We start from the raw sequence: 41261 nt of genomic DNA, 5'->3' as shown, positions 1-41261 counted from the left end.
CCCCAACGCCTACGTCCGCGGGGCGACGGTCGTCGGTCCGGACGCGAAAGTCGGTCACGCCGCCGAGGTCAAAAACAGCGTGCTCTCCCGGGGCGCGTCGGTGAGTCACCTCTCTTACGTCGGCGACAGTATCCTCGGCCGTGACGTCAACCTCGGTGCCGGCACGAACGTCGCGAACCTCCGTCACGACGACGCGGACATCGAGTTCACCGTCAAGGGCGAGCGCGTCTCGACTGGGCGACGGAAGTTCGGTATCGTCGCAGGCGACGACGTCAAGACCGGGATCAACTCGAGTCTAACCCCTGGGCTGAAGCTCAGCACCGGCGCGACGACGCTGCCCGGCGAGACCGTCGATCGGGATCGGTAACCGGAGTCTCCGCTATCGACTACGCTGACGCCGTCGGCAACTGATCACCCGTCGAGAGCCACACGTCCTCGCCGTCGGGATCACACGCGGCTTGCCACTCCCCAACGGAGCGGACGGTCGCCTCGAACTCGCCCGTCTGTGCGCCGACGGGTGGAACGGCCGCGATCCGGTGGACACACTGGCCGATCGCGTCGGCAGCTCGCAGCCGTTCGATGACGCGCTCGGCGTCGTCCGGCGAGAGCAGCGACAACACCTGTTCCGTATAGCAGACATCGACGTGATCGATCGCGAACTGCGTGCGGAGGGTCTCGACGAGATCCGGCTCTCGAAGGTCACACTCGAGCAGACGGTCGCGTGGAACCGCGGCGGCGTCTAACGCTTCGACTTCGATGTCGAACCCGTACGCGTCGATGCCGTGCTCGAGCAACGCGGCGACGGTATCGGCACGGCCACAGCCGGCGACGACGACGGTCGGCTCGGCCGGGGCGGCGCGTTCGGCGGCGTATCGGGCGAGGTCAGCGGTCGGAGAGACGGTTCGTCCCATGTCTTCCGTCGGCGGATGCGTCGATAAAACCGTGTCGGGAGCAGAAAACGAGCGGTGTGTGATACGGTCCCCTGTCGTCACTGACCGCCGATCGCCAGGACGGGGTCGGCGATCGGCGGTAACTAGTTACAGCAGTCCGTCCGATACTGCCGGACAGCAGGCCGTATCACTCCTCGAAAAACCCGCTGACGACGACGTCGATCATCTCGCCGCGGATCTCCTCGTAAGACATCGCGTCTCTGTGAGAGACGATGTTCTGGGCTCGAGACGTGAACACGAGCATACGAATAATATAGTTTACAACCTCTTCGTCGTCGTACCTAAACGAGTCGAGGTCTGTCCACTCTTGTGCAGGTGAGAACACTCGATCGTCGAATTGGTACGAAAGCGTCTCGCATTTCGCCGGTGAAAGTTCCTTGTGAAGCGTTCGAAGTTCTCCACCGATAATGAGATTGTGAATGATCGGGTTCGACTCGACCTCTTCGAAGATCAGGTGGAGGGTCCGTCGAACCTGCTCGCGTGGATCGTCGGTCGTCTCGACTTTGGCCTCGAGTTCGGCGTTGAGTCGGTCGGTCTCTCTGAGTAACACTTCTACATAGAGATCTTCCTTCGAATCGAAGAACCGATAGAACGTGCTCGTCCCGATATCGACCTCTGCAGTGATATCCTTGATTCGGGTCCGTTCCAGACCGTATTGAGTGAACAACGCCTGCCCCGAGTCGATCAACTCCGCCCGGATTCGTTGCCGTTCTTCGTCACTGAATCCCTTCATTTTTCGCTCCACTCGACGTGTCTCGGTCTCACGCTCGACGTTCGTACTACTTCGCTGTGATCGGGTGAGGCGCCGCCGGTTTCGAAGCGATAGCACGGATCGCGTCCGACGTAATCGTCGATTTCGTCCCCCAGTATGGTCTTACCAACACCGGCTTTCACACCGTTACTGACACCGATTCGACGGTCGATTGCCATTGTCTTACCCTCTGTAAAATCCCATGAATAGAAAGCTTTTTCATTTTTCTATTCCCAGTTAACTCTATGGACGACGGAACCGACGGTAGTAATCCTATTTTTACTGTCGAGCGAAGGAGTAGCCCTGCCTTTCGACGGCGTAACTGCTCGTTTTCTGTGACGAAGCTGGCTCGAGGACGGGGTGACAGATGAACGTTCAGTCCGCTCTCTCGGCCGGAATGGCGTTGCTTCTGGTCACGTCGGCACTCTTCGTTGGCGGAATCGGGACTGCCTACGCAGATGACGACCAACCCGATTCCGGCGAAGAGTTGGAAGGACAAGAAGAACTGGAAGGAATGGACCCTGACGCGATAGAAGAAATCGAACAGGAACTGGCACAACAACAGTTCCAACTCGATCAGATGCAACAGCAGATGGAGGATTCGGGGATCGTGATGGGCGAGCCCGATCTGAACCTTCGGGTTCCGAACCCGATTGTCCAGCCGGGTGAGACCAACGAGGTTACCATCCAGGTAACCAACGACGGCGAGTTAGAAAGCGGACCTGCCGAAGCACGGGAACTCGTTACGACCGCTCGCAACGTCGAGATCGAGGCCGACGCCGACGACACGCCGCTTACGGTAAAAAGCGGGAAGATGTCGGTCGGTGCGGTAGCGGAGACCCAGCCGAACGAGGCACCGATCGCGGTCGACGTGCCCGAAAACCTCGAGTCGGGAACGTATACGATCGACGTCGACGTCTCCTATACGCATACGTTCCGAGCAGGGGATTCGATCTACGAACGGTCCGAGTCGGAAACGATCGAAGTCGATCTCGTCGTCGACGACGACGCGCAGTTCGAGATCGTCGACGTAACGACTGACGCACAGATCGGCGATACGGGGACGCTAACAGCCGAGGTCAAAAACGTCGGTGCCGAGAACGCGACTGACGTAAACGTCGCACTCGAGACGATGAGCAGTGGGCTGGTCTTTGGCAGCGGGGAGCAAGCGACGGACCAGGACACGGCGATGATCGATGAGCTGGCCCCCAACGAGACGGCAACGGTCGTCTATGACGTGTCAGTGATGCCGGACACCTCGGAGCGACAGTACATGCTCGATGCGACCGTCGCGTTCAAGACCGAAGACGGACTCCAGCGAGCGGACGAAACGCCCTCGGTCGGCGTAATCCCGCAACCGGAACAGCAGTTCAGCATCGATACCGTCGAATCCGATCTCTACGTCGGCGAAGACGGCGATCTCCGCGGCGTTATCACCAACAACGGGCCGTCGAAGGCGGAAAACGTCAACGTGGTGTTCGCCGAGGAGTCCCGAACGGTCATCCCAATTGAACAACAAATTACGGTCGGCTCGCTTGGGCCCGGCGAGTCCAAGTCGTTTGCGCTCCCGCTTGACGTAAGCAGCGAAGCGGAAGCGATCGACAGAACGATCGATCTCGCCGTTCAGTACCGGAACGCGGATTTCGAACAGCGACTGTACGAGGACCTCGAGGTCGTCACCGCGGTAAACGAACAGCGCGACGAATTTATCGTCGACGTCCTCGACCGGGAGATTGCCGCCGGATCGGAAAAGCACATCGAGGTCGAGGTGACGAACAACCTCGACGAGACGGTGACCGACGTCGAAGCGAATATGTTCACGAGCGATCCGCTCGACAGTGACGACGACGAGGCGTTCGTCTCAGAACTCGAGCCCGGCGAATCGGTGACGATGACGTTCGAGCTGGAAGCAGCCGACGATGCGACCGAGAAAACCTACCCAATTTCGTTCGACTTCCGGTACGACGACGAATCCGGGACGAGTAAACTATCCGATACGACACGGATCGCGATCGACGTCGTCGAAGGAGGGGGCGGACTTCCGGTCGGTATGATCGCAGTAGCCCTCCTCACTGCTGCAGGAACTGGCGCGTACGTCTATCAGAGGCGATAGATGAGGGACTTCAGTGAACGAATCGAGGGGGCGACAGAGCGTCTCAACGAGACGATCGTCTCCCGTCCGAAAGCGGTCGTACTGGTCTTTTTAGTGCTGACCGTCGTCTTCGCGGCCGGCATTCCGCTCGTCGAGACCGAGACCGATGCGACGGACGCGTTCACGGACGACCTCGAGGAGCAGCAAGCGTACGATGCAATCGAAGAGGAGTTCGAGGGACCGTTCGTCACCGACGAGGAAACGACACAGATCGTTCATACGGGCTCGAACGTCCTGACCCGAGAGGAGTTACTTGCCAGTATAACCGTCCTCGAGCAGATAGAACAGCAACCGGAGCTCCGGATGGAGTCGGCAAACGGGCCGGCTCCGATCGTCGCACAGGCGATCGACGAGGACGCCCAGACGCTGACCCAACAGCGTCGCGTCCTCGAGGGAGCGACGGACACGGAGATCAGAACGGCAGTCCGGGCCCTCAGTGACGAACCGGAGTTCGAAGGCATCCTCGCGGACGATTTCAATTCCGAAGCTGCCTCGGCGTCGGCGTCGATCACCGTCGTCTCTCACGACGTCCCCGCGGAGTTCAGTGACGAGGACCTTTCTGAGATCCAACTCGAGGTCCAGTCGATCGCCGAACACGAGTCGGCTGATATCACTGCCTTCGGGAGCGGTGTGATCTTTGATGAGTTCGAGAACGTCATCGGCGACTCGCTGGCGATCGTGATGCCCGTCGTCGTGGTTCTCATGCTCGCGTTCCTCATGGCAGCTTACAGAGATCCGATCGACCTCGGGCTCGGATTGTTCGCACTCCTGTTGACGATCGTCTGGACGTTTGGGTTCCTCGGCTACGTGGGGATCCCGTTCGACCAGCAGTTGATCGCCGTCCCCGTTTTGCTGCTGGCAGTCGGGGTCGACTTCGGGATCCACATCATCAACCGATATCGGGAGGAGACCGTTCAGGGATTCGAGCCCCTGACTGCGATGCGAACCGCGAACAACCAGCTGATGATCGCCTTCATCATCGTGACGGTGACGTCGGTCTTTGGCTTCGGGGCGAACGCGATTTCGGATCTCGAGCCGATCCGGAACATGGGGATCGCGTCGGGTATCGGGATGATATTTACGTTCCTCATCTTCGGGATCATGCTCCCGTCGATGAAACTGATCGTCGACCGGCTTCGTGACCAGTATGGAATTCCCGAGTTCAACTCGTCCCCGATCGCATCGGAGGAGTCGACGGTCGGTCGCATCCTGTCGTTCCCGGCGGTCGCCAGCCAGTACGCACCGACGGTCTTCGTTATCGTTATTCTCATCCTCGGCGGTGGAATGGGCGCCTACGGGACGGGCGTCGATACGTCGTTCGACGACGAGGACTTCCTCCCGCCCGAAGAGGAGGAGTGGTACGTCGAGTACATCCCCGAACCGTTTGCGCCCGGTGAGTACACCGTTACCGAGACGATCAACACCCTCGAGGATCGGTTCGATGCCGACCAGGACGAGACGGTTACGATATACGTCGAGGGGCCCTTCGAGGAGGATCACGCACTCGAGGCATTGGACAGAGCGGGTGAGGATCCACCGGAGAGCCTGGCCGTCGGCCCCGGCGGCGGGACCGACGAACAGAGTATCATCACCGTGATCCAGTCGTATGCCGAACAGGACGAGGAGTTCGCCGCGCTCGTCGATCGAAACGACCGCAACAACAACGGGATTCCGGATCGGAATCTCGATCGGATCTACGACGAGCTGTTCGCGTCGCCGGCCGGATCACAGGCCGAACAGTACCTCACCGAGGACCGCCGTGGGGCACAGATCGAGTACGTAATCGACGCCGAAGCCTCACAGGAAGAGGCAGCGGCCGATGGGGCCGACTTCGCCGAGGACTTCCACTACACCGCAACCGCGACTGGAACGATCGTCATCTTCGATGCGATCACGGAGATGATCTTCGAGTCGGCGGTTGAGGGACTCATCCTCGCACTCGGACTCTCTGCTGTCTTCCTCGTGATCATTTATGGGATCCTCGAGAGACGACCGATGCTCGGCATCGTCAATCTGTTCCCGATCGCGATCGCCGTGGCGTTCCTTATCGGGACGATGCGGCTGGTGGGAATGCCACTGAACGCACTCACGGCGACGATCCTGGCGATTTCGATCGGGCTCGGAATCGCGTACACGGTCCATACGACGGCACGGTTCATCGACGAGTACGCCGATCACGGTGATCCGCTCGATGCACTCACGACGACGCTCTCGGGAACCGGTGGTGCGCTCGCCGGAAGCATGCTTACGACGTCGCTCGGAACGGGTGCGCTCGCGCTCGCGATTACCCCCGTATTGGGTGACTTCGGGCTGTTGATGGCGCTGAGCGTCTTCTACTCGTTCGTCTCATCCATCGTCGTGCTTCCACCCGCGTTGTTCCTGTGGGCGCGGTTCGACGACAGAGACGGCTCGCTTACGGAGCTGCTCCCGGGAGTCTGATCGTCCGGACGACGCCGACCGACACCGGCGATCGGTCGGAACAGAAGACATTTCTCCCGGCTGGCCCATCCACTCGAGAGACCCCCATGTCGGAGCCATATGGCCAACGCGGTCGCGCCCTCGCTGCTCTCGTCCTCGCCGGCCTCCTTACCGGTAGTCTGGTCGTAGCGGGCGCGACAGCCGACGACCCACTCGAGAGCGCGTACCCGGACGAAACCGACGTGACGCCGTCACCCGAGACGTACGTCGGTGAACAGGTCGTCCTCGGCGGGTTCGTCGTCGAGACCGATCCGGTCGTGATCGCGACGCGTGCAAGCGGCTACGGACAGTTTACGCTCGTCGACGCGGACGACGCCCTCCACAACGCCGACGAGCCACTCGAGACCGACGACCGGGTAACCGCCTTCGGCACCCTCGAGGACGAGTCGACCCTCGCCGTCGAACGGACGGTCACCCGCGAGCAGTCCGAGACGCGCTATATGTTCGTCGTCTCGGCATTGGCCGGGCTCTGGATCGTCGGTCGGTTCGCCCGCCACTGGCAGTTCGATCGGGACGCGGTCGCGTTCGTACCGCGAGCGCGGTCCGACGACGCCTCCGAACACGGTACCGACACGCGCCCGAAACGGGACGACGCGAACGGAGGTGGTCGACGTGGCTGACCTGCTCACACACGTCCTCGTCGGCTACGTCATCGGGATGGGACTCTCGTTCAGATACGCCTGGCTCCGCCCGGCACACGTCACGCTGGTCATGATCGGCGCCTTCGTTCCGGACCTCGTGAAAATCGAACTCGTCGCGCCGGACGGACTGGTCGCGCGGACGCTCGGCGTTCCGTTTTCCTGGGCGCCGTTGCACACGCTCGTCGGTTCGTTGCTCGTGATCGGTCTCGGGACGCTCCTGTTGGCGCCGGCCCACCGCAAACGGGCGTTTGCCCTCCTCGCGGTCGGTGTTCTCTCACATCACGTCCTCGACGCCCTGTTGCTGACGCCGTCGGGCGAGGCCTACGCCGTCTTCTGGCCGCTGTCGGCGTATCGGCCGCCGGTCGGCGACTACTATCTGAGCAGCGACCGCTGGCCGGCGGTCGTCGCCGGCTGTTGTGCGTTGCTCGTCTGGCTGGTCGCTCGCCGGCGTGAGACCGACGCGGCTGTCCGACAGTAGAACCACCGGCGGCGGTTGCGAAGGATCACACTAATTATATCGTGCCCCCACATCGTCTCCGTCAGCATGTGGCCACTCGGACACGTCGCCGTTGCCTATCTCTGTTACATGATCGCGACTCGAGCTCGATTCGACGCGCCACCGGCACAGCTTCCGGTCTTATTTCTCGTCTTCGGCAGCCAGTTTCCCGATCTCGTTGACAAACCGCTGGCGTGGTATCTGGGCGTCATCCCGACGGGACGGACGCTCGCTCACTCGCTGTTCCTGCTGGTCCCGCTCTCGATCGTCGGCTATCTGGTCGCCGACCGCTACGCCCACAGCGAGTACGGCGTCGCCTTCGCGATCGGGGCGCTGTCACACGCCATCGTCGACGCCGTCCCCGCGCTCTGGGGAGAGACCTCGAGCGCGACCCACCTCCTCTGGCCGGTCGTTCCGGTCGAGACGTACGAAGAGGGAGCGCCGACCGTCCTCGGGCTCTTGCAGGACTCGCTGACCGATCCCTACTTCCTCTCGGAGTTCGTCCTCGCGGCGATCGCGTTCGTCTACTGGCGTCGCCACGGATATCCCGGCCTCGGACCGATCCGGACCGCGATCGCTCGCGTTCGGCCGATCGCCGGCTAGGATCGTTCGCCTCGCAGTGTCCGGTCACGCGTACTGATACTGTCGGACAGCAGTCAGTGAGCCATCGGTCGTGAACGCGCGGCCGTCACCGTCGGGACGGCCGCAGTCGCGCGACCGATCGTCGACTCGTGCTGTCCAACAGTATGAACCGACGCCCTTCCCCTGGTGTACGTCAGTACTGTGAGGCCATGACCCGTCTACGATTTCGCCAGTAAACCGTTACAGCAGCCCGTATCACCGGATCTCCTTCCACTCGTCGTCACACTCCGGGCAGATCCGGATCGTCTTGATCTGGTCCGGATCGTTTTCGGTCTTCAGCGCCTTCTCACACTCGCTACAGACGAGTCGATCGTACGTGTCCTTGTCGAGTTCGCCGTCGCGTAGTGCCTTCCGGACGGATTTCATGTTGGCCCCCTACGAAGGTAGGGGAGAAAAAGACCGGTGCTTTCTCCGGTTCGATGATACGACTCGTCTGCGGCTGAGCGTTTTGGGCCGGTCCGCGCCGACACGTCCGGAGGTTCTGGCCGGAGTCGTGGCCGTTTTACCGATACGCCCGAACAATCCACCGATGGAGTACGTACAGGAGCGGATCGCGACGCTCCACGAGTTCGGCGGAACCGCCGGCCGAAAGCGGGATCTCGCGACCGCGGCCGCCGACGCCGTCGCCGAGACGGCCGTCGTCGTTCCGATGACCGCCCGCGAACACGAAAACCCCGCCGCCGAGCGCATCCTGACGGAACTCGAGTCGCTGTCGCCCGCTCCGGCCGCCGTCTTCGTCCCCGTCCGGGCCGACGCCGACGAGATCGGGCCGTTCCGGGAGTGGCTCGAGTCCTTTGCCCTCCCGACGCGTGTCCTCTGGTGTAACGCCCCCGCGGTCGAGCGGCTCCTCGACGACGCCGGGCTGGACGGCCGGACTGGAAAGGGACGGGACGTCTGGCTCGCGCTCGGTCCCGCCGCCGAGGCCGGTGAGTACGTCGTCGTTCACGATGCCGACGCCCGAAGCTACGAGGCCGACCACGTCCGTCGGCTGCTGGCGCCGCTGACGATGGCGTTTGACTTCTCGAAGGGGTACTACGCGCGCGTCGAAGACGGCCGCCTCTACGGGCGGCTCTTCCGGCTGTTCTACGAACCCCTCGTGTGGACGCTGTCCGCCCGTCACGACGCGTCGATCCTCGACTATCTGGGTGCCTTCCGCTACGCGCTGGCCGGCGAGTTCGCCGCTACCGCCGCCCTCACCCGGCGACTCCGCCCGCCGCGAACCTGGGGGCTCGAGGTCGGGACTCTCGGCGACGCCTTCGAACACGCGGGCTTTGCCGGCTCCGCACAGGTCGACCTCGGGCGCCACGAACACGACCACCGCGCGGTCGCCGGCGAGGCCGGCCTCGAGGGGATGAGCCACGAGGTCGCTGCCACGCTCTTCGGCGTCCTCGAAGCCCACGGCGTCGAGCCCGATTACGGGACGCTGCGGGAGCGGTATCTCACCACTGGTGACCGACTGGTCGAACAGTACCGCGCCGACGCGGCGTTCAACGGACTCGAGTACGACCCTGCCGGTGAACGCGACCAACTCACGCGGTACGCCGACGCGATCGAACCGCCGGGTCCGGACCGACGACTCCCGTCGTGGGAGACGGCACCGATCTCACCCGACGACGTGATCGAGGCCGCAGTATCGATCCACACCGCGTGACCCGTTGCGCTTACTGTTTTCACCCAGGAGACCGCAATCCTCATCTTCCCCTCTTCCGTTGTAAGGCGTATGGACGCGACCGCGGACGAACTGGCCGGCGTCGTCGACCTCTTCGGTGGACTGACCCGGTCCGAACTCGAGCGGGCGCTCTCGGAGGCAGCGTTCCGAGCCGGCGGTGGGTCGGTCGACGAGACGGTCCTCGAGGCGGCGATCGAGGACGCCCTCGAGTCGTTCGCCCTCGTCCGCTACGAGCGGCCCGGCGACGGCGCGACCGAGCCGTTGCTGGTCGCGGGCCCGACGGCGTTTCCGTCGGTGCCAGACCACGCGGACGACGTCCCCCACATCCTCGACGTCGATCGCCGACAGCTCGACCGCGAGGCACTCGGCGAGACGGCCCGCGAGCAGTTCACCGCTGCCCTCGAGGACGCCGTCGCCGACGGCGACGACGACCGACTTGCCCGGTTGATCGACGTCAGCTACGACCTCGAGGCGTGGGCGCCGGTCGATCTCGCAGCCGAGCGAGAGCGACTGACGGCGGCCCGCGAGTGCGAGTAACCCTGTGGCCACAACCGACCCGTAGCCCCGACCGACGACGTCGCCGAGTGGAGACGGATGTCCGGAACCGAAACGGGGATTCCGGTCGAGACCGACGATCCGTTCGACGACGCCCAGCGTGCGAACGCGAGAACGTACCATGTCACAGCCGACGATGACCCTCAAGCCGGTCGCCGAGCACGACCCCATCGAGATCGACGACCAGGATCACGACGCGGCCGTCCTCGCGCCGATCATCGAGCGCGACGGCGAGGATCACCTGTTGTTTACCCGCCGTGCTGACCACCTCGGCGAGCATCCCGGCCAGATGAGCTTTCCGGGCGGTGGCGCCGAGCCAGTCGACGACGATATCCTCGAGACGGCGCTGCGGGAGGCAAACGAGGAGATCGGCCTCGAACCACACGAGGTCGAGGTCGTCGGCCAACTAGACGACATCCGGACGATCACGGAGTACGCCGTCACTCCCTTCGTCGGTCGCGCCCCCGACCGGGAGTATATCGGCGACGGTAGCGAAGTCGCCGAGATCGTCGTGTTGCCGCTGTCTGGACTGCTCGATCCAGCCAACTACGAGTACGAACGCCGTGACCATCCCTACTACGGCGACATCGTCATCCACTACTTCCACGTCGACGGCTACACCGTCTGGGGTGCGACCGGCCGTATTCTCGTTCAACTGCTCGAGTTGACGACCGAGTTCGAGGCGCCCGAACGCGTCGAGCGCTCTCGGCGCTGACTGCAACTCGCCTTCGGTCGTCTCATACGGACTGCTGTCCCGAGTTACCGTCGATCGCCGCCGGTTCCGAGATCACCGACGACCGTCAGCGGCGTGTTCTCGAGGTCGTCCGCCGCACGGTCTGCATCGCCGAAACCGGCGCTGACGACCCGTGTAAGCGCCTCCTCGACGCTCTCGTCCAGTTCGGTGACCTCCGCTGGCGGGACCTCGAGGACGAACCCAGTCGTAATGTTCGGCGATGTCGGCAAAAAGAGGGTTACGCGACCGTCCGGCGTCGTCCGGCCGGTCTTGAACGCGGTCATCCGGAGCCCGTCCCACGTCTCGACGCGCACCGGCGTCTGGAGCGTCTCCCCCGTCCCGAGCGTCGTCTCCGTGGCAGTCTTCGAGGCGTTGTAGACGACGCGGATCACGGGGACGCGGTTCGCGACGTAATCGACGATCGTCTCGAGGACACCGCCGGTCGTCGTCTCGGTTAGCTGGCCGGCACCGTACAGGGCCGCCACGACGAGGCCGACGAACGTCAGGACCCGAAGGAGGGCAGCGAGTCGCGCACGGGCGTACTCGCCAAGCCCCGGCGTGATCGGCTCGAGCGTCCCGGCAGTGAGCAAGACTCCGGGCGTGATACTCGCAACGAACGAGTAGAGCAGATACAGGATAAACAGCGTCACGAGAACGGGGCCGACGACGACGAGGCCGCGCCCGAAGTCCGCTTTCACCGAACTCATCTGGCCACACTCACACTCCGAGTCAGGTGATCCTCCTATGAGTAGATTGTGGACTCGAGGCGGTCGAAATCGTCACCAGCCAGCCGGTGTGACGACCGACGGCTCACTGACTGCTGTCCGACAGTATAAGTGCCCCCCACTCCCAGTACCCCCCATGACGACCACCGTCGACAGTCTCGACGCTCGAGCGCAGCGCCGATCGGCCACACCCGCTTCGCTCGCTGGTCTGGAGGGACAGCGATGACCGACGCCGACGACCCGGAGCTTGCAGTCGGCGCTGATGCGTTCACCCAGCAGGGGGCCGGCCTCTCCGTCGCCGTCGTCGGCGCCGGCGCCATCGGTGCGACGACGGCCTACGACCTCGCGCGTGAAGGGGCGGACGTGACGCTGTACGACGAGGGTTCGATCGCCAGTGGCTCGAGCGGGCGGGCCGCCGGCGTCTGTTATAACGCCTTCGCGGATCCGCTCGACGCCGAACTCGGGAGCGACGCTATCGAGCGATTTCGGGCACTGTCGGGCGACGACACCTTCCCCTTCGTCGAATGCCCGTACGTCTGGGTCGCCCACGAGGACGACGCCGAACGGGCCGACACTATCCGCAAGCAGGTCGAACGGATGCAGGAACAGGGCGTCGTTGCCCTCGAGGCCGACGCCGACGCGCTCGCGGACCGCTTCGACACAGTGCGGACCGACGACGTCGCGGTCGCGGGAATCGCCGGCGCAGCAGGCTACACCGATCCCGCGAAGTACACGGCCTGTCTCGCCGCGGCGGCCGACGGCGCCGGCGCGACGCTTGCGCCGAACACGCCCGTCGACGTCCGAACCGACCCCTCCCGGGTCGTCCTCGCGGACGGCACCGAACGCGAGGTCGACGCGGTGGTCGTGACCGCCGGCGCCCACACGAAACGCCTCCTCGCTGATGCCGGCGTCTCGATCGCGATGAAACCCTACCGGGTGCAGGCACTGATCGCGGACTGCGAACTGGCAGAGCCGATGTGGTACGACGCCACCGAGGAGTGGTATCTCCGGCCACATCCGGACGGGTTGTTGGCGGGCGACGGCACCGAACCCGTCGAGGCCGATCCCGACGGCTACGACCGCGACGCAGACCCCGACTTCGCTCCGGACCTCCTAGAGCGCGTTCGCCACCGCCTGCCCGACGCCGACCTCGAACTCGAGCGGGCCTGGGCCGGGCTCTGTACGGCGACGCCGGACCGGGATCCGCTGGTCGGTGAACTGCGTGAGGGACTGTACGTCGCGACCGGATTCCAGGGCCACGGCTTTATGCGTTCGCCGGCGATCGGACAGCGACTCGCGGCAGCCGTCCTCGAGGGCGACAGGATCGACGCCTTCGATCCGACGCGGTTCGACGGCGACGAGGCGTTCGAGATCGTCGACGGGATGTCGATCGATCCGTAGTCTGCAAGCGAGAGAGTCGAAGCGGGACGAATGCGTCAGGAAATAGCGTCTCGAGTCCGTCGTATCGGCCCTCGGGACGTCCGTCTCAGTCGTTGGCGGTGAGTTCGTCGGTTCCGGCGTCGGAATCGGTGACATCGACGGCATCGGAAGTAGCGTCGACGGCGTCGGACTCGTCGACGGCGTCGGCTTCCTCGCCCTCGAGTGACGACGCCTTCGGAATGTCGATCCGTAACGTACCGGCTTCGGTCAGCGTCGCTGTCCCCGAATCGGGGTCGACGACTGCGTCGTCGGGGAGGTCGGCCTCGCCGTCGAGTTCCATTCCGCGACCAGGGAACAACATCTCGAACCCGTCGCGGTACTCCCGGAAGCGGTCGACCTGAATCTTGACAGTTCCCTCGAGATAGCGGACCTGGACGTCGTCGGGTTCGGCGCCGGGCGTGTCGAAAACGACCTGGTAGGCGGTGTCGTTCTCGAGGATGTCGACGGGTAGCGAGCGGTGGTTCTGAACCTGGCTGTTCGCACGGCCGAGTTGTCGGTAGAGGGCAGTACCGATCGATCTGCGGAGATCACCGAGGCTCACGATGGCTCACCTCTGGCGGGTTCCATCGGGGCGGCCAGCGGGACAGGGAGGAGCGTCCGAGGCATGGCGTACCACAGGTTACACGACGCTCATTCATATCCCTTTTGATGGTTCAAAATAAACGTCTGACGGATTCTCCGTTTCCGACGTTCGAGTTCGTCGACGGCTACAGTTCGACCCGCTCGAGGCAGTCACTCCCGCCACAGACGGGACAGGAGAGATCGGACACCTCGAGGTCCTCGGGGACGTCGTACGTGTAGTGGTTCTCGAAGATGTCGAGAAAGCAATCCTCCGCAGTACAGACGATCTCTTCGGTCGGCGGCATACACGAGCATACTGTGACGTCGACCATCAACGCCAGGGTTTGATACGGATCGCTGTCCGTCGAACGCGATCAGCGACTCGAGAAGACGCTTCCGACGGCGTTCGTGTAGTCACCGTTTTACCCCTCGAGGCGCTACCTCGAGTCATGACTGACCCCGAACAGTTGTCGGTGACGATCGTCGACGGCTACGTCGACGAGCCCGCACACTTCGGGGTGCCGCCGTACATCTCGACGTACCCCCGATACACTGCAGGGGCACTCGTCGACGCGGGGGTTCCCCGCGAGCGGATCACGTATCACACGATCGACGGCCTGCGTGACGAGCCCGATCGGTGGCGTGACGTCGACGAGGCCGACCTCATGATCTATCTGGGCGGGATGACCGTCCCCGGGAAGTACGTCGGCGGCACGCCCGCAGAACCCGACGAGGTACGAAAACTCGCCTGGACGGCAAACGGCACGAGCCTGATGGGCGGTCCCGTCAAGTTCGGCGTCGGCGAGGAAAACGCCGGCGCGACCGAGACCGAACGCCAGGACCTCGACTTCGATTTCGTCGCGAAAGGCGACGTCGAAGCCGCCGTCCACGATCTCGTCGCAAATGGCCTCGAGGGCTTCAACAATCGGATGCGCGACGTCGACGAGGTGTCGCGGTGGGCCCAGGACGGTGCCTTCATCGTCGAGCAACACCCCAACCATCCCGACTACCTCATCGCCGAACTCGAGACCTCCCGGGGCTGTGCCTACCGCTGTTCGTTCTGTACGGAACCGCTGTACGGCAACCCCGAGTTCCGGCCGCCACCGACGGTCGTCGGCGAGGTCGACGCGCTTTCGGACTACGGCGTTCGACACTTCCGGATCGGCCGGCAGGCAGATATCCTCGCCTACGGCGGCGATGGCGAAGCGCCAAATCCCGACGCCCTCCGGCAACTCTACAGCGGTATCCGCGAGGTCGCGCCCGACCTCGAGACGCTGCACTTGGACAACATGAACCCCATCACGATCGTCGAGTGGCCCGAGAAGTCTCGGGAGGGGATCCGGATCATCGCCGAACACAACACACCCGGCGACACAGCCGCGTTCGGCCTCGAGTCTGCCGACCCAGTGGTTCAGGCGGAGAACAACTTAAACGTCTCCGCCGAGGAGTGTTTCGAGGCGGTCAAAATCGTCAACGAGGAAGGCGGTTGGCGGCCGGGCGGGCCGAGAGACCCGAGGTCCGACGATTGCGCGGTCGACGACTCCACGGACGCGCCGCGACGACTGCCCAAGCTGTTGCCCGGGATCAACCTCCTGCACGGGCTCAAAGGCGAACGCGAGGAGACCTACGATCGCAACATGGCGTTTCTCGAGCGGGTCTACGACGAGGGTTACATGCTGCGCCGGGTCAACATCCGGCAGGTGATGTCGTTTGCGGGCACCGACATGTCCGATACGGGTGCCGAGATCGCCAACGATCACAAGAAGCTCTTCAAGCGGTACAAACGACAGGTCCGTGAGGAGATCGACAACCCGATGTTACAGCGCGTCGCCCCGACGGGGACCGTCCTGCCCGACGTCCACCTCGAGTACCACCAGGACGGGAAGACGTTCGGCCGTCAGCTGGGAACCTACCCGCTGCTGGTCGGCATTCCCGGCGAGCGCGAACTCGGCCACACGATCGACGTCGCGGTCGTCGACCACGGCTATCGCTCCGTCACCGGCGTTCCCTACCCGCTCGATCTCAACGCGGCCTCGATGGACGAGCTCACGGCGATCCCCGGCATCGGCAGCAGCACCGCCGGCGACATCGTCGTCAACCGCCCTTACGAATCGGTCAGCGATGCGGATCTCGAGTCGACGGTCGACCTCGAGGGGTTCACGACGACGCATGCCCTCGAGGGCGCCGACTGATACGGATTGATACCTGCGATGTACCGGCGTAACCGCGACCCGGGCGGCGGTTACGCCGGCAATGACGTACAGTAAACCGTATGAAACACGGCCTCGCCGTCGCGAACGAACGGGCGCCCACCGATCGAGCGCTTTCGAAGACGCGTTTCCACCGATCGTTCCGAAACTATCGACTCTCGGTCGGTAGAACTATTATGGAGGGGCCAAAGAGGTGAAATTGAGGGTCTACCTGTGGAAATATCTGAAAAACTCCTGTGTCTGTTCAGCGCGGACGTCTCGGCAGAGGAGGACCGATACGTCATCGAGGTACCACGTCAGGAAGTCGAAACCGGCGACATCGAGCCGGAGGAAGTCTATCGCGTCGCACTCATCTCCCGGGATGAGGCCGACGGCGACGGTGAGTCGACGGCAAAGCCACAGACGGCGCCGTCGGAACCGCAGCCGCCGGTCGACGTCGGGGAGACGCGCTACGTCGAGATCGAGGACATCGGCAAGCAGGGCGACGGCATCGCTCGCGTCGAACGCGGGTACGTCATCATCGTCCCCGGCGCCGACGTCGGTGAACGCGTCAAAGTCGAAGTCACCGAAGTCAAGTCGAACTTCGCCGTCGGCGAGATCATCGAAGAGACCTTCTAGCGCGGCGACTCGGGCCGTGGACGGTCGCTGATCGCGCCGGCTCGATTCACGTTCGCCATCGCGGGACGGTCGCCACTGCGACCGTCACAGCGTTTTCGCTCGGACGACGCGTTCGTCCGCCCAGAACTGTCGATCATCAGTACGCGTGTCTGTTCTCACCGAGTTCGGCGGCGACGAGAGTCGACTCACCTCGCCGTAACAGATCAGAGACGGTCGACACCGAGTAGTCGAGCCGATCTGCGATCTCCTGTAGTGTCGTCTCACGAGGGATCTCGTAGTAGCCGAGCTCCCAGGCGGTCCGGATCGCGCGTCGTTGCGTTGCTGTCAGGCGAGACCCGTCGAGCTGTGGAACCGTCCCCACGGAGACGACGTCGACCGTCAGTTCGTCGGGAATCTCCTCGCGGATTCGCTCGAGATCGCTGGCGGTGGTCACAAGCGAGATGAGCATACGCCGGTCCGGCAGATATTCGATCGGTGGGATGACCGCGAGCGTATCGCGTTGGAAGACGCTCGCTAACTCGTGATTGAACGCGTCGAGTTCGTTTCGGAGATACGAGTAGCAGCCGCCGCTCCCGTCCCGATAGACCTCGTATTCGTCGATCTCGAGATCCGTCCGAAGCGCTCGCTCGTACACTGCCGGGTCGCCCTCGACGTAGTTGATCGTCGTCTCGAACCCGTCAGTGACCGTGATATAGAGGACGAGCTCTCGAGACAGCTCCGGCGCGGTACAGACGATCGAGTGGATCGGGTGTACCGTCGTCTCCGTATGGGTGATCGAGAGTCGAATCGCTTTCATCGCGGTCCCAGCCCCTATCGCTTCCGTCTCCACCCATCCTTATAAAATTGCGAAACAGTTCGTCCGAACAGTTTGGCACGACTGGAGTGGTGTTCCAGTACCATGACTCAGTACGGAACCTCGGACGAAAACGCGACGTCCGCGTCCGAAGAGCTACTGGAGCTACTCGGCGACCGTTACGCTCGTCGCATCCTTCTGGCGATACACGAGGAGACACTGTCGGCACAGCGGCTCGCGGAGACGACGGGCATCTCGGAGCCGACAATCTATCGGCGACTCGAGCGGCTCGAGCAGCTGGGACTCGTCACCTCGGAGCTGTTGCTCGATGCCGGCGGCAACCACTACAAACAGTATCGGGCTGTCCTCGAACGCGTGACCCTTCGGTTCGACGGCGACGGGCTGGTGGTCTCCGTCCGGACTGACTGCGGAGGGTCCGACCTCGAGTGTGACCACACGGGCGATGCCGGGACCGCCGGTCCCACCACGGCCGATCGATGAACGGCCGTTACCGAGGAACCGTCTCGCGGAACGTCGCTGGATCGTCGTGGAAACAGTCGCCGACGACGATCGCGTCCGCGCCCGCCTCGAGGATCTCGGTCGCTTTCTCGCGGCTGTCCATGCCGCCGCCGTACAACAGCGTGGTCTCCTCGAGGTAGCGGGCGGCGGCGGCGACGTCTTCGGGGCCGCCGTAGGTACCCGAGTACTCGACGTAGAAGACCGGAAAGCCGTAGAACGTCTCCGTCGCGAGCGCGGCCCCCGCGACCTGCTCGGGCGTGTACTGCTCCATGACGCCGGCGACGTCGGCTGCTGCCGACTCGAGGTGCTGAACAACGTACCCCTCGCCGACGAGTTTCGTCGCCAGATCGCCGATCGCGTCGACGGCTTTCGAGGAGATCCGGTCGCCGACGAGTGGCAGCCCCGTGCCGAGGATCTCGTCGGGTTTGCGGCCGACTTCGGTGAAGAGATCGACGTGTTTGCCGACGAAGTGCTCCCGGTCGCCGTTGTAGACTGCCGGAACTGCGACCGCCTCGACGGCGTCGATCGTCTCCGAGGTGACGTGGTCGGCAGCGTACGGTTCCTGGATGAGGTGCACCGACGGGACCGCGTCTCGGATCGCCCGGACCGTCTCGAGCGTGTTCGACTCGGTGACGCCGTCGGAGCCACCGACGATGACCAGATCGGTCCCCTCGAGGACGTCGAGTTCGCGCGGGAGCGGCTTGGCCGGATCGACCTTCGTGACGTGGGTGATCCCGTCCCAGTCGATATCCATGCCGTCACGTTCGGAGAAAGGGTTCAACTGCCTATCGGTTTCGCAGTCGATCGCCGGGACGGCCGCGAATTCGCGACCGATCGTCGACTCGTGCTGTCCGACAGTATTACTCCTCGAGTGGCGTCCCGTCGAGTCGCTTTTGCCCCTCGGAGTCGTGGACGACGACGTCGCCGGCGTCGGGAGCCACGGGCGTGTAGTTGTCGCGGACGGCGATCGCCTCCTCGAGTTCGCGGACGGCGCGCTCTTTTAACGAGCGAGCGAGATCCTCGGCGTCTTCGCGGGAGATCTCTCGGCCGAGCCCTTCACACTCGTGGGCACGGACGACGCCTCCCTCGTCGCCGGTATCGCCAGCGTCACCAGTGTCACCGTGCGTGGGAAGCGCAACGCTGTCGACGGCCTCGCCCATCGGCTGGCTCGTGCCGGCGAGCGTGCCGTCCGACGAACCCTCGCTTGCTTCGTCCGCGAGGACGACGCTGAAGGGGTACGTGCGACAGATCAGCGGTCGATCGTCGTGGGCGACACAGGCACCGGTGCCGTCGTCGTCTTCCTCGTAGAAGACACAGTCCCCGCAGTCGTCGGTCTGTACGGCCCACTCGAAGGTCTCGCCCTCGAGGGTGCCATCCTCGGTCTCCGAGAGGCCGTAGGGCATCGGTCGGGCGACGTCGCGCCAGTCGTATTCGCCCCCGTCGCCCTCGCCGCCCTCGTTTCCCCCAAGCTCGCGCACTTCGTCCGGAAACACCGTCGCCGTGTGTTCCTCCTCGCCGAGACCCCGACAGCAGGCGCCACAGCGGGTACACTCGAAGCCGATCGACTCGATGGCGTCGGCGAGGTCGTCGATCGCGAGTTGGCGGGCGGTCTCGAGTTCGTCCTCGAGTGATTGCACACTCGAGGGTAGCCGCCGACGCGGAAAAGTCAGTCGTTCCGTGGGACCGCGGCCGTCCCGTCCCACGCGAGGCGGTCTTCGACGGCGAGTTTCTCGAGGTGAGCACGGACCGTCGCCCGCGCGAGATCACGCACGCCTGCGAGGTCCTTCTCGTAGGCCGACTCGAGGACCTCCTCGAGGGTCTTTGCACCCGCTTCGACGGCCTCGACGATCGCTCGCTCGCGGCGCCGCCGGTGTGCGAGCAGTCGCTCGAGGGTCTCCCGTGGCGTGTCGACCGTGGGGCCGTGTCCGGGGTACAGCGCTGGTGGATCGAGCGCCCGGAGCCGCCGCAAGGTAGTTAGATACGCGCGCATGTCCCCGTCGGGTGCACCGACGACGACGCTGCCCGACTCGAGGGCACAGTCACCACACAGGATCGGGCCGCCACGACCAGCCTCGAGAGAGACGTGATCAGGTGCGTGGCCGGGCGTATCGAGGACACGAACGCGGTCCTCGCCGAGTGGGATCGTCGCCCCTGGCGTGACGGTGCGATCTGGCTCGAGTCCGGTTTTATCGTGGAACCGTTCGGTGCGGCCGTACCGGGCCCAGACCGTCGCGTCCGTCTCGTCGGCGTACGCCGAAACGGCGCCGACGTGGTCCGGATGGGTGTGGGTGACGAGTACGTGTTCGACGTCGCGTTCGCGGACCAATCGATCGAGTTCGTTGGCTCGGGCCGCGGGATCGACGAGCATCGCCGGGTCGTCGCCAAGAAGATAGGCGTTGGTCTGTCCGGTGGGTGCACGCGTCGGCACCGAGACCGAACACCGAGTGAGATTCATGGCTCGAGACTAGCAGTGAGAAAAGATGTGTGTATCGACCGAGTGCGGAACGGCCTCGCGTTCCCGGCCCACTCGGTCGAAGCGTCGCTCCGTCGGTCGGTCGCAGTCATACGGTCTCCTGTCGTCACGCCCCGCCGGTCGCCGGAACGGGGTCGGTGATCGGCGAGACAGCGGGACAGCAGTCCGTATCAGTGTTTGAGGTAGTAGACCTGCTTGCGCGCGTCGCGGAAGCTGTATCGCGAGCCGATGAGGTCGACGTCCTCGAGGCGGTTGAGGGCGTAGCGGACAGTGCGGTCGGGGAGCAGCGACTCTTCGGCGAGTTGTCCCTGTGAGAGAGGCGAGTCGGTCTCTAACACCTTCGCGACGAGCTTCGCGCTCGGCGGCAGGTCACGGAGACGGTCGCGGTACTCCTCCGTCGAGAGCGTTTCTTCGGCGGCACCGGTTCGGTCCTCAGTAGTACTCATGCTCATATGGTACCCAGCGGAATCGTCAGTGGTAAAGCTTCCCTATATGTGGATACGAATAGTCATGTTTGTATAAGGTGTATAAATGGGATATTAAGACATTCGGGTTGCGTCCACAGCGTCGCCAGTCGCGATGGCGACGAAAACGGGCGGTAGACTCCTCGAGGCCGGCTCGAGGCCGGCTTGTGGCCGGAGTCGACACGGATCGACCTAACCGTTCGTAACGGTTGTATGACGGCTCGTTTATGAATACTCGTTGAAAGAGACAGTCGGCCGTCGAAAGACTCCAGTATCGTTTTATCCTCCCGCTCCTGTAGTTGCGGTCAGTGTGAAAGGACAGGAGTGGTACCAGGCCGACGACGTCGCCGAGGAATACGACGACAAGCGCTTCTCCCAGGGCGGACAGCTGATCGACCGCCGGGAGAAGGAGGCCGTCCTCGAGGCGATCATGCCCGTCGAGGACCGGAACATCCTCGAAATCGCCTGTGGTACCGGGCGATTTACCGTGATGCTCGCCGAGCAAGGCGCCGACGTCGTTGGACTCGATATTTCGGCGGCGATGTTACAGCAGGGTCGCAAGAAGTCCCAGAATGCGGAGCTAGAGGGGACACTCGAGTTCCTCCGGGGTGACGCGGGACGGCTGCCGTTCCCGGACGATCACTTCGACACCGTCATCGCGATGCGGTTTTTCCACCTCGCGGACGATCCGAAGGCGTTCTTAGAGGAGATGCGCCGGGTCTCTCGGGACCAGATCGTCTTCGATACGTTCAATCGGTTCAGCGCTCGCAGCGTCTACAACTGGGCGCTTCCGATGGGATCGCGACTCTACTCGAGAAGCGAGGTCGCTATTTTGCTCGCGAAGACGGACCTGACGCTCGTCGACGTCGAGGACGACTTTATCGTCCCCTACGGGCTCTATCGGTCGATCCCCAACGGGCTCGCGTCGTCGATCCGATCGCTCGATAAGGCGATCGGCAAGCTTCCAGTGACCGATCATCTGGCATCCGTCTCCTACTGGAACACGCGCGTTCGCTGATTGCCGGACAAAACGAGTCAGGGATTTTCGACTGAACGAATGGTCGAAAATCTGTACTGACTGTTGTCCGGTAGTATGAGACGGACTGCTGTCGTCACGGGTGGCGTTCCACGCCCTAGCTGCCGGTTCGAACCCCGTCGTGTGGGTCGGTTCGTCCCAGCAGTCGACGGTTGGAACGTGACGAGTCCCGTTCGTCTCCGATTGCTGCCCGTCCGACGGCGGCCACCTGTGCGCCGCCAGTCCCGTCCGTTTGCTAGTGGCCGAACCCGTATTTTTACTATCGGCGAACGCTACCACAGTGTATGGAGCTCTCGGTAGTGGTATCGACGTTGAACGACCGGGAGCGATTACTCTCGTCGCTAGATGCCCTCACCGAACGAACACCGCCGTCGACCGAGATCGTCGTCGTCAACGGCCCCTCCTCGGATGGCACCACTGGCGTCGTTCGCGAACGGTCCGATGTCGACGTGCTCGTCGAAATCTCTGAGCGCAATCCGAACGTCTCGCGTAACGCTGGCCTCCGGGCCGCGACGGGGGACGTCGTCGCCTTCATCGACGGCGAGTACGTGGTCGAACCGAGCTGGTACGACGCCATCGAACGCTCGCTTACCGACGAGGTCGACGTCGTCACCGGCCCCGTCACCGGGAGCGGAATCGATTCCGATCTCCGGACACCCAAAACCGTCGCGAGACGCGCCGTCACCTACTTCCACGGTGACAACACTGCCTTCGACAGAACCGTCCTCGAGGCCTTAGATGGATTCGACGAGTATCTCGAGACCGGGGGCGCATGCGACTGTGCCCACCGCGTGGCCGGTCTCGGCTTCGACGTCGACTGGGATGCAGAGATGGCCACCCGCTGTGAGGTCGGAACCGACGGCGGACGGGCCGACCGGGACTGGGGGGAGACCTACCGCTCGCGGTCCTATCGTCTCGCGAAGAACTACGGGCTGCGTCCGACCGTCGTCGGCCGCGTCACCGGCAGCGCGCTCCGGGACGCCGTCGCCGGGATCCGCGGTGTCGTCTCCGGAAACGAGACGCCCTCGGGCTGGCTCGGCGATGGCGGTGCCGTCGTCACCAACGCCGCGCGTGGGCTCCGGGACGGCCTTCGCGCCCGCTGGACCGACCGGACGACACAGCGAAACCCGAACGGGCTCTCGAAACGACACGATCGGGCGGTCCGCGTCTACGATCGTCGCTAGTCGGACCGACATCGATCGCAGCATGGGCCGGCGAGCGGCGGGGCGTACCTATAGCAGACCGTATCAGCCCTCGAGGACCTCGTACGTAACGTCTGCGTCCCGAAGCGTGTCGGTGACTCGACCGACCTCGTCGGTCGTCGCAACGGCAGTAACCTCGAGTCCGCGTTCGGCGCCTTCGGCGGCGATTTCGCCGGCTGCAAACGGGACTTCGGGATCGGTTCCGGACTGGCGGCAGGCGACGACGGCTTCGACGCCGGCAGCGACGACAAGATCCGCGTTCTCGCAGTGATCGGCGAGGAGCTCCGAATCGACCGCGCGGCTCCCGCCCGTTCGAACCGCCGGTACCTGGAGGACAGTCACGGAACCAGGCTCGAGATCCATGACGCCCTCGAAGCTCGTGACGCCGACGTCGGTGCCGGCCTCGGCGTCGGTCGTCGCGACGCCCGTCGCCGGCCCCTCGTCGCCGGGTTTTGCGTGGAGCAGGCCGTCCTCGACGAACAGCGAGACTGTCTCGCCCTCCTCGATGTCGTCGGTCGCGATGTACGCTGCCTCACTCATCGCGTCTAAGACGTCACCGGTGACGTGGTCGGCGAACCGACGGATGTCGTCGGCGGTTCTGAACAGCCAGTCGACCCCCTCCGGCGTGACGCGGTACCGCGAGCGCCCCTCTTTTTCGACGAGGCCATCGTCGACCAGTTCGCGAATGTACTCGCTGACGGCCTGGCTCGTCACACCGACTTCAGTGGCGATCTCACCCTGGCTGACCGCGGGCTGGCGCTCGGCGATCTGGACGAGAATCCGAAGCCGCGTCGCGGCCCGCTTGTTGTCGAGGACGTCGACCATACGACTACCCTTCCACGAGCGACCCAAAAAGTGACGCGGTCGCTCCCGACCGAATCGTCCGCCGTGGACGTCTCGAGTGCCAACGCAGCGATGTTTTCGGCCGTCGGGAGTGGATCGAACCGGGAACCCGAGGCGTCAAGTTGATAGCGAGTGCGTCCTTCACTCCAGCATGAATATGCCGACCGCTCTCCCCGCGACCGACACGTCGGTCAGCGGCCTCGAGTTCGGCGCCGCGACGCTCCCTGCAGTGATCGGTTCGATCGGATCGACGGACGTGCTGGCGTGGGTCGCGATCGGCGCGTTCCTCGGAGCCTTGCTCCTCGAGTGGCGGGGAGTCCGTGAGCCGGCACGATATCTCGCGACGGGTGCCTGGCTCACCTTCGGCGTCTTCTGGCTGACGATGGCACCCTACTACTACTACGACGTCCAGAGCCCGTTACAGACGATACTGGCGGTGGTCGCGTTGCCGTTGTGTGCCTACACCGGGTATCTCCTCTGGAGTGGCCGTGACTCGCTGTTCCTGCTGACAAAGGCCATCGCGTTCATGGGACTGATCTACCTGCCGGCCGAGACGATCCCGTTCGTTCGCCAGTGGCTCATCGAGACCACGGCGGCCCAGACCCACTACGGGATGGAACTACTCGGCTACAGTCCCGGTATCGAAGAGGGCGCCAACGGCTACGAGAGTCGCTTCGCCTTCGATCCCGACGAGACCGTCACCGGCCGGACGACCTACATCATCCTCGCGTGTACCGGGATCGGAAGCATGGCGATCTTTGGCGGCCTGATCGCCGCCGTGAAGGCACCGCTTCGTCGCAAGCTTACGGGGTTTGCCCTGGCCGTCGGCGTCATCTGGTTTCTCAACCTCCTGCGAAACGTCTTCATCGGGCTGGCCTCCCCGTGGGGCTGGTTCCAGCAGGACTGGCTGGTCTCGTTTATGACGACCTACATGGGTGCCGAGGCCAACCGAGTCTCCTATCTCGTCGCCCACAACTACGTCTCGCAGGTGCTGTCGGTCGTCGCCCTGCTGGGGATCACCTATCTGCTAATCAAGATCCTCCCCGAGATCCTCGAACCGCTCGAGGAGGTCCTCTTTGTTATCACCGGCACTGAGTACGATCTCTTCGAGGCACTCGGAAGAGATGACGTCCGTGCGGACGGTGGTGCCCAACACGACCAGTGACCGACGTCGATCCCCCCGTTTCGCCGATCGGCCGTGCGCTTTTCGTCCCAGGAGCCGACGCGCTCGTCGTCGCCGACGTCCACCTCGGGCGCGGCGCCGACTCGCGGATCGAGGCGCCGATCGACGACGGCGCAGACGTCCGCGAGCGGCTCACGTCCCTCCTCGAACGCACCGAACCCACGACGGTCGTCGTCGCGGGCGATCTGCTCCACTCGTTCGGACGGCTCCCCCGCGGCCTCGAGGCCGATCTCGCCGCCCTCGAGAACTGCGTCGCCGACACTGGCGCCGACCTCGTCGTTACGCCCGGCAACCACGATACGATGCTCGAGTCGGTTTTCGACGGCGAAACGACGCCCGAGTACCGACTGGCCGACGGCGAGACGGTCGTCTGTCACGGCCACGAACGGCCCGCCCTCGAGGCAGATCGGTACGTCGTCGGTCACGACCATCCGGCACTCGCCGTCGAGGGGCGGAAACACCCGTGTTTCCTCTACGGACCGGCCGCCTACGAGGGCACGGATGTAGTGATGGTCCCTGCCTTCACGACACTCGCGGCGGGCGCGACGGTCAACGGAATGGCAGCCCCTGATTTCCAGTCGCCGCTGGTTACCGACGCCGACGCGTTCCATCCGGCGGTCTGGGACGACTCGAGTGCGGAGCCGCTGTGGTTTCCACCGCTTGGAGAGTGTCGGCGGCTACTGTGATTTATAGAGTAGTAGATACGAATCACGGATATGTTGAGCCCTCCATCGACGCTCGCCGAACAGCGACGACACGGCTATGTTCTCGTCGTCGCGGCGATCGTCCTGGCTGCCGTCTTCACGACAGTGACCGTTCTCGACGACCGTCCCCTGACACGACTCCTTGGCGTCTACTTGGTCGCCGTCGTGCTTGCGGCTGTCGGACTTCGTGCGATCGTCGCCACGCGACGCGGAACGCTTCGGGTCGACGAGACACGGCGTCGTGCGATGTTCCGGGCCGGTCATCACGCGTTCTGGCTGCTCTTCATCGTGATCGGCACCGATTCGACGTTCGATCTCCTCGGTGACGATCCGGCCAGCGTCTACCTGCTGGTCGGCGTCACGGCGTACCTCGTCGCGCTTGGATGTTTCAGACGAGGGGCCGATGATCGCTGACAGCTCTTGTAGGTGTCCCCATGACTGTCCCGCGATCGCACCGAGACCTCGGTACAGCGGACCGTATCGATCGGTGGCGACGGTGACCGTCGGTCGAACTGCCGGAACCACCGCTATCGTCGTTTTTCTCGACTGATCAGTCACCCTCTCCCGGTAGAACCCTCGCTCTATGGTAGATATGATCGAATAACGGCCGTATTTCGGACATTTGTCTATCTATACTCGGGTATGGAGAACAGATACACAACACTTAACCGTGTATGCGGTCACGTTTGAATCGTAATGGCAAACGGTACGGTTGACTTCTTCAACGACACGGGCGGTTACGGGTTCATCGAGACTGAGGATGCGGACGAAGACGTGTTCTTCCACATGGAAGACGTCGGCGGTGAGGACCTGACCGAAGGTACGGAGATCGAATTCGACATCGAACAGGCCCCGAAGGGTCCGCGCGCGACGAACGTCGTCCGCAACTAACTACGGTTCGCCCTGTCGTTTTCAGCGACAGACGTTCCGATTCTCTCGAGACACGATTTCTCGAAAGCGGCCGCGCTGCCCAGGATCGATCGCCGAGCTCGGCGACCGAACCCCAGGAATCGCCGCAGCAGATTCGAATGGTCGCTTACGACCTCGATAGCTCCGTAAGCACTGCCTGTGCCGCGTCTCGTCCGCTTTCCATCGCGCCCTGAATCGACGACCAGCGGGTGTAGTCGCCGGCCAGGTAGACCGGCCCCGTCGGATCACGGACGTCCGGAAGCCGGTCGTAGATCCCCGGTGGCTGGTCGAACTGGGCGAACTCGATACGATCGGTGTGGAGCACCTCGAGGTCGAACGTCCGCTCGGGATACCACGACGCGAGGGCGGCCCGCGTTCGCTCGGCCAGCTCGTCGTCGCTGGCGTCGGGCGTTCCGAGGTACGTCGCACTGAGCAGCGCCGTGTCGTCGGGCGCGTACTCGGGTGCGACCGCGCTGTGGGGAACGACGTGGTTCGGTCCGTCGTCGTCGGCCGCGTTCAACAGGAGTCGCTTTCCGGTGTCGAGTTCCTCACGAGTGGACAGCGCGTAATACTGCGTGACACAGCCCCTGGCGTCGGTCGGGATCGACTCGAGGCCGGTCAGATCGCGAGCGGTCGGGGGATCGGTCGCGACGACGACGGCGTCACCCTCGTACGTGGCACCGTCGGTGGTCGTCACCGTCGCCCGTCCGTCGTCGGTCGCCGCGTCGACGTCGGTTACGGTCGTGTCGGTCTCGATCGTTCCGCCGACCGCTCGAGCGTGGTCGGCGAGTTGGGCTGGGATCGCTTCCATTCCGGCGGCCGGGACCGCGCTACCGCCTGCAGCGAGGCTCTTGAACGTGTACTCGAAGACACGCTTCGAGGTCGACAGCGAGCGGTCGAGCGTGATCCCGCCGTAGAACGGCCCGATGAAGCGCTCGAGGAACCGCTCGGAGAATCCACGATCGCGGAGATAGCGCTCGATCGACTCGTCGGGACCGCGCGCGTCGTCGAAGAGCGTCTCGAGATCGGTTCGTCGCAGTTCCCACCAGAGTCCCACGACTCGGAGTCGGTCGCCCAGGGTGATGTCGGGGTTGAGAAGCGTCTTCGGAATCGAACGCGGCTGATCGAGCGGATCGGCGAGCGTCGACCGATGGTTCGGTCGGGCGATGGTCGCGCCCGACGCGAACCAGCGCAGGTCGAGTTTCTCGAGGTCGAGCTCTCGCTGTACAGCGGGATACGCGGGAAACAGGACCTGAAAGCCGCGATCGAGCCGATAGCCGTCCTGCTCGCGCGTTCGGACACGGCCACCGACGGTTTCGCGGCGCTCGAACAACGTCACGTCGACGCCGCCGGCGGCGAGATGGCGCGTCGCGACGAGGCCGGCGAGTCCGCCGCCGACGACGAGTACCCGTGGTGTCGACTGCATACGTCGTCTGTTCGACTGGTTCAGTGAAAGTACTGGTCCTACTTATGTAGCCAACCGTGAATCATCCGGTCTACTGTAATCACTGACCGCCGATTACGGACCCCGCCCTGACGATCGGCGGGACAGTGGTACAGCAGTCCGTGTCAGAGCGTGTCATAGAACGGTTCGCATACGCTCTTTATGACGACTCGGCGAACGGTAAGTCCAGGTGAAGGAGTTACCGGAGCGTCTATCGAGTCGTGCAGAATCTGCCAAAAGTCGCCTGGTCAAGATCGTGTGGCGCGGCGCGTGTCGGCTTCCTCCCAACCTACGGCGGGGCGGGGAATCCGTTCGCAACCTAGGTTGAATCAGAGAATGAGCCTTGTTTAGACACAGCGGAGAACGACTCTTGCGTCCTGTCTCGACGTGCAAGACCGTACCAGCTCGTTGCTCTATACAGATTCGTGACTACCTGTCAGCATCTGGGTACACCCTGAATCGGGTTTCTGTAATCAACACTACTGAAATCCTTTCCGATTGACACTGAATACGTCGAATACTGCGTCTCGAGCGGATACATCAAGGCCGTCGACAGTTAAGGAGACGCCACTATCACGCACATCAGTACTGTCAAAATCCACGCCGGCGAGGACGCAAGCCAACGCGTCTAAGGCGCAATCGTCCACTCTATGCGCCTGAACACCCGATCCGTGTGTTCAATTGTTCAACTATTTTATCCAACGTTCACTGATTTTGTGTCATGAGCACGCTCTTTTAGCCATATACGATGCCCACAGTAAGGGCAACGAACGCTTGCTTGATAACTGGAGTCAGTGAGTTCGACGTCGCTCTTACAGTTTACGCAGGTGTATCCCATGAGTGCTGGATAGCGGATTTGTTTGTATACTGTCTCTCGAGGGGTGATCAGTGGGTCTGCATCAACGGTTGTTCTGAGAACGTATTTTTATTAATACCCTCTCTATATTGTTTGCCTCTATTAATCACCGAGTGAAGAATTGTACAGGCTCGATTGGTATGAGTGTTTTGCAAAGTTCGCTATCGTACCTCAATTCGGCCTCCAGTTACTGATTTCCGTTAGTCCACTCGCTATCAACACGGGAAAATAAACAAAATTAATAAACAGTACCGAGACTTTTATCTTCCGTCTTGCAGACTGGCAGCACGAAAATATATTAACTCGAATGTCTAACTTGCTATCGTGACAGAGGATGACTCCTTGAACGAGTTGCTGGATGAACTCGATGGCCATAATGACCTTGACAAGGCCCAACAACAAGTATCGATTACTGTCGATGAGCGGCGGTACGGAAAGGCGGTCACGCTCGTGTCGGGGTTCGATCTCCCGGAGTCAGAGATAGAATCGCTTGCTTCATCGCTCAAGTCCTCACTGGCGGCCGGCGGTACAGTCACCAACGATACCATTGAATTACAAGGCGACCACCGCGATCGACTCCCCGAGTTGCTTCAAAATCACGGTTACGATTTGACGTCCTCCTCCGGCTGAAGCCGTAGGATTCCCGGGCGTTGGGATATTATGGTTTGCAGTCAGCGACCTGTTCTCGGCCGGCTACTACGCCGGTGTGTTTGTCGAACAGGCGGGCTGCTGGCTGCGCCAAACAGCCGTTACTCCTATCCTCTTCAGGATTCGGAGTTACCGTCGCTCGCATGTTTTCCGCGGCGTTCAGATCCGCGTTCGCCACCAACCCGCACTCACCACAGACGTACAACCCGCGTTCCACACGGTTTGATGAGGCTTTCGTTCCGCATGCACAGCATGTCTTCGACGTTCGGAGCCCAGCTTCATCAACCCGCTGGACGCTGATCCCGCGTTCCGCGGCTTTGTACTCGATCATGTCGATGATCGTGTCGAACGGCCAGTCGTGGATCTTCTTGTTTCCGTGGCGACCCCACTCAGCATCATCACGGATGCCTTCCGGGTACCCGACAGCGATTTCACCAACACCACGATCGGCACATTGCTCGACGATATCTCGCGTCAACGCGTGAAGCGAATGCTTCCGACGCCGATCCTTCTTCTGGCGCGCCCACTTAGCTTTCTTCGATGGCCCATCTTCACCCTCCGTATCGTATTCGACGTGACGGAAGTAGTGGACATCCTCTTTCACAGCGTTCCCCGGGTAAAGCAGTGTTTCATCGCCGATTGACACGGCAGCGACGTTGCTGATGCCGAGATCGATGCCAGCTGTCTTCTCTCCCGGGGCGTCTGAGTGTTCGATTTCGACATTGCAGACGAAGTGGAGTTCCCAGTCATCGCTGTTCCAGACGGCTCTGACCTGCTGAACGCTTTCCACCTCTGCAAGATCAACGTCCGGCCGTGTTTCGTACGAACACAGAACGAAATCGCTCCGATGTTCTTTGAGATTCTGGCCTTTGCTGAGGCGGACATAACCGTGTTCAGCGTCGAGTTTGAATCCGTTCTGTTTGAACGTGACTGTGGATCGCGGATGTTCGTCGCCTCGTTTGCGATATCCTGGCGGGTTATCATCTGGATCGTCGCTGGCGTACCAGCCGTTGAACGCTTCAGCGAGCTCTTGGAGAACTCGCTGACTGGATTGCGAATGCAGATCCCTGTAGCGTTCATGGCGTTTGAGGTACGACGTGAGTTCGTTATGGTCTGGGATGTGACCGGTGCCGTCCCAGATACGTTGGATGTGCCAGCGGCCGACGTTCCAGAGTTTGGAGGCGGCGAACGCGAGCGAATCGATATCGGGACGCACCTGTGCCTGGTTACGGATGCTCGCTTTGAAGGTGCGCGTCACGACCCGATCCGCCATACCTGGGTCGTGTACGACGATTCTTGTAAAGAGTTGGATTTCTCAGTGAATATCCACTCAGCAGTCAGTGGGTGGTTGGTAAATCCTGTGTCGGCTTCATCCCACCGCTAAAGCGGGTGGGCTTTCGCCTTGCTCCACTGTAAGCCAGTCTAACTAACCCATCCGCTTCGGTTATCGATGGCGACGCTGACAGTCAGGTTCTACATCCAATAGTAACTGGACCAGAAATGTTAATATACTCTCGTCGGTAGGAAGCCTGTGACGAACCGGTTTACTCACCAGCGAGCAGACCGCGAAACGAATCAAAACGAAACCGAAGAGACGGACGAAACGATTGATCTCGATTCCGTTGATGACAGTGAGGTCGTTCGGACTGCTGATGGAGAACTCATCCACGAACCGACCGGACTCATCCTTGAAGACGACCGGATCGACCGCGGCCCTGAATGGCGGGCGTTCAATCAGACACAACGAGAGAACAAATCCCGTGTCGGTGCTCCGACGACCAAGACGATGCACGACAAGGGGTTGACAACGACGATCGACTGGAAAAATAACGATGCCTACGGTCGGTCACTGTCCTCCGAAAAGCAAGCCAAGATGCACCGACTCCGCAAGTGGCAAGAGCGCGTCCGAACCAAAGACGCTGGCGAGCGAAACCTCCAGTTCGCCCTCAGCGAGATCGATCGAATGTCGAGTGCGCTCGGGGTTCCCCGATCTGTCCGGGAAGTCGCCTCAGTTATGTACAGACGGGCTCTTTCCGAGGATCTGATCCGTGGCCGCTCGATCGAGGGGGTTTCGACGGCTGCCCTCTATGCAGCCTGCCGACAGGAAGGAATCCCTCGAAGTCTTGACGAAGTGACCGAGGTCTCCCGGGTCGGAACCAAGGAAATCGGCCGGACCTATCGATACATCTCGCATGAACTCGAACTCGAGATGCAGCCGGTCGACCCGAAAAAATACATCCCGCGCTTTGGTTCACAACTCAATGTCAGCAAAGAAGTCCGAGCCAAAGCCAACCAAATCATCGATACATCGGCAGAACAGGGACTGTTATCCGGGAAATCCCCCACTGGCTTAGCTGCCGCCGCGATCTATTCGGCCTCAATGCTCTGTAACGAAAAGAAGACCCAACAAGAGATCGCTGATGTGGCCCAGGTTACTGCGGTCACGATCCGAAACCGATATCAGGAACAGATCGAAGCGATGGGCCTCAGTGACTAACTGACGGTCAGTGGCTACTATAGCGTTTCTCGAGTTGGGACTGGTATTTGTGCGAGAGACGCGCTATCTCGAGAGTACTGGAGATCACCGTACTCAGAGATCGAAGAAAAACCGGAGTGCGAGTCCGAGAAGGATCACGACGATACCCGAGATCGTCGCGATCGGCGGGATCGGAACGAACAACAGCACGATACCGATGAGGATGACGACCGTCGACAGTCTGACCATACGAAACGAGTCGTCACAGCGACGGGTAGTGGTACCGCCGGCATTGACAGCGATTCAAAAGTCCGATCCTCGAGACGGCCGGCCACCGTACGTGATCAGTCCGCGAACAGTCAGGCGTAACCGCCGGGAGACCGTCGTCAGCGTATGGTCGACGCAACCGTCACGCCGATCGAACGGGGGACGATCACCACCGACGTCAACAACGTCCTCGAGGGCGCCCGACTGGGAACGGCCGACGACCCGAATCCGGGGACGGAACTGATCGACAGCCCGGTGTACAACGTCGTGATCGACCATCCCGAGGCGACGATCCTCTGGGACACCGGCTCCCACCCCGAGGCTGACTCGGGTCACTGGCCCGCCGACCTCTATACTGCGTTCGAACACACGGGCCTGCGTCCCCTCGAGGACGACCTCGCCGACGTCGGTTACGACGTCGCCGATATCGATGCGGTGATCCAGACACACCTTCACCTCGACCACGCGGGCGGACTGTACGCCTTCGAGGGGACCGACACGCCGATCTACATCCACCGGCGCGAACTCGAGTACGCTTACTACAGCGCCAAGACCGATGCGGGCGACGGGGCATACCTCGCCGGCGACTTCGATCGCGACCTAAACTGGACGGTCGTCCACGACGACCGCGAGTGTCACGTCACCGACCTCGAGTTCCTGCGACTGCCCGGTCACACGCCCGGACTGCTCGGCGTCCGTCTGGATCTCGACGATGCCGGCACCGTCGTTCTGGCCGGCGACCAGGCCTACACACGGGCGAACTACCACGAGGAGCGACCGATGGGTGGTGCGTTGCTCTGGAGCAAGCGCCGCTGGCTCGAGAGCCTGCGAACGGTCAAAGACCTCGAGCGCCGGCACGATGCGACCGTCGTCTGCGGTCACGACGAGGCGGCCCTCGAGACGCTCGAGAAGCTATAACGGAGAATCGGTTCCTCTCACATTGCCGACGCCGGTACGATTTTGAACGTCGATACGGCGGTAGAAGTCATGGGCCCAGTTGACACGGCCGACGAGCCCGAGTTTCGGCCGACCTTCGAGAACCGTGTCCGGTTCGCCGAGACCGACCAGCAAGGGATCGTCTTCTACGGCGAGTACTTCACGTTTCAGGACGAGGCAGTCACCGAGTTCTATCGGCAGATCGGGTACAGTTACGCCGAGATGGAAGCGAACGGGTGGCAGGTCCACGTCGCGAACACGGAACTGAACTACCGCGACGCGGCCGAACTCGGTGACGTATTACGCAACGAGTTGCGGGTCGTCGAGATCGGAACGGCGAGTCTCACCTTCGAACACCGCGTGAAGCGGGTCGCCGACGACCGCGTGCTCGCCGACGGCAACGTCACACACGTCGCCGTCGACCTCGAGACCGAGGAGCCGATCGCCCTGCCTGATTCGTTTCGGGAGGCGATTCGGGCGTGGGACGATCGCGAGACGGCCGGCGACTGATACGGAAAGCGGTACAGGGAACCGTCTGCCGTCGACGGGCGCCGCCGTTAGCTCTCGAGTTCGGTCCGTAGCAACTGGTTGACGTCGCCGGGGTCGGCGCTGCCGCCGGTCTTTTGCATGACCTGTCCGACGAGGAAGTTGATCGCGCCGTCGTCGCCCGACTCGTAGTCCTCGACGGCACCCGGATTCTCGTCGATTGCCTCGACGACGGCCTGCTGTACCTCGTCCGTGTCGGTCTTGCCCAGGCCCTCCTCTTCGACGATCTCGTCCGGGGAGCTCCCGTCGTCGAGCATCGATCGCAACACCGTCTCGCGGGCGTTTTTCGCCGTGATCTCGTCCTCGGCGACGAGTTCGACGAGCCGCGAGACCTCCTCGAGGCGGCCCTCGATGTCGGTGATCTCCATGTCGCGGTAGTTGAGCTCACCGAGCAGATTGTCCGCGACCCACGTCGCTGCCAGGTCGGGGTCGAACTCGCCGGCGACGTCCTCGTAGAAGTCGGCGACCTGTTTCGTCGACGTCAGTTTGGAGGCGGCCTCCTCGCTCAGACCGTACTCCTCCTGGAACCGCTCGCGGCGTGCGGCGGGCAGTTCCGGAATCGCGATCTCCTCCTTCCAGCCCGAGACCCGCAGCGGCGGCAGGTCGGCCTCCTCGAAGTACCGGTAGTCTTTCTCCTCTTCTTTCGAGCGCATCGAGACCGTGATGCCGCGGGACTCGTCCCAGTGGCGGGTCTCCTGTTCGACCGCACGGCCACGCTGGATCGCGTTCTTCTGGCGGGTCTCCTCGTAGGCCAGCGCCTTCTCGGCGCCCTTGTGACTCGAGATGTTCTTGACCTCCGTGCGGTTGGCCGCCGCGAGTGCCTCCTCGCCGATCTCGTCGACGCCGTCGCCGTCGATCTCCTCTGTGGGGATGATCGAGAGGTTGGCGTCGATACGCAGGCTGCCGTCGCGCTCGGCGTCGAAGACGCCCAGATACTCCAGTACCTCCTCGAGTTCGGCCAAGAAGGCCCGCACTTCGCCCGGACTGCGGAAGTCGGGTGCCGTGACGATCTCCATCAGCGGCGTCCCCGCGCGGTTGTAGTCGACTAACGTGTACTCGGCGGAGTCGATACCGCCACCGCCGCCGACGTGCTGGAGACTCCCCGGGTCCTCCTCGAGATGGGCCCGTTCGATCGCGACGGTGCGACGTTCTCCCTCGACGGCAATCTCGAGTTCGCCGTCGGCACAGATCGGCTCGTCGTACTGCGTGATCTGGAAGTTCTTTGGCAGGTCCGGGTAGTAGTAGTTCTTCCGGTGGAAGCGGGTCTCTTCGGGGATGTCGGCATCGATCGCCTTCCCGATCTTGACGGCGGCCTCGACGGCTTCCTCGTTGAGCACTGGCAAGGCGCCCGGCAGGCCGAGACAGACCGGGCAGACGTTCTCGTTTGGCTCGTCGGTCTGTTCGGTCGAACAGCCACAGAAGATCTTCGTGTCGGTCTCCAGCTGGACGTGGACCTCGAGGCCGATGACGGTCACGAGGTCGCCCTGCTGGACGGTCTGGGCAGTCATTGAGCCCCGATTCGGGCCGGTGGCGGTAAAGCGTAACGACTGCTGGTGGTCCGCGACCGGCGCTCCGGACCACTTCGTCGATGTCGGTCCGCTGGCGACCCGAACCGTCCGGTCGAGTGCTTCCCTCGAGTTACCTCGCCGAGGCGCCGAAAGTATAAATCGAAAGACACCCTCTGTGCTAGAGCATGTCAGCCAATAACCATCCATCGGAGCATCCGCTGGATCCGCTGACACCGACTGAGATCGAACGGGCGTGGGCGATCGTCACCGACGAGACGTCGCTCTCGAGTGAGACACGGGTCATCGAGATCACGCTCGCGGAGCCACAGAAAGCGGCGCTCCGCGAGTTCGAGGCCGACGGGACGAAACCCGACCGGCGGGCTCGAGTCGTCGTCCGCGACAAGGACGAACGAGCGTCCTACGAGGGCGTCGTCTCACTCTCGAACGAATCGGTCGAGGAGTGGTCGGAGATCGAACGCGGCCAGCCACGAATGATCGGCGAGGAGTTCGTCGAGGTCGAGGAAGTCGTGACCGAGAACGAAGAGTTTCGCGAGTCGGTTCGTCGACGCGGTGCCGATCCGGACCTCGCGATCGTCACCGCGTGGTCGGCCGGCTACGACTTCGTGCCTGAGGACGTCGATCGCGACCGGCGACTCGCACACGGGATCGCCTGGGTCAAGGGCGATCCCGACGACGAGGGTGCCGAGGCGTACAACCGACCGCTGTCAGGCATCCACGCGTGGGTCGACCTCGACGAGCGCGAAGTCGTCAAACTGGTCGACACCGGACCGAAAAACACCGACGTCGTCGAGAACCTCCGAACGTACTACTACCGCGAGGACAAACGGGAGTTGCGCGACGACCTCGAGCCGTACAACGTCGTCCAGCCCGATGGCCCGAGCTGGGAGGTCGACGGCCACACCGTCGAGTGGCAGAACTGGTCGCTCCGCGTCGGCTTCAACCACCGCGAGGGACTGGTGTTGTACGACGTAAGCTACGAGGACGACGGCGAAGAGCGGCCGATTCTCCGGCGGGCTTCCTGGCCCGAAGTCGTCGCCGCCTACAACGATCCCGACCCGGACCACGACTGGAAGGCGCCGTTCGACGTCGGAGAGTACGGCCTCGGACGGTTGGCGAACTCGCTGACGGAGGGATGTGACTGTCTCGGCTACATGCACTACTGGGACGCCGTGTTGAACGACGCCGACGGGGACCCACAGGTGATCCCGAACGCGATCTGTCTCCACGAGGAGGATTACGGACTGCTCTGGAAACACTACGACTGGCGCGTCGACGACCACGAAGTCCGTCGGAACCGGCGGCTCGTGGTCTCGTTCATCTCGACGATCGGGAACTACGACTTCGGGTTCTACTGGTACTTCTACCAGGACGGGAGTATCGAGGGGCAGGTCCGCCTTACTGGCTGTAACGCGACCGGGCTGATGGACACGGACGACCGGGAGACGGGCTACGCCGAGACGATCGGGCCCGGCCACAAGTCGATGCTCCACCAGCACGTGTTCAACTGTCGGCTCGACTTCGCGGTCGACGGCGAGACGAACACGGTCCGCGAAGTAAACCTCAGGGAGGTTCCACACGGTCCTGACGGCTACGATCCGACACCTCACGCCGAGATCGATCAAGACCGACTGAACCCACACGGGAACGCCGCCTTCGTCGAGCGGACTCGCTTCGAACGCGAATCGGACGCGAAGCGGCTGACCGACACCCACGCCGGCCGATACTGGGAGATCGTCAACGAAGACGTCACGAACGACGCGACCGGCGAACCAGTCGGCTATCGTCTCAGAGGCAAGAACGGATCGAACACCGTGTACCCGATGCAGCCCGGCTCCTCGAACGCAAAGCGGGCCGGATTCGCGAAGAAACACCTCTGGGTCACCCAGTACGACGACGACGAGATCTATCCTGCAGGCGACTACCCCAACCAGAACCCCGGTGGCGAGGGACTGTCAGCCTGGACCGAGGCGGACCGACCGATCGCCAACGAGGACGTCGTCGTCTGGTACAACCTCTGTCAGACCCACGTCTCCGTCCCGGAGGACTGGCCCGTGTTGCCGGCCAAGATGGTCTCGTTCAAACTCGAGCCCGCACACTTCTTCGAGGAAAACCCGGCGGTCGACGTCCCGCCGGAACACGCGATCAAAGACATCGAGAAGTGGACGACCGATCGCCAGGAGTCGATGGACCTCGAGTAGGGCGCTCGAGCGCTTGAGCTGTCGATGAGATCGCACGTCGTCCGTTGTCGGCCGTCGTCGCCGAACCCGCGGCCTCGTTTCTACGGTCTCCTGTCGTCACTGCCCGCCGATCGCCGACCCCGTCCTGGCGATCGGCGGGAACTCGGGACAGCAGTCCGTATCGACCGTGTCTATCGTCGATCGGCGAGTGCCTCGGCGACGACTTCGATCGGTGTCGGGGGTTCCTCGGTCGCGCCGGGACGGTCCTCGAGTTGAGTGCGACAGGATGCGCCGGGGGCGACGACGCGCTCGGCCGCGCTGTCGTCGACCTGTTCGTAGAGGACCTCGCCGATCGCCTTGCTCATCGAGTAGTGTTCGACCTCGTAACCGAAGGAGCCGGCCATGCCACAGCACGTCGAGTCGAGGGGATCGACCGCATAGCCCGCACGCCGGAGCACGCCGACGGCGTGGTGGTCTTTCGCGTGGGCCTTCTGGTGGCAGTGGCCGTGGTAGGCGAGGTGCTCGTCGGGGGCATCGAAGACGATCTCGGCGTCGAGATCGAACCGATCGAGATACTCACAGACACCGTAGGTGCTCGAGGCGACCGCCTCGACCTCCGGGTGGTCGAACAGATCGAGGTAGTCCGACTGCACCATGACGGCGTCGGAGGGCTCGATCAACACCACGTCGTAGCCCTCCTTGACGTACGGCAGGAGTTCGTGGACGGTTTCCGTCGCGTCCTCGGCAGCCGTCTCGAGCAGCCCTTTCGAGTAGGCCGGCCGGCCCACGTCTCGCGGGTCGGCGACCTCGACGTGGACGCCTGCGGCCTCGAGCACCTCGAGGGCTGCTTCGCCGGCCTCGGGATACTCGTGGTTGGTATAAATGTCGGGCACGAGGACGACCTTGTGATCGGCCTCGTGGGCCGCCACCGCGGGTCGACGGTCCGCGACGCGTTTCGCGAACGTGTTGCGCTCGAACGTCGGGAGGTCCCGCTCCCGGGAGATGCCGAGTACTTTCTCGGTGAGGACGCCGCTGCCGGGCAGCTTCGCCACCCAGTTCGAGACTGGGGCAGTCGCAGAACCGATCTTCGCGAGCGTCTCGAAGTTCGTAAAGAACCGATCACGAAGCGAGACGCCGTTTCGCTTGTGGTGTTCGTAGGTGAGTTCGGCTTTGAGCTTGGCCATGTCGACCCCGCTCGGGCAGTCGTGTTTACAGCCCTTACAGCCGATACAGAGGTCGAGTACCTCTTCGACGAACTCGTCGTCGAACTGTTCGTCGGGATCGAGGTCGCCGCTCATCGCCTGTCGGAGCATGTTTGCCCGACCACGCGTCGAGAGGATCTCCTCGTCTTCGGCCCGGAAGGTCGGACACATCACGCCGCCGGTCGTGGACTGTTCGCCACGACAGCCGCCACAGCCGTGACAGAGCTCGGTCATTCCCTGAAAGCCCTGGTCGTTGTCCCACTCCAGGACCGGATCGAAGCCGGCGTTGAACTCGTAGTCGGGGCCGAAGCGGTGGTTTTCGGTCATGTCGGTCGGATCACCGTCACGGCCCCGTGACGACCCTCCGCTCGCGTCGCTTGCGGAGACGCCGTCGCGGAAGACGACCTGGCCAGGGTTGAGCAGCCAGTCGGGATCGAACGCCGTCTTCAGCTCCTGGAAGGTCTCCCAGAGCTCCTCGCCGTACAGTTTCCGGTTCCACTGGGTTCGGGCCCGACCGTCGCCGTGTTCGCCCGAGACGGAGCCGTCGTATTCGACGACGAGGTCCGTCACGGCGTCGGTGATCGATTCCATCTCCTCGAGACCCGCTTCGGTCTTCGTGTTCACCAGCGGACGGACGTGTAAGACGCCAGGTCCGGCGTGGGCGTAGAAGCTGGCGTAGGTGTCGTGGTCCTCGAGGACCTCCTGGAAGTCGGCGACGAACGCTCGGAGGTTCTCCGGCGGGATACCGGTGTCCTCGATGAAGGCGACGTGTTTCTCGTCGGTCGTCCGCGAGAGCAGGATCGGGAGGCCGGATTTACGCAGTTTCCAGATTTTCGCGCGACTGTCGGCGTCGTAGGCCTCGATGGCGTCGAACGCCAGCGTCTCCGTCTCCGTGATCGTCCGCTCGTCTTCGTCGTCGGCTTCGCCGTCCGGATCGACGCTCGGACAGCGATCCGCGAGCAGATTTGCGACCTTCCGTTTGCCGTCGGCGACGTCGTCGGCATAGAACTCGACGATCAAGACCGCGGCCGTTCCGTCGGGAAGGATCTCCGTCACGGGTGCGAACTCGGGTGTGTCCCGCGCGAGGTCGATCAGCACGTCGTCGAGCACTTCGACTGCGGCCGGGTCGTGTTCGACGATCGGCTCGACGTCGTCCATCGCCTCGAGCACCGTGTCGTAGGCGAGCAACGCCATGCTCTTTTCCTCGGGAATCGGCTCGAGCGAGACGGTCGCTTCGGTGACGACCGCGAGGGTTCCCTCGCTGCCACAGAGGAGTTTCGCGAGGTTGAGCGTCCCGCCTTCGGCGTCGGGTTCGCCGACACCGCGTTCACCGCCGTAGGCGTCCTCGACGAGCCAGTCGAGGTTGTAGCCGGAGACGTTTCGCTTCAGGTCGGGATAGGTGTCGTGGATGAGTTGGCCCTGTTCCTCGAGAATTCGGGCGACTGCCGCGTAGATCGCCGACTCGAGGTCGTCACCGTCGGCGAGTTCCGGGACCTCTTCGATGGTGACCTCGCCGAAGGTCGTGACAGTGCCGTCCGCGAGGACGACCTCGACCTCCTCGACGTAGGCGTCGGTCTTGCCGTACTGCAGGGAGTGTGCGCCCGTCGAGTTGTTCCCGATCGCACCACCGAGCGCGCTCTTGTCGCCCCACGCCGGGTCGGGCGCGAACTTCAGGTCGTGGGATTCGAGTTTCTCGTTGAGCGACTCGAGGTAGATCCCCGGCTGGGCGGTCGCCAGTCGCTCGTCGGGGTCGATCTCTACGACGTCGTCCATGTACGTGGTGAAATCGAGAACGACGGCCTCGTTGACCGTCTGGCCGGCGAGGCTGGTGCCGCCGCCCCGCGGGAGGACGGGAATCCCGTTGTCGGCACAGTAGGAGACGACACGGGCGACGTCGGCGGTCGATCGCGGGAAGACGACGCCGATCGGCGTCACCTCGTAGATACTCGCGTCGGTCGCGTACAGCTGTCGGGAGTAGGAGTCGAAGCGAACGTCACCTTCGACTCGCCGCTCGAGGTCGGCGACGAGGTCGGGTCGTTCGACGTCGTCGCTTCGGTAATCGTAGTTGGCGTTCGGATCGGCAGCCGGGTCACGGTCGGTGGGAGGTGTGATCGTCATTGGATTCGATTTGGGTGACGGTTGGTGCTGGTGGGTAGTAGACGGTTGGCCTGCTGTCGATGCGTATACTGTCGAACGGAAGTCATTGCGGTAAATGCGCCGCTCCAGTCCAGCGAATGCTCCCGATCGTTCCGTCCGGCAGTATTAGAAGAGCGTCGGAAACAGCACGTAGACGGCGATCGTCGTTAGAATGCCGCCCACGAGCAGATAGTACGCGACCGGAATAAGGTTGAGCCGGACGACGTGTCCAGTCTTTCCGACGAGGCCGACCGTCGCGAGTGCGGCGATCACGTTGTGGATCGCGATAACGTTCCC

General features: G+C 63.0%; 42 protein-coding genes and 1 pseudogene (1 of these 43 only partly in view). 24 read left to right on the top strand and 19 right to left on the bottom strand.

What is annotated here, in order from left to right; translation table 11 throughout:
- Nucleotides 1-367: pseudogene (locus RBH26_RS02425) on the top strand (glucose-1-phosphate thymidylyltransferase); the annotation flags it as partial.
- 19 nt (nt 368-386) lie between these two features.
- Here the strand turns inward: RBH26_RS02425 and RBH26_RS02420 are convergent.
- Nucleotides 387-911 carry a class I SAM-dependent methyltransferase gene (locus RBH26_RS02420; RefSeq protein ID WP_306756300.1) on the bottom strand — a complete coding sequence of 175 codons (525 nt, stop codon included), beginning with the start codon at nt 909-911 and terminating at the stop codon, nt 387-389.
- Between the two features lie 166 nt (nt 912-1077).
- On the bottom strand, nt 1078-1683 hold the full coding sequence (locus RBH26_RS02415; RefSeq protein WP_306756298.1) for a TetR/AcrR family transcriptional regulator: 606 nt from the start codon (nt 1681-1683) through the stop codon (nt 1078-1080).
- A gap of 385 nt (nt 1684-2068) precedes the next feature.
- On the opposite strand from RBH26_RS02415, the gene RBH26_RS02410 reads away from it, so the two are divergent.
- The 5 genes from RBH26_RS02410 to RBH26_RS02390 all read left to right on the top strand — a co-directional run bounded on the left by RBH26_RS02410 (nt 2069) and on the right by RBH26_RS02390 (nt 8071).
- On the top strand, nt 2069-3814 hold the full coding sequence (locus RBH26_RS02410; RefSeq protein ID WP_306756297.1) for a COG1361 S-layer family protein: 1746 nt from the start codon (nt 2069-2071) through the stop codon (nt 3812-3814).
- Complete coding sequence (locus tag RBH26_RS02405) at nt 3815-6292, top strand: MMPL family transporter (RefSeq protein WP_306756296.1); 2478 nt, start codon at nt 3815-3817, stop codon at nt 6290-6292.
- A gap of 86 nt (nt 6293-6378) precedes the next feature.
- A complete protein-coding gene (locus tag RBH26_RS02400; protein ID WP_306756295.1) occupies nt 6379-6951 on the top strand; it encodes a hypothetical protein in 573 nt (190 codons plus the stop codon).
- Complete coding sequence (locus RBH26_RS02395) at nt 6935-7450, top strand: metal-dependent hydrolase (protein WP_306756294.1); 516 nt, start codon at nt 6935-6937, stop codon at nt 7448-7450. Before RBH26_RS02400 ends, RBH26_RS02395 begins: the two co-directional genes overlap by 17 nt.
- Before the next feature lie 66 nt (nt 7451-7516).
- On the top strand, nt 7517-8071 hold the full coding sequence (locus RBH26_RS02390) for a metal-dependent hydrolase (protein ID WP_306756292.1): 555 nt from the start codon (nt 7517-7519) through the stop codon (nt 8069-8071).
- A gap of 234 nt (nt 8072-8305) precedes the next feature.
- Here RBH26_RS02390 and RBH26_RS02385 read toward each other — a convergent pair whose 3' ends face one another.
- Nucleotides 8306-8476: an HVO_0758 family zinc finger protein gene (locus tag RBH26_RS02385; RefSeq protein WP_306756291.1), complete on the bottom strand. Its 171-nt coding sequence runs from the start codon at nt 8474-8476 to the stop codon at nt 8306-8308.
- Nucleotides 8477-8639: 163 nt separating this feature from the next.
- On the opposite strand from RBH26_RS02385, the gene RBH26_RS02380 reads away from it, so the two are divergent.
- The 3 genes from RBH26_RS02380 to RBH26_RS02370 all read left to right on the top strand — a co-directional run bounded on the left by RBH26_RS02380 (nt 8640) and on the right by RBH26_RS02370 (nt 11049).
- The gene (locus RBH26_RS02380; RefSeq protein WP_306756290.1) at nt 8640-9761 is read left to right on the top strand and encodes a glycosyl transferase family 2; all 1122 of its coding nucleotides are present in this window, start codon (nt 8640-8642) and stop codon (nt 9759-9761) included.
- Between the two features lie 69 nt (nt 9762-9830).
- Nucleotides 9831-10316 (top strand): hypothetical protein, encoded by a 486-nt coding sequence (locus tag RBH26_RS02375; RefSeq protein ID WP_306756289.1) that lies wholly within the window; start codon nt 9831-9833, stop codon nt 10314-10316.
- A 139-nt stretch (nt 10317-10455) separates the two neighbouring features.
- Entirely contained in the window at nt 10456-11049 is a 594-nt protein-coding gene (locus tag RBH26_RS02370; protein ID WP_306756286.1) for a CoA pyrophosphatase, read from the top strand.
- A 44-nt stretch (nt 11050-11093) separates the two neighbouring features.
- Here the strand turns inward: RBH26_RS02370 and RBH26_RS02365 are convergent, their stop codons facing one another.
- Nucleotides 11094-11774, bottom strand: coding sequence for a DUF502 domain-containing protein (locus tag RBH26_RS02365; RefSeq protein ID WP_306756285.1), 681 nt, complete (start codon nt 11772-11774; stop codon nt 11094-11096).
- Nucleotides 11775-12014: 240 nt separating this feature from the next.
- On the opposite strand from RBH26_RS02365, the gene RBH26_RS02360 reads away from it, so the two are divergent.
- Complete coding sequence (locus RBH26_RS02360) at nt 12015-13193, top strand: FAD-binding oxidoreductase (protein ID WP_306756284.1); 1179 nt, start codon at nt 12015-12017, stop codon at nt 13191-13193.
- An 85-nt stretch (nt 13194-13278) separates the two neighbouring features.
- On the opposite strand, the gene RBH26_RS02355 is transcribed toward RBH26_RS02360, so the two are convergent.
- Both RBH26_RS02355 and RBH26_RS02350 read right to left on the bottom strand, forming a co-directional pair.
- On the bottom strand, nt 13279-13773 hold the full coding sequence (locus RBH26_RS02355; protein WP_306756283.1) for an Hsp20/alpha crystallin family protein: 495 nt from the start codon (nt 13771-13773) through the stop codon (nt 13279-13281).
- Between the two features lie 166 nt (nt 13774-13939).
- Entirely contained in the window at nt 13940-14098 is a 159-nt protein-coding gene (locus RBH26_RS02350; RefSeq protein WP_306756282.1) for a hypothetical protein, read from the bottom strand.
- A 144-nt stretch (nt 14099-14242) separates the two neighbouring features.
- Here RBH26_RS02350 and RBH26_RS02345 point away from each other — a divergent pair, with 144 nt between their 5' ends.
- Both RBH26_RS02345 and RBH26_RS02340 read left to right on the top strand, forming a co-directional pair.
- A complete protein-coding gene (locus tag RBH26_RS02345; protein WP_306756281.1) occupies nt 14243-15985 on the top strand; it encodes a radical SAM protein in 1743 nt (580 codons plus the stop codon).
- A 231-nt stretch (nt 15986-16216) separates the two neighbouring features.
- Nucleotides 16217-16621, top strand: a complete 405-nt coding sequence (locus RBH26_RS02340; protein WP_306756280.1) for a TRAM domain-containing protein — start codon at nt 16217-16219, stop codon at nt 16619-16621.
- Between the two features lie 136 nt (nt 16622-16757).
- Here the strand turns inward: RBH26_RS02340 and RBH26_RS02335 are convergent, their stop codons facing one another.
- On the bottom strand, nt 16758-17417 hold the full coding sequence (locus RBH26_RS02335; protein ID WP_306756279.1) for a helix-turn-helix domain-containing protein: 660 nt from the start codon (nt 17415-17417) through the stop codon (nt 16758-16760).
- Between the two features lie 102 nt (nt 17418-17519).
- Between RBH26_RS02335 and RBH26_RS02330 the strand changes: the two genes are divergently transcribed.
- Entirely contained in the window at nt 17520-17915 is a 396-nt protein-coding gene (locus tag RBH26_RS02330; RefSeq protein WP_306756277.1) for a winged helix-turn-helix domain-containing protein, read from the top strand.
- Nucleotides 17916-17922: 7 nt separating this feature from the next.
- Here the strand turns inward: RBH26_RS02330 and RBH26_RS02325 are convergent, their stop codons facing one another.
- The 4 genes from RBH26_RS02325 to RBH26_RS02310 all read right to left on the bottom strand — a co-directional run bounded on the left by RBH26_RS02325 (nt 17923) and on the right by RBH26_RS02310 (nt 20858).
- A complete protein-coding gene (locus RBH26_RS02325; RefSeq protein ID WP_306756276.1) occupies nt 17923-18687 on the bottom strand; it encodes a heptaprenylglyceryl phosphate synthase in 765 nt (254 codons plus the stop codon).
- A gap of 106 nt (nt 18688-18793) precedes the next feature.
- Nucleotides 18794-19570: a YkgJ family cysteine cluster protein gene (locus tag RBH26_RS02320; RefSeq protein WP_306756275.1), complete on the bottom strand. Its 777-nt coding sequence runs from the start codon at nt 19568-19570 to the stop codon at nt 18794-18796.
- 29 nt (nt 19571-19599) lie between these two features.
- A complete protein-coding gene (locus RBH26_RS02315) occupies nt 19600-20388 on the bottom strand; it encodes an MBL fold metallo-hydrolase (protein WP_306756274.1) in 789 nt (262 codons plus the stop codon).
- Between the two features lie 188 nt (nt 20389-20576).
- The gene (locus RBH26_RS02310; protein WP_306756273.1) at nt 20577-20858 is read right to left on the bottom strand and encodes a helix-turn-helix domain-containing protein; all 282 of its coding nucleotides are present in this window, start codon (nt 20856-20858) and stop codon (nt 20577-20579) included.
- Between the two features lie 322 nt (nt 20859-21180).
- On the opposite strand from RBH26_RS02310, the gene RBH26_RS02305 reads away from it, so the two are divergent.
- Both RBH26_RS02305 and RBH26_RS02300 read left to right on the top strand, forming a co-directional pair.
- Nucleotides 21181-21888: a class I SAM-dependent methyltransferase gene (locus tag RBH26_RS02305; protein ID WP_306756272.1), complete on the top strand. Its 708-nt coding sequence runs from the start codon at nt 21181-21183 to the stop codon at nt 21886-21888.
- A gap of 302 nt (nt 21889-22190) precedes the next feature.
- A complete protein-coding gene (locus tag RBH26_RS02300; protein ID WP_306756271.1) occupies nt 22191-23090 on the top strand; it encodes a glycosyltransferase family 2 protein in 900 nt (299 codons plus the stop codon).
- 63 nt (nt 23091-23153) lie between these two features.
- Here RBH26_RS02300 and RBH26_RS02295 read toward each other — a convergent pair whose 3' ends face one another.
- Nucleotides 23154-23933: a MarR family transcriptional regulator gene (locus RBH26_RS02295; protein ID WP_306756270.1), complete on the bottom strand. Its 780-nt coding sequence runs from the start codon at nt 23931-23933 to the stop codon at nt 23154-23156.
- 175 nt (nt 23934-24108) lie between these two features.
- Between RBH26_RS02295 and artA the strand changes: the two genes are divergently transcribed.
- From artA to RBH26_RS02275, 4 genes are all read left to right on the top strand, one after another.
- A complete protein-coding gene (gene artA, locus RBH26_RS02290; protein WP_306756319.1) occupies nt 24109-25116 on the top strand; it encodes an archaeosortase A in 1008 nt (335 codons plus the stop codon).
- Nucleotides 25113-25820 carry a metallophosphoesterase gene (locus RBH26_RS02285; protein WP_306756268.1) on the top strand — a complete coding sequence of 236 codons (708 nt, stop codon included), beginning with the start codon at nt 25113-25115 and terminating at the stop codon, nt 25818-25820. Before artA ends, RBH26_RS02285 begins: the two co-directional genes overlap by 4 nt.
- Nucleotides 25821-25850: 30 nt before the next feature.
- Nucleotides 25851-26252 (top strand): hypothetical protein, encoded by a 402-nt coding sequence (locus tag RBH26_RS02280; RefSeq protein ID WP_306756267.1) that lies wholly within the window; start codon nt 25851-25853, stop codon nt 26250-26252.
- 282 nt (nt 26253-26534) lie between these two features.
- Nucleotides 26535-26729 (top strand): cold-shock protein, encoded by a 195-nt coding sequence (locus RBH26_RS02275; protein ID WP_306756265.1) that lies wholly within the window; start codon nt 26535-26537, stop codon nt 26727-26729.
- Nucleotides 26730-26874: 145 nt separating this feature from the next.
- Here RBH26_RS02275 and RBH26_RS02270 read toward each other — a convergent pair whose 3' ends face one another.
- Nucleotides 26875-28173: an NAD(P)/FAD-dependent oxidoreductase gene (locus tag RBH26_RS02270; protein WP_306756264.1), complete on the bottom strand. Its 1299-nt coding sequence runs from the start codon at nt 28171-28173 to the stop codon at nt 26875-26877.
- A 712-nt stretch (nt 28174-28885) separates the two neighbouring features.
- Nucleotides 28886-29029: a DNA-directed RNA polymerase subunit P gene (locus RBH26_RS02265; RefSeq protein ID WP_306756263.1), complete on the bottom strand. Its 144-nt coding sequence runs from the start codon at nt 29027-29029 to the stop codon at nt 28886-28888.
- Between the two features lie 342 nt (nt 29030-29371).
- Between RBH26_RS02265 and yciH the strand changes: the two genes are divergently transcribed.
- Entirely contained in the window at nt 29372-29677 is a 306-nt protein-coding gene (yciH, locus tag RBH26_RS02260) for a stress response translation initiation inhibitor YciH (protein ID WP_306756262.1), read from the top strand.
- Nucleotides 29678-29705: 28 nt separating this feature from the next.
- Here the strand turns inward: yciH and RBH26_RS02255 are convergent, their stop codons facing one another.
- Nucleotides 29706-30968: a transposase gene (locus tag RBH26_RS02255; protein ID WP_306756261.1), complete on the bottom strand. Its 1263-nt coding sequence runs from the start codon at nt 30966-30968 to the stop codon at nt 29706-29708.
- 258 nt (nt 30969-31226) lie between these two features.
- Between RBH26_RS02255 and RBH26_RS02250 the strand changes: the two genes are divergently transcribed.
- Nucleotides 31227-32192 carry a transcription initiation factor IIB gene (locus tag RBH26_RS02250; RefSeq protein ID WP_306756260.1) on the top strand — a complete coding sequence of 322 codons (966 nt, stop codon included), beginning with the start codon at nt 31227-31229 and terminating at the stop codon, nt 32190-32192.
- 93 nt (nt 32193-32285) lie between these two features.
- Here RBH26_RS02250 and RBH26_RS02245 read toward each other — a convergent pair whose 3' ends face one another.
- A complete protein-coding gene (locus tag RBH26_RS02245) occupies nt 32286-32420 on the bottom strand; it encodes a transporter (RefSeq protein WP_306756259.1) in 135 nt (44 codons plus the stop codon).
- Between the two features lie 144 nt (nt 32421-32564).
- Between RBH26_RS02245 and RBH26_RS02240 the strand changes: the two genes are divergently transcribed.
- Both RBH26_RS02240 and RBH26_RS02235 read left to right on the top strand, forming a co-directional pair.
- Complete coding sequence (locus RBH26_RS02240) at nt 32565-33356, top strand: N-acyl homoserine lactonase family protein (RefSeq protein WP_306756258.1); 792 nt, start codon at nt 32565-32567, stop codon at nt 33354-33356.
- Between the two features lie 69 nt (nt 33357-33425).
- Complete coding sequence (locus RBH26_RS02235) at nt 33426-33884, top strand: thioesterase family protein (RefSeq protein WP_306756257.1); 459 nt, start codon at nt 33426-33428, stop codon at nt 33882-33884.
- Nucleotides 33885-33931: 47 nt separating this feature from the next.
- Here the strand turns inward: RBH26_RS02235 and gatB are convergent, their stop codons facing one another.
- A complete protein-coding gene (gene gatB, locus RBH26_RS02230; protein ID WP_306756255.1) occupies nt 33932-35428 on the bottom strand; it encodes an Asp-tRNA(Asn)/Glu-tRNA(Gln) amidotransferase subunit GatB in 1497 nt (498 codons plus the stop codon).
- Nucleotides 35429-35613: 185 nt separating this feature from the next.
- Here gatB and RBH26_RS02225 point away from each other — a divergent pair, with 185 nt between their 5' ends.
- Nucleotides 35614-37647: a primary-amine oxidase gene (locus RBH26_RS02225; protein WP_306756254.1), complete on the top strand. Its 2034-nt coding sequence runs from the start codon at nt 35614-35616 to the stop codon at nt 37645-37647.
- 170 nt (nt 37648-37817) lie between these two features.
- Here the strand turns inward: RBH26_RS02225 and RBH26_RS02220 are convergent, their stop codons facing one another.
- Together RBH26_RS02220 and RBH26_RS02215 are read right to left on the bottom strand one after the other, a co-directional pair.
- Complete coding sequence (locus tag RBH26_RS02220) at nt 37818-40946, bottom strand: FAD-binding and (Fe-S)-binding domain-containing protein (protein ID WP_306756253.1); 3129 nt, start codon at nt 40944-40946, stop codon at nt 37818-37820.
- Between the two features lie 144 nt (nt 40947-41090).
- Nucleotides 41091-41261: the 3' end of an L-lactate permease gene (locus RBH26_RS02215; protein WP_306756252.1), read on the bottom strand. It continues 1593 nt past the right edge of the window; only the last 171 of its 1764 coding nucleotides appear in the window; the start codon falls outside the window, past its right edge; the stop codon is at nt 41091-41093.

Origin of the sequence: Natronolimnohabitans sp. A-GB9, assembly GCF_030848565.1 — an archaeon.
Classification (GTDB): domain Archaea; phylum Halobacteriota; class Halobacteria; order Halobacteriales; family Natrialbaceae; genus Natronolimnohabitans.
This window is presented reverse-complemented; position numbering and strand designations above follow the sequence as displayed.

Coding starts and splice junctions, on each gene's coding strand:
- RBH26_RS02415 (WP_306756298.1), bottom strand. CDS start 1,683: ATGAAGGGATTCAGTGACGAAGAACGGCAACGAATCCGGGCGGAGTTG.
- RBH26_RS02255 (WP_306756261.1), bottom strand. CDS start 30,968: ATGGCGGATCGGGTCGTGACGCGCACCTTCAAAGCGAGCATCCGTAAC.
- RBH26_RS02275 (WP_306756265.1), top strand. CDS start 26,535: ATGGCAAACGGTACGGTTGACTTCTTCAACGACACGGGCGGTTACGGG.
- RBH26_RS02280 (WP_306756267.1), top strand. CDS start 25,851: ATGTTGAGCCCTCCATCGACGCTCGCCGAACAGCGACGACACGGCTAT.
- RBH26_RS02345 (WP_306756281.1), top strand. CDS start 14,243: ATGACTGACCCCGAACAGTTGTCGGTGACGATCGTCGACGGCTACGTC.
- RBH26_RS02400 (WP_306756295.1), top strand. CDS start 6,379: ATGTCGGAGCCATATGGCCAACGCGGTCGCGCCCTCGCTGCTCTCGTC.
- RBH26_RS02365 (WP_306756285.1), bottom strand. CDS start 11,774: ATGAGTTCGGTGAAAGCGGACTTCGGGCGCGGCCTCGTCGTCGTCGGC.
- RBH26_RS02325 (WP_306756276.1), bottom strand. CDS start 18,687: ATGGATATCGACTGGGACGGGATCACCCACGTCACGAAGGTCGATCCG.
- RBH26_RS02380 (WP_306756290.1), top strand. CDS start 8,640: ATGGAGTACGTACAGGAGCGGATCGCGACGCTCCACGAGTTCGGCGGA.
- RBH26_RS02240 (WP_306756258.1), top strand. CDS start 32,565: ATGGTCGACGCAACCGTCACGCCGATCGAACGGGGGACGATCACCACC.
- RBH26_RS02360 (WP_306756284.1), top strand. CDS start 12,015: ATGACCGACGCCGACGACCCGGAGCTTGCAGTCGGCGCTGATGCGTTC.
- RBH26_RS02300 (WP_306756271.1), top strand. CDS start 22,191: ATGGAGCTCTCGGTAGTGGTATCGACGTTGAACGACCGGGAGCGATTA.
- RBH26_RS02270 (WP_306756264.1), bottom strand. CDS start 28,173: ATGCAGTCGACACCACGGGTACTCGTCGTCGGCGGCGGACTCGCCGGC.
- RBH26_RS02225 (WP_306756254.1), top strand. CDS start 35,614: ATGTCAGCCAATAACCATCCATCGGAGCATCCGCTGGATCCGCTGACA.
- RBH26_RS02375 (WP_306756289.1), top strand. CDS start 9,831: ATGGACGCGACCGCGGACGAACTGGCCGGCGTCGTCGACCTCTTCGGT.
- RBH26_RS02420 (WP_306756300.1), bottom strand. CDS start 911: ATGGGACGAACCGTCTCTCCGACCGCTGACCTCGCCCGATACGCCGCC.
- RBH26_RS02235 (WP_306756257.1), top strand. CDS start 33,426: ATGGGCCCAGTTGACACGGCCGACGAGCCCGAGTTTCGGCCGACCTTC.
- RBH26_RS02295 (WP_306756270.1), bottom strand. CDS start 23,933: ATGGTCGACGTCCTCGACAACAAGCGGGCCGCGACGCGGCTTCGGATT.
- RBH26_RS02265 (WP_306756263.1), bottom strand. CDS start 29,029: ATGGGATACACCTGCGTAAACTGTAAGAGCGACGTCGAACTCACTGAC.
- RBH26_RS02335 (WP_306756279.1), bottom strand. CDS start 17,417: ATGAAAGCGATTCGACTCTCGATCACCCATACGGAGACGACGGTACAC.
- artA (WP_306756319.1), top strand. CDS start 24,109: ATGCCGACCGCTCTCCCCGCGACCGACACGTCGGTCAGCGGCCTCGAG.
- RBH26_RS02410 (WP_306756297.1), top strand. CDS start 2,069: ATGAACGTTCAGTCCGCTCTCTCGGCCGGAATGGCGTTGCTTCTGGTC.
- RBH26_RS02390 (WP_306756292.1), top strand. CDS start 7,517: ATGTGGCCACTCGGACACGTCGCCGTTGCCTATCTCTGTTACATGATC.
- RBH26_RS02315 (WP_306756274.1), bottom strand. CDS start 20,388: ATGAATCTCACTCGGTGTTCGGTCTCGGTGCCGACGCGTGCACCCACC.
- RBH26_RS02310 (WP_306756273.1), bottom strand. CDS start 20,858: ATGAGCATGAGTACTACTGAGGACCGAACCGGTGCCGCCGAAGAAACG.
- RBH26_RS02245 (WP_306756259.1), bottom strand. CDS start 32,420: ATGGTCAGACTGTCGACGGTCGTCATCCTCATCGGTATCGTGCTGTTG.
- RBH26_RS02370 (WP_306756286.1), top strand. CDS start 10,456: ATGTCACAGCCGACGATGACCCTCAAGCCGGTCGCCGAGCACGACCCC.
- RBH26_RS02405 (WP_306756296.1), top strand. CDS start 3,815: ATGAGGGACTTCAGTGAACGAATCGAGGGGGCGACAGAGCGTCTCAAC.
- RBH26_RS02350 (WP_306756282.1), bottom strand. CDS start 14,098: ATGCCGCCGACCGAAGAGATCGTCTGTACTGCGGAGGATTGCTTTCTC.
- RBH26_RS02385 (WP_306756291.1), bottom strand. CDS start 8,476: ATGAAATCCGTCCGGAAGGCACTACGCGACGGCGAACTCGACAAGGAC.
- RBH26_RS02330 (WP_306756277.1), top strand. CDS start 17,520: ATGACTCAGTACGGAACCTCGGACGAAAACGCGACGTCCGCGTCCGAA.
- gatB (WP_306756255.1), bottom strand. CDS start 35,428: ATGACTGCCCAGACCGTCCAGCAGGGCGACCTCGTGACCGTCATCGGC.
- RBH26_RS02220 (WP_306756253.1), bottom strand. CDS start 40,946: ATGACGATCACACCTCCCACCGACCGTGACCCGGCTGCCGATCCGAAC.